Consider the following 45,314-nt stretch of genomic DNA (forward strand, 5'->3'; position numbering starts at 1 on the left):
GCCTATCCGCTCGAGGTCACTTCACCATTTCATCTGAAGGCAAAATACGCCTTCTAATGAAATGCTTCCAGTGCTTGTCGGGGATGAACGAGGCGCTGCCGCTTTTATATTATCCAGCTCCAGCGCCAATCCCCTCGAGGTCACTTCATCATTTCAAGGCTAGAAAACGCATTCATAGTCTTGGACTCCAATGCTAATCGCATATTTGACCCGTAAATACGGTGATTTGACACGTATAACGAGTAATTGACCCGCAAATATAGTGAATTGACTATATTTGAAAATTTTACCCGAAATATGGATGATGAAATTCCACTGCTACCAAAAGCCGGGGCTGGTGTTAGGTAGAGTTGAATTGAGGTCGCTCAACTTTTCTTATCACTCTATGATAATTTCTGGACGGCCGTCGTCTAGTTCAATGATTTTTTGTGCAACTTCTGAAGGTGACCGAAGGCGATTTTTATCCTTTATATGGTCGGATTCTTCCCAAAATGGTGTATCCATACCACCCATATATACAGCTGTCAATGATACAGAAGTATGTTCTAATTCTTTAATTAAACTTTCTGTGAAACCTCTAATAGCGAACTTACTAGCTACATATGCAGATTCGTTCACCTTCCCTCGCAAACCAGCGGTGGATATAATGTTCATAACTTTGGCTTCAGGTAATGATAAAAGAGAAGGTAAGCATGCCTTTGTTAAATTGATAGTTCCAGTTACATTTGTTTCAATCATATCATTAATATTCGAATATGTTAGGTCTGGTAAGCTACCGAAGTAACCTATGCCGGCGTTGTTAATAAGCATTGACACATTATATTCTTTTAATAGGTTAGGAATTTGTAATTCAATTTCATTAGCCTTACGTATATCCATTTTGTATACAAAGGCACGTCCGCCAGCTTCATTAATCATAGATTGAACTTTGTAAAGCTTATCTAGTGATCGGCCAGCTAAGATAATATTCTTGCCACTTTTACTGTATTGGACGGCAAGTTCTTGCCCTAAGCCGGAACCTGCTCCAGTAATTAAGATTGTTTCTGTCATGTTGAATTCTCCTTATGCGTTTAAAAATGATTATGGTTCAAAATTTTATTGATATTTTACCACAACTATGCTTAAACTAATAAATATTGTGAAAATATCCTTTTAATGAAATTTACTTAGTGAATCGTTTAAGTAAAATGAGTGCTTTTTATCGCGAAAACGCTTTACATAAACTATAATCAAATACGTTCACAAATAAGCCATAAAAGATTGTGAAATCTAGCACATAGTTCGAGTATAATGATCTGTGTGTTTAGATTAGGTGATCAAACTTTGTAGTAGTTATTGCTTCGGGCACTTACTGCCATCTAAAATAAAAAGCACTATCCCATTTGCTTCATACTCTTATGATCAAACGTTACAATTTTTTACCTTTGCCTACAGAGAATGTAGGCTTGTTTAAGTATTGTTTGGAAGTATGTACTTTTCTTAATGGCTCTTTTCGTAAACTTAGTTACTTAATTTGAACCGTCAAGAAGTAGTCATATATGGATGACTTGATTTAAAGAACAGTGTTCATGTTTTTTCTCCTCGTAGTACTTAAAAACGACAATCGATGAGGAAACAGCTTTCTTAATAAATGAAAAAGGTGATCGATATGAATTTTTTAGAAATTATTACGGCTTCATCCCCTATATTAGCAGTTTTTATTTTCTTAGTCATTTTAAGGCTACCTGCAACAAAGGCTATGCCGATTAGTTTAGTTCTAACAGGCATTATGGCGTTGCTTTTTTGGAAGATGCCATTTGTTCAAGTTGCAGCTGCGACAATTGAAGGTTGGATTATAACCATTTCAATTTTGTGGATTGTATTCGGTGCAATTCTATTGCTTAATACGTTAACAAATAGTGGTGCAATGGATTCAATTCGGAATGGATTTTTAGGAATTACACAAGACAGACGTGTACAAGTCATTATTATAGCATGGTTATTTGGTTCGTTTATTGAAGGAGCTGCTGGCTTTGGAACGCCTGCTGCCATTGGTGCACCTCTACTAGTTGCATTAGGTTTTCCTCCTTTAGCCGCAGTTGTTTTAGCACTCATTGCAGATAGTAGTGCTGTATCGTTTGGTGCAGTTGGCACACCAGTGATTGTTGGAGTTAATCAAGGTCTTCAGCAAGGTTCCTCAGTCGCACCTCAAGTGGTCGAATCACTTGGTACTGATTCATTAGGAGTATATTTACAAAATGTTGCTAAACAAGCTGTTTCAATGGACATTCTTATTGGTACATTTATTCCTTTAATACTCGTTGTCATTTTAACGCGCTTTTTCGGTGAAAACCGTTCTTGGAAGGAAGGCTTACAAGTATGGAAATTTGCTTTGTTTGCAGGATTAAGCTTTACTGTGCCTGCCTTTATCGTGGCTACCTTCCTTGGGCCGGAGTTCCCATCAATTATCGGTGGACTTGTTGGTCTAGCTATCGTTATTCCTGCCGCTAAAAAAGGTTTCCTTTTACCAACAAATCATTGGGATTTTGGTGATAATGAACAGCAGCATGAAATTAATGAACATATAAAGACAGAAGGTGAAGGTAAACAATCACTTTCTATACTAATGGCATGGATTCCTTATTTGTTAGTAGCCTTGTTACTCGTTCTTACACGTATTGATGTGCTGCCATTTAAAGATATGCTCCGTTCAGTAAAGGTTGGTATGGGTAATATTCTTGGCACAAATATAAGTAATTCTTTCGAGCCGTTATATCTACCAGGAACTGTGTTTCTCGTAGTCGTATTAATAACAGTGTTTCTGCACCGTATGTCAGCAACAGCAGTTAAACAATCCTTTGTTACTTCTGCAAAAACGCTAGTAGGAAGTGCAATCGCATTAGGTACAGCTCTACCGATGGTTCGGATTTTTATAAACTCAGGGGAAAATAGTGCAGATTTATTAAGTATGCCAATGGAGTTAGCTCTAATGGTTTCAAATGCTGTTGGTAATGCTTGGCCTCTTGTTGCGCCAATTATTGGAGCACTAGGTTCATTTATATCTGGTAGTGCTACGTTTAGTAATATGATGTTCTCGTTATTCCAATTTAGTGTTGCTGATCAAATTGGTGTAAGTAATCAATTAGTATTATCACAACAAGTATTAGGGGCAAATGCAGGTAACATGGTTTGTGTACTGAATGTTGTTGCTGCTGCATCTGTTGTAGGGCTCTTAGGTAAAGAGGGTCAAATTATCCGTTTTACGATTATACCGATGTTATATTATGCAATAACAGCAGGTATAATAGGTTTAATTATTTCATTTATTGTTTAAATCATGCTTTGTATCTTGTAAATAATGCATTATACTATTAATAGGTTATTATCGCAGTGATTGTTGTATTCTGTACAAAGGAGTAACACGATTACAAGTAGTATGCGTGGCTTCAGTTTTCCTTTCATAAGATAACAATCGCCATAAATTTGATCAAAGTCATTAATAAATATGAATAGATGGGAAATCAGGTGGGGGACACAACTTCACCTGATTATCATTTCTCATAAATAAGTTCATTAATACGATAACGGAGTGTAGCTACACATGGGTGAGAAACGTTTTAGTGAAATGTCTGAGTTTGAACTAAAGAGTGAAATTGGACACCTTTTAGAAAAAGCGCGTAAAGCAGAACAACTTGGCATGGTTAATGAATTTGCCGTACTAGAGCGAAAAGCTGTTATAGCAAAGGCTTATTTATTAAATCCTGAAGATTTTTTGCCTGATGAAGTGTATGAATTAGAAGGCGATGTAGGGGTTCATTTTGTAGTGAAATATATAAATGGCATATTCGCTTGGGGGAATCGAACTGGTCAAGAAGATAGTGAGGAAGGTATTCCCATTTCAATGCTAGGGGAAAAAGTAAAGGATACAAAATAAGAGAGGGTATACCCCTCTCTTATTTTGTCTTTACATACAATTTTTAACTGCGTTTTCTCGTTTGATTTTCTAATATGATTAAGTTTTGTGCTTGCTGTGTTTCACCATTCACTTGAGCGTGAGCATGTTTAGGGTTAGCACCTGGCTGTTGATACGGATTAGAATAACGGTTATCAAAAAAACGTTTTTTAGTATGCTTAGCCACTATTACACCTCCAAGGTTAAGGAAAAGTAATACTTATTTAATAAGAGTTTTGCCTTTGACCTGAAGCCCTCATTCTTTCCTGAGGGTGAGTATTAATCGTTCCATTTGCTCGTTTAGATGCATATTCAGCTTTCGCACGTGGTTCTCCTTCGAACTTTTGGTTGTTTTGATTGGGAAACCCTGTCGTTTTATTTCTTACCAAATCTCTCCGCCTCCTAAGTGTAGATGTGTTCAGGAACACATTATTAGTATGAGGAGATACACGGGGCATATGTATGTGTAGAAATGAAAATTTGTGGATAAACAAATAATAGACGGTTTTCTTTTTTTTTACCAATTTTTACAACAGCTTGGGGAAGGGTCAGACGTGACAACTTTTTTGAAAAGTGTGAAGTCTGACCCTTTTAGAAGTTCTAGCTTAGTATGTCATCATGTTTAATTTTTTTCTAAGCTTTTGATCACTAAATACCCACCCTGTATATGAACTGATTATATTTAAGTCTAAATCAAGTTGAACAACTGCGACGAATGGGTAATGTCCTTTGCTACGATATCGTAAATCAATAAATTTTACTTCGTAATAATCATCAAATTCATTGATTACCCAACGATAAATAGGTGAGAATGATAAAAATGCTGACAAGTTTTCATCTTTTTTGGCAGCATCAATGATCGGTGAATTAGGAACAGGATGCTTTTCATATTTATCATGTAAAATAATATCATCATCCATAGCTCTTGCTACATAAAAGTTATTTTTTGTAGCTATAGCCAAATGCCATTGATTAAATTTAAATGTGGGAGATATTGTTATACTTTCGACATCTTTATGATGTTTTAAAATCGATTTAGTAATTTGTCGCTGTTTAATCAGTCGTATCACATAGTAGATAGCAATTATCATATACATTGTCAAAAAAGTATAACCTGGATAGGCTCCTAGCTTCCATACGAAAATACCAAGAATATGCATAATGAATATAAAAGGGTCGAAGGTATTTATTACTCCTAGAGCAACCCATTTTTTTGTAAAAGGTCGCAGAGCTTGTGTCCCATAAGCATTAAAAATGTCGACAAAAACATGGAGGATTACAGCTAGAAATGTCCAAATCCATATATGTAGCGCATTCCCACTAGGAAATATAAAATGTAAAACGAAAGTGATTAACAAAGGCCATAGTAATACCGCAGGAATAGAATGTGTAATGCCTCGGTGATTTCGAATGTATTTTGCATTGTTAAATTTCAATATTGTATCTAGATCGGGTGCAAGTGAGCCAACAATAGCTCCTATCATGATGCCTTGTGCAGTTATTGAATCAGCTCCTGCTATCGGATCAAGTGTTGCTAAACCACCGATAGCAATTCCCATAACTATATGTGTTCCAGTATCCAATCTTGATCCTCCTTAATGGAATATTATATGGCATTTGAACGTTTCTGGGGAACAGAAGAACATGTCAATACAAACATATTGGTTTTGCTCTATTCTTATTTAATGTAACCAAATAACAAGATTTCTAAAGGGGTTTTTTTAATGGAAGAAAGCTTAAAGATGTTTGTTGAGTATCCTATAAATGATCTCCATATTTATCAATATGAACAAGTTATGGAGGATGTGTTATTCTTTCTAACAGAATTTGAAGCAGCAAAGATTGAATGGTATAGAACTTCTAGCGGTTATATTGAATCATTTTATCTTCCTACAAGATCTCATTATTTTGCACTTCGAAAAGTTCGTAAGCAAAAAAATCATTCTATTTTTGGTCAATTTGAAAAGTTTGTCGATGGTGGGTTAAAAAATATACACAGTTGGGCTATTGTTAGCTAGGTATCAATTTCATCTTTAGTGTAACATCTAGGAGGTATATCGTGAAATATTATGACAATATTTTAGAAAACTTTAACATTGAACAATTTCAAGATGATCTACTTCATTGGTTTGATAAGGAACAGCGTCAGTTACCTTGGAGAGAAGATCAAAACCCTTATAAAGTATGGGTATCGGAAATCATGTTACAACAAACGAGAGTCGACACTGTAATCCCATATTTTCAACGCTTTATTGATAAGTTTCCTACGATTGAAGTGCTGGCAGAAGCAAATGAAGATGAAGTGTTAAAAGCTTGGGAAGGACTAGGCTATTATTCACGTGTACGTAACTTACATACTGCGGTAAAAGAAGTGAACGAGAAATATAATGGTGTCGTTCCGAATAACCCTGAAGAGATATCAAAGCTAAAGGGGATAGGCCCATATACGAAAGGTGCTATATTAAGTATCGCCTATGGTATACCAGAACCTGCAGTAGATGGAAATGTAATGCGGGTATTAGCAAGAATTTTGTCTATTTGGGAGGATATAGCTAAAACTAGTACGAGAAAATTATTTGAAGAAATAATTAGAGATTTGATCTCAAAGGAGAATCCATCACACTTCAATCAAGCTTTAATGGAACTTGGTGCATTGATTTGTGTACCCGGTAAGCCAGCTTGTTTATTATGTCCAGTTCGGGAGCATTGTCGAGCAGTGGCTGAAGGTGTACAGGGTGACCTTCCAGTTAAAAGCAAAAAGAAACCACCTAAACGTAAATCGATGGTAGCGGTTGTGTTAACAACGAATGATGGAAAAGTATTGATTCATAAACGACCGAAAACAGGTCTTTTGGCTAACTTATGGGAATTTCCAAATTGTGAGCTGTTTACAGACTTAGGGACTGCAAAAGAACAAATAAAAGCCTTTGTTGAGAGTGAGTATAAGTTGAATTGTAAAATAGGTAGTCAAATAGCAACTATTGAACATGTGTTCACACACCTTATATGGAATATTACTGTATATCAAGGAGAAATCATTGGAAATGTCGATAATAAACTAGATTGTGAAATTGTAACAAATGAAGAAATGGAGAAATACGCTTTTCCTGTTTCACATCAACGTATATATGAACAATTTCAATTGGTAAAATAAGCTTCTACTAATCGAGTTAAGGGTTAAGAATGTTATACTCCTCCTCTTGACTCGATCTCTTCAATAATCTCTCTATGGATTGTTTGACCTTCCACATTTAAATAAGGTGTTATTTGCTGTAGCGAATGATGAAAAAAAGACAACTCTTCGTTTTTCCATTTGTTTTTTGCCATCATTGACAACTCGGTTAGATCACGACCTGAATACATGTTTATTCACCCCTTTTTTTTGCGTTATTTCTCCCATTGTTATTTTTACTTTTCTCATGATTATATATACTGAATTTTAGAAGTTGTTCATCTGAATCAATGATGTGATAAAATATTCATCAGCATGTGAATAAAGGAAAAGGAGCTTGATTTAATTGACAGATAAAGTAGCACTCGTTACAGGAAGTAGTAGAGGGATTGGAAAGTCAATTGCACTTGAGCTAGCCCAAAAAGGATATCATATTGTAATTAATTACAACCGAAGCAAAAGTGCTGCTCTCGAAGTGGCAAAGGAGATAGAATCTCTAGGCAGAAAATCATTGCTTATAAAGGCTAATGTAGGGAGTATTGAAAAAATAAATGACATGTTCAGCGCTATTGAGGATACATTTGGCAGGCTTGATATCTTCGTAAATAATGCTGCTTCAGGTGTACAACGTCCTGTCATGGAGCTAAAAGAGTCTCATTGGGATTGGACAATGGATATCAACAGTAAAGCATTATTATTTTGTGCTCAACAAGCAGCCAACCTGATGGAGAAAAATGGCGGTGGGAAAATTGTTAGCATTAGCTCATTAGGATCCATAAGATATTTGGAGAATTATACAGCAGTTGGAGTATCGAAAGCTGCTTTAGAAGCTTTAACACGATACTTAGCTGTTGAATTATCTTCTAAAAACATTGTAGTCAATGCAGTTTCAGGGGGTGCTGTTGACACTGATGCGCTAAAGCATTTTCCTAACAGAAACGACATGTTGGAAGATGCCCGTAAACATACACCAGCTGGTCGAATGGTAGAAGTAGAAGATATTGTGAAAACAGTATTATTTTTAGTTTCGGATGATGCGCAGATGATACGTGGCCAAACGATTATAGTTGATGGAGGAAGATCATTGCTCGTTTAGAATATGAAAAATATCATTTTTTTTGGATAGTCCTTTCACCTTCTGGTTACATTATATGTCGTGGAGGTGATTAATAGTGGCAAAAAACCAAAATCAACAGCCTAACAAAACAGCTTCTGGAACGAATATTCAACAGGTAAAGCAGCAAAACGCGCAAGCTGGACAGTACGGAACAGAATTTGCGGGTGAAACTAATGCTCAAGAAGTGAGACAACAAAATCAACAAGCAGAAGCGCAAAAAAACCAAAAAAACCAAAATAACCAAAATAACCAACAATACTAAGAATCACCAACAGGCACTTCTTATTCACGTATAAGAAGTGCCTTTTTAAATATAGGCTTGTTGAATAGCATGTTTTTCTAAAAATTTCAGTAATATCAAAAAAGAATGTTTTGTGAAAAAAAACACGATATAAGGCGAAATAAATCATATTTCTATAAGCTCAATTATTTCTATGGGTTAATTTGCTATCTCAAACAAAAGGCAATGTGAAATTCAGCTTGACGAAACCCTGCTTCTATCCATAGAAATTTGGACTTATTATGAGAGGAATTGACAGTATCAGAGCTTTTATTAAGTTCAATTGTTTTAAATTCTCAATTGAACCGTTATAATAAGAGAAACAGGAAATAATTCTTTGGTAACATTTTGAAGCAAATATAGGTTCAATAGTTTCCAAAGCGTCCAATGAAAGTAGGGGAGAAAGATGGGTTTTCCCATGGAAGGAGACAAAATACAAATACATAGCTACAAACATGATGGACATATTCATCGAATTTGGGAAGAAACCACAGTTTTAAAAGGGACGAAAAACTTGGTTATAGGTGGAAATGATAGGACGATGGTTATTGAATCTGATGGTCGAACATGGATAACGAGAGAACCAGCAATTTGCTACTTCCACGCCAAACATTGGTTTAATGTGATAGGTATGCTAAGGGAAGATGGGGTATATTTCTATTGCAACATTAGCTCTCCTTTTGTATGGGATAAGGAAGCTATAAAATACATCGATTATGATCTGGATATAAAAGTATTCCCAGATATGACGTATGTACTCTTAGATGAGGATGAATATGAGCAACATCGCAATCAAATGAACTACCCTGAAGTAATTGATCGCATTTTGAAAATGAATGTTGAACAATTAGTTTATTGGATTCGACAAAGAAAAGGTCCTTTTTCGCCTGATTTTATAGACATGTGGTATGAGCGTTTTTTAACATTTCGGGGATAATTCTTACATATAGGTTCTCATTTGTATCATGCCTCTATACGTAAACTTTGTTGTTGTGATTACTAAATGAGAACAGCAAAAAATGATTTTTTCAGTTGGTATCCTTTTTAGATAAGAAATGTACGAATATTTGAATTATTTGTATTTATTCCTTGATACGATAGAACAGCTTTATTAAATGTACGCTAGTGAGGTCAAGTTGAGTAAATCTTTCACTTGATCATTTTTATTTAGCTTAGACAAGTTCACCATTTTGAGGTGTTTATTTGAATAATATTACGAGATATTTACGGTTTGTCAAACCGTATAAATGGCATGTAATAGGAACGGTTTTAATTGGCATTATTAAATTTTCTATACCTTTAATTATTCCGCTGTTATTAAAATACGTAATAGATGATGTTATAGGTAATCCAAATTTAACAACAGACACTAAAACTGAAAAATTAATGACGATTATGGGGATTATGTTCATTATTTTTGTACTTGTTCGTCCCCCGGTTGAATATTTTCGTCAATATTTCGCCCAATGGACAGCTAGTAAAGTATTATTTGATATACGTAGCAACCTCTATCAACATATGCAAAAACTAGGGCTTTCATATTATGCGAACACTCGAGCTGGCGAAGTAATTTCACGAGTGATTAATGATGTGGAGCAAACAAAATCCTTTGTTATTACCGGCTTAATGAATTTATGGCTAGATATGGGAACCATTGTCATAGCCATCATTATAATGTTTACAATGGATGTGAAGCTAACGCTTGTTTCTATCATTTTACTGCCACTATTTGCGATATCTGTCAAATTCTTTTTTGGACGTCTTCGTTCATTAACACGACAACGTTCACAGGCATTGGCTCAAGTACAAGGACATTTACATGAACGTGTTCAAGGAATGCCAGTCATCAAAAGTTTTGCTATTGAGGATTATGAACAAAAGCAATTTGATCATCATAATAATCATTTTTTAACAAAGGCATTGCAACATACAAGTTGGAATGCAAAGGCATTTTCGATAGTGAATACAATTACAGATATATCACCACTTATTGTAATTAGCTATGCAGGTTATGAAGTCATTCAAGGAAGTCTTTCAGTCGGTACGATGATTGCCTTTGTAGGGTATATAGATCGTTTGTATAATCCGTTAAGGAGATTAGTTAACTCATCAACGACTCTTACTCAAGCATTTGCCTCAATGGACCGTGTATTTGAGTTTATGGATGAGAAATACGATATTACTGACCGTCAGGATGCAATTGAATGTAAAGATGTGAAAGGGGAAGTAGCTTTTTCTTCTGTCTCTTTTAAGTATAGCGAAAGTGAAGCTCCTGTTATTAATCAATTATCTTTACATGTCAATAGAGGTGAGACGGTTGCCTTTGTAGGAATGAGTGGTGGTGGAAAATCGACTCTTGTAAGTCTACTTCCACGCTTTTATGATATAACATCAGGTTCAATTAAATTAGATGGTGTCGATATTCGTGATTACAAGGTTCGTTCATTAAGAAATCATATTGGGATGGTATTGCAGGATAGTATTTTATTTAGTGAATCTGTGAAAATGAATATATTACTAGGGAAGCCAGATGCTACTGATGAAGAGGTGATTGCAGCAGCAAAAGCAGCAAATGCCCACGAGTTTATTTTAAATCTATCTGAAGGTTATGATACAAAAGTAGGTGAACGTGGAGTTAAGCTGTCAGGGGGACAAAAGCAAAGAGTTGCAATCGCACGTGTCTTCCTAAAAAATCCGCCACTACTAGTTTTAGACGAGGCAACTTCTGCATTAGATTTGGAGAGTGAGCACCTTATACAAGAGGCGTTAGAACAACTTGCGAAGGAAAGAACGACGTTTATCGTTGCTCACCGTTTGTCGACTATTACTCATGCAGATAAAATAGTTGTTATTGAACATGGTCAAATTGTTGAGGTAGGTACTCATCATGAACTGATGAACAAAAAAGGTAGCTATTATCAATTGTTTACAGTACAACAGCTTAATCAAGAAGAAATGGCATAGGACACTCGTTGTTCTATGTTTTTTTGTCTACTTCAGTGCCTGTTTATAATAGGTTAATCATTCACATTTAGGAAAAAAGTACTAAAGGTATTGATGATTGTAGAAGGTGAAAGGGTTGTAAGGGATACGCTTCGATAATTTAGAATGTGAAAGTGACAAAAAAGTATTATTATGCTTCTTAACTTTATCTCGTTAAAGGAGAAGATGAAAGTGAAAAATTCGGAAAATTTAGTATTGTAATAATATAAAATGAATGGCATAATGATACATATATTTATTTTAACTAGTATAATAATTTTGAATTAATAATATGTTTTGAGAGGGGTATTTTTTTGCGAAAACGTCCAATTCTCGAAGTGAAAGGATTAAGAACGTCCTTTTTTACTGATAGTGGAGAAGTTCCTGCAGTTGACGACATAGATTTTTACCTTCAAGAGGGAGAAATGTTAGGAATAGTTGGTGAATCCGGCTGTGGAAAAAGTGTTACCTCTCTATCGATAATGGGGTTGATTCCAAAACCTCCAGGAAAAATAGTTGCAGGTGAGATACTATATAACGATGAAGACTTAACAAAGTCTTCAGAAAAAAGAATGCGTGATATTAGAGGGAATGATATAGCGATGATTTTTCAAGAGCCAATGACCTCGCTTAATCCGCTATTCACGATAGGGCAGCAATTAATTGAAGCATTACGAATACATACTGACTTAAATAAAAAAAACGCACGGCAGCGTGCTGTTGAAATATTAAATTTAGTAGGCCTCCCACGGGCTGAAGAATTAATCAATGAATATCCTTATCAGTTATCTGGGGGTATGAGGCAACGGGTTATGATAGCAATGGCCATGCTATGTGATCCGAAAATTCTTATAGCTGATGAGCCTACAACTGCACTTGATGTTACGATTCAAGCACAAATTTTAAGACTGATGAAAGATTTAAATAAAAAAATGAATACTGCGGTTATGTTAATCACCCACGACTTGGGCGTGGTAGCGGAAGTTTGTCAGCGAGTTGTTGTCATGTATGCAGGTAAGATTGTAGAAGAAGGCGACGTTAGAACAATTTTCAAAAATCCTAAACATCCATATACAGTTGGATTAATCAAATCTGTTCCTGATATTCGTCATAAAGCAGAACGTCTTTATTCAATACCTGGCAATGTTCCTAAACCAGGCTCTATCAACCAAGGGTGTCGCTTTGCTGAACGATGCTCTCATGCAATGGAACGTTGCTTCACAGAAACACCTCCACTCTATCAATCAGATGAAATAGGGCACCGTGTTCGTTGCTTCTTACATGATGAAAAGGAGGTAGACAGTTATGACAGAACAGTTACTACAAGTTAAAGAATTAACGAAACACTTTCCGATTAATGGAGGAGTGTTAAATAAAAAGATTGGTGAAGTGAAGGCTGTTGACGGTGTATCTTTTTACGTTAAGAAGGGCGAAACCTTAGGCTTAGTCGGTGAAAGTGGTTGTGGGAAATCGACAACAGGTAGAACGATACTTAGACTATTAGAACCGACTGAAGGCCAAGTGTTTTTTGAGAATAAGGACATCACTCGTCTTTCAAAAAATGACTTAAGAAAAATAAGGCGTGATATGCAAATGGTATTTCAAGATCCGTTTGCATCGCTAAATCCACGTCATACTGTGGAAAAAATACTAGAAGAGCCGCTGATTGTTCACGGTATCGGAACGAAAGAGGAACGAAAAAAAAGAGTACTAGAAATGCTTGAAGTCGTTGGCCTAAGCAGCTACCATGCGAAGCGCTATCCACATCAATTTAGTGGAGGTCAACGTCAAAGAATTGGTATTGCGAGAGCACTAATGACAAAACCAAAGCTTATCATTGCTGATGAGCCAGTATCTGCACTTGATGTATCTATTCAATCGCAAGTACTTAATCTTCTTGAAGATTTACAAAAGGAGTTTGACTTAACATATTTATTTATTGCTCACGATTTAGGTGTTGTTAGGCATATTAGCGATCGTGTTGGTGTAATGTATTTAGGTAGATTAGTAGAGTTAGCAGATAGTGAAGAACTTTACAATAATACGCTACACCCGTACACGAAAGCTTTACTATCTGCTGTGCCAATACCTGACCCTGATTTTCAAATGGAAACAGAGGTTTTGTCAGGCGATATACCGAGTCCATCAAATCCTCCTCAAGGGTGTGCTTTTCACACGAGGTGTAGTGAATGCATGGATATTTGTAAGTCAAAAAGACCTGAATTAAAGGAAGTTGAAAAGGGTCATTATGTTGCTTGCCATTTATTTGAATAGTAAGCAATATTGATGATAAATAACAATTATTACAAGGGGGAAAAGTGTGCAAATGAAGAGAAAAAATCTATTTATGACATTCATATTTATACTTATGCTGTCACTTGTCGTTGCTGCCTGTGGTAAAACAGAAGATACGAGCTCAAGTGAAGGCGTAGAAGAAACAGAACAAGAGCAAGAGCAAACAGAAGAAGAAGCTACTGAGCCTGAAGAGGAAGCAAAGCCAAAAGAGCTTGTCTTCGGACGTGGTGGTGACTCAGTAGACTTAGATCCTGCAATCGTTACAGATGGCGAGTCTATGAAGGTTGCTAAAAATATTTATGATACGTTAGTAGAATATGGTGATCAAGATACAACTATAAACCCTTCATTAGCTGAAGATTGGGATATATCTGATGATGGTTTAGTTTATACGTTTAAGTTACAACAAGGCGTTAAATTCCATGATGGAACTGATTTTAATGCTGATGCTGTTGTATATAACTTTGAGCGCTGGGCAAATGGAAGCAAAGGTGAATTCTACTACTACGGCTCAATGTTTGGTGGCTTCAAAGGTGAAGAAGGTCATGTTATTAGTGAAGTAGTAGCTGAAGATGAATATACAGTGAAATTTACATTAGCTGTACCACAGTCACCTTTCTTGAAAAACTTAGCAATGACACCTTTTAGTATTGCTAGCCCTTCAGCAATTGAAGAGTTTGGTGATAACTTTACAGAAAACCCTGTAGGTACAGGTCCATTTGTCTTTAAAGAATGGAAGCGTGATGAGCGTATCGTTCTTGAAAAAAATACAGATTATTGGTTAGCGAACTACCCATTATTAGATAAAGTAACATTCATGGCAATACCAGATAATGCTGCACGATTTAATGCGTTACAAAGCGGTGAAATTGATTTAATGGACGGAATAAATCCTTCAGATGTGGACTTAGCTGCAAGCAATGGAGATTTACAAGTGTTTGAACGTCCTTCTATGAACGTTGGTTACTTAGGGTTAACGAGTACAAGAGGACCATTACAAGAGAAACTGGTTCGACAAGCATTAAATCATGCTGTTGATAAAGAAGCATTAATTACAGCCTTTTATGCTGGCCAAGCAGAGCCAGCGAAAAACCCAATGCCACCTAGTATTTCAGGATATAATGATGACATTGTAGATTATCCTTACGATTTAGACAAAGCGAAAGAATTACTTGCAGAAGCAGGATATCCAGATGGCTTTGAAATGGAATTATGGGCAATGCCTGTACCAAGACCTTATATGCCAGAAGGACAAAAGGTAGCAGAAGTTTTACAAGCTGAATTTGCAAAAATCGGAGTAACAGCTAACATCGTAACATTTGACTGGGGAACATATTTAGATAAGGCTCGTGATGGTGAAGCTGATACATTCTTATTAGGCTGGACTGGTGATAATGGAGATGCTGATAACTTCTTAAATGTATTATTAGGTGGAGATAGCATCGGAGGTAATAACTATTCATACTATAATAATGCTGAAGTAAATGAGCTGTTAAAAGAGGCACAAACGACAGCTGATGAAGATACTCGTAATGACTTATATAAACAAGCTCAAGAAATTATTAAAGATGATGCACCTTGGATTCCACTCGTTCACTCTAAACCAATGTTAGCTGGTAAAGCAAATATCACTGGGTTTTTACCACATCCAACTGGATCTGATAAACTAACGAAGGTTGACTTTAAATAACGAATTTTTGGAAGGAGAGTGTAAAAGCTCTCCTTTCTTATCTATTAGCGTTTTTCTTATTCAGTAATAACCATGTACAAAACTAGCATTTGCGGCAATTTGTCATTTGTCAAATGAGGACAACTTTATTTAAACACTTAGTTGAATACATTGGCATGAAAGTTTATGAAAAGAGCTTGTTAAGTTGTATTGATTAGTTTGTAAGAAAGAGGTGAACATATTGCTATCATATACTATTCGCCGTATCTTGATGCTCATACCAGTTCTGTTAGGTATGTCGCTTATCGTCTTTGTAATGCTACGTGCAATTCCAGGTGATCCTGCACAAATTATGTTAGGTCAGCTTGCCTCAAAAGAAGCCATTGAAGCATTGTCAATAAAGCTTGGTTTAGACCAACCTTGGTATATTCAATATTTTTCTTATTTGGGTAATTTGTTAACTGGTGACTTGGGAGAATCAATTACGACGAGTCAGCCGATTAATGAAGAAATCTGGCCTTATCTTGCAGCAACAATTGAACTTTCATTTGCTGCGATGCTTATTGCTATTATTCTTGGTGTTAATGCTGGAATTATTAGTGCTTGGTTTCAAAATTCTTGGTTTGACTATATTGCGATGTTATTAGCCTTAATTGGCGTTTCGATGCCAATATTTTGGCTTGGATTAATGGAGCAATGGGTGTTTGCAGTGCAATTAGAATGGTTACCGACAACCGGGAGAGAATCAGTTCGTGACCCAGTTGAACCTATAACGCACTTATTTATAGTTGATACGTTACTACAAGGTAGAACTGACCAATTTGTAGATGTTATTAAACATCTTGTTATGCCAAGCTTGGCACTAGCAACGATTCCGATGGCAATTATTGCTCGGATCACACGATCAAGTATGCTGGAGGTTATGCGCTCAGATTATGTTCGTACAGCGCGAGCAAAGGGAGTACGAATGTTTTGGGTCGTTTATAAACATTCCTTGAAAAATGCTGTTATCCCAGTTTTAACAATTATTGGTTTACAAACTGGACTATTATTAGGTGGAGCCATTTTAACAGAGACGATTTTTAGCTGGCCAGGTATCGGAAGATATATAGTTGATGCAATTTTTGCTCGTGACTATCCTGTTGTTCAATCTGGAATGTTAATTGTTGCTACTATCTTTGTGCTGATTAATTTAATTATTGATCTCTTATATTCAGCTATAGATCCACGCATTAAGTATGACACAAAGTAACAGGAGGGGAAAATGGCGGAACTTGCGAGGGAGAAAACCCCTTTAAAACAAACAGATACGAAAGAAGATGTATCATCTCCATGGAGAGATGCATGGAAAAACTTTAAGAAAAATAAACTTGCGGTAATTGGTATGTTTATCATTTTATTCTTTGTTATTGTGGCATTAGTAGCACCTTACATCGCACCGTATGATTATGCTGAACAAAATATTGTTAACCGTTTACAGCCACCATCTAGTGACCATTGGTTAGGTACCGATGACTTTGGTAGAGATATATTTTCACGCATTATTTTTGGAGCTAGAATCTCTTTAACAGTAGGGTTTTTTGCTGTATTAGGCTCTGTTGTAGTTGGAACATTACTAGGTGTTATCGCTGGATACTACGGTCGTTGGATTGATGTTGTTATATCAAGATTATTTGACATTATGCTTGCTTTTCCAAGCATGCTACTAGCGATTGGAATCGTTGCTGTATTAGGTCCATCACTTAGGAATGCATTAATTGCAATAGCTGTCATCAATGTACCTATATTTGGCCGATTAATTCGATCTAAAGTCCTTAGTGTAAAACAGGAAGAGTATATAGTAGCTTCAAAGGCTATTGGCATGAGTGACTCAAGAATACTATTACATCATATTTTGCCAAATAGTATGGCCCCAATTATCGTTCAAGGAACACTTGCTGTTGCCACAGCAATTATTGAAGCAGCAGCACTAGGGTTTTTAGGGCTAGGTGCACAACCTCCTGAACCAGAATGGGGGAAAATGCTTGCAGATTCAAAAAATTATTTAATACAAGCCCCATGGACGATGATATTCCCAGGCCTTGCCATTATGCTTACTGTATTAGGGTTCAATTTAATGGGCGATGGTCTTCGAGATGCATTGGATCCAAAAATGAAAACGTAAAAACAGCTAACCGCACTTGTTAGCTGTTTTTTATTATTACTAAAGGCACAGTCATAATGATAGTACCAAAGAAGGTTATAAGGCAATCTTCGGGTCAACTAGTATATGCTTTCGATACACCCTAGTTGTTTTGCACAGTTCTTACATATCCTCTTTATTAGCAATTTGAAATTCATTCTCGTCCTTATGATATTGTTGGAAACTATCAATGAGATGATCGAGGTGCAGTAGTTGTTCATAATAATCAATAATTACTCCAATTAAAGGTAACACTTGATAATGATTTAAATGATCATTAATATTTTGTGCATTGAAATCTTTAATAAATGATTGTAACAGAAAATATCTTCCGTTGTGTGCTTCCTTTTTTGCATCCTCAGTTGGTTGACTCTTTATTTTTCCGATGAATTTTAATAGAATCTGTTCATGAAAGCCTAATAAGCAATCGAGTTCAGATATAATCATAGATTGAAATTCTTTTGGCATATGGCGTAATTCATTTTCTAGTCGGTGTAATAGCTTTAATGTGTCAAGAGACCGATTTGTTACGATAATCATTTGCCTAAATAGTACAAGTTTCCTTGTTTTTACATATTTATGTTTTCTCAAGTAGATTCTTTCTTCTTTATATAATAAATACATTTGATCAAGTTTTATCATATTATCTTTTAGTTTATTTATATCGTTCTTTAAGAACCCATGTTCAGAAGCATTTCTTGTACTCATTCGGATCCATTTTATAATTTCTTCAGTATTTTCAACTATATTATAGTAGAGCTTTGTTTCATATTTAGGTGGTAAAAAAATTAAATTTACGAAAAAAGCTGATAGTATCCCAAGCATAATTGTCGAAAATCGTATGAATGAAAATTGAATAAAGTTGTCGGTTGGACTTGCCATAATAGCGATAACTGTTACCAATGATATAGAAATTGTTTTTTCTAGGTTAAGCTTTAAATTAATAGCAATTACGATAATGGCAGTTAATCCAATAATAAAAGGATCGTTACCAAAAATCAGTACGAAGATCACAGCAAAAATTGCCCCTATAATATTTGCTTGAGCTTGTTCAATGATAGATAAATATGACCGATATATTGAAGGCTGTATTGCAAAAACAGCTGAAATTCCAGCAAACACAGGGGAAGGTAGGTTCAACATATGAGCCAAAAATAATGCAAGAGCTATTGCAATTCCCGTTTTTAACATTCGGGCACCGAGTTTCATTTTTTAAAATGTCCTTTCATTTAGGCTAAGTAAAAAAATAACGTACAACTGATTTCTAATAATCTATACTTGTTTTTACTATGCCTAGCAAAATGTAATTAATAATGTACTATACAATGATTATGATTTATTGGCAAGAGATAGAATGTGTCAATCGATTTTAATTATTTGTAAAGGTGAACATTAATATAATTAGAATAGGTAGTTAAAAATTGTATGAGATCAGGGGCTTAAATATGAGAAAAGGTTTTTAGTTTAGCTTTAATACATAAAAAGAAATAAATGTTTAAATGTTATAAGGTTTATAAAAGGCTCTTTTGGTAAACTTTGTTGCTATTTCTATTAAAAAATGGAAAATATGACGAGTTTTATGAATGCTCAATAAATCTAAAAATAGAAAAGATGCCACTAACGTTAATTGACTACGTGCTTATATCTTTGAACGAACAGCAACAATCAATGCTAAAACAGCTTTATAAAAAGAAGTAAGCCCCTTACCTCAAGAAGGCGGGGCTTAAATTTGTTTTTGAAGACTCTGTGTTTTTACTTATTGAATTCGGAACTAAATAATTTTATTATTCAGTTGATACAGAAGGGTCAGCTTGTTCTTTTGATGGAATCAATTGTAAAAAGTTGTTTTCAAGATCTTCAAGTAATCCATTTAATTCCTTTATTTCATCCGACTGATCAGTTTCACTAAGTGCTTCAATATATTTGTTAAGTAGCTCTTTGACATCGTCAATGCCTTTACTACTTAATGGTTCTATAGAAACTTTTGCACCTTTTGCAATTCTTTTCATTATAGCTTCTTTCGTAAGACCCATTTCAGGCTGATGTCTTAAATAAACTACTCCACCGGTCATACCTGCACAAATCCAAGGACCTGGATCACCTAAGACGAGCCCGCGACCGTTAGTCATATATTCAAAAGCAAAGCCTTTAATATTTGCATGAACACCTATGTTGCCATGTTCTTTATCTGGAAGAGGCGTTGTTACTTTTCCGCCAATGATCATATCTGCACCAGATAAACGAATTCCTGCACGAGCATCCGCATTACCTTGGGCAATGAGTAAGCCTTTTTGCGCTCCATAACCGAAGCCTTTTCCAACAGCACCATTATAGTATTGTCCATCTTTTCCTTTAGATTTAAGGATTGAGATATTGCCACCAAAGGAAGTTTTTCCAATGCCGTCCTGTGCGCCACCATCAACTTGGATATTAATACCACTACTGTTGTAAGCACCTAAACCATTCCCAGGGATGGATCCGTTTTTATATTTTAATGTTACATCTGGAAGTTGTTCATATGAGCCATCGAGACGTCCACGTACACGGTGACATGACACGCGACTTCCAAGAATGCGTTGTTCTGCCGTTACAGTCGTAAATTCACGAGAACGATGTAAGTCTTCTACTTTGTCATCTAAATACTCTGCACCTACAGCTGTAGCTAATTGCTTTTCTGCTTTTTCAACCGGTGTATCTCGATAAGAAAATTGCTCAACATCAAGTGTTGATAATAAGCGTGATAAGTCCATCGCATCAATCCCGTGAACCTGTTCAAGTAAATCAGATCTACCTACAATATCTTGCAAATTAGTCATGCCTAATGAAGCGGTTAGAGCTTTCAGTTCTTTGCCAAAAGCGGTAAATAAATTTTCAAGTCCTTGTACTGCAGCATCAAATTGTCTAGGAACGAACCTACGGAGTCCGTGCTCTTTCGCCTGAGCTTCTGATTCGATTTGCGTTGCAATTCCAACGTGACAAGAATCTAGATGACATCCTCTACATGTTGTACATCCAATCGCAATCATAGATAGGGTTCCAAAACCAATTCTGTTTGCGCCGAGTAGCATTATTTTCAAACAGTCTTTTGCGCTTTTTATACCACCGTCAGCCCAAAGTTCAACCTTGTTCCGTAAACCAGCTTCTAACAAGGCGTTATGTGCGGCCTTTACACCAATTTCTACAGGAAGACCTACGTGTTGTAAAGCATGTATTCTTGCAGCACCTGTACCTCCATCAAAACCGCTAAGTGTTATAATATCTGCCCCAGCTTTTGCTATGCCAACTGCAATCGTTCCGATATTAGGGACGACAGGTACTTTCACTATAACTTTTGCTTGGTCATTAGCTGTTTTCAGTTCTGATATCATTTGAGCTAAATCTTCAATTGAATATATATCATGGTTATTAGACGGCGATATTAAATCAGAACCAATCGTTGCGTTTCGTGATTCTGCAATTTTGGCAGTTACTTTCGATCCAGGAAGATGTCCACCTTCACCAGGCTTAGCGCCTTGACCTATTTTAATTTCTAATAAATTTGATGAGTTTAACAGCTCAGCGTTTACTCCAAATCGTCCAGATGCTACTTGCTGTCCACGAGTATGAGGGTATTTTCCTAGCATATCTTTAATTTCTCCACCCTCACCATTAAGGCTAACCATATTTAAACGATTGGCTGCTTCGGCATATGCTCTAAATGCAATTTCATTTTGTGATCCGAATGACATTGATGCAATGACAAATGGTAGATCATGATTTGCTACACTAATGTCAACTTTTTCAGCAGGCACTGGTTTTTCCGTCTGCTTCAATTCTGTTAAATGACGTATTGTCGTTGGGTTAGCTCCTTCTTGCTCCGAAAGTTTTTCTCGATATAAATCATATGAACCTGTCTTTGCAACATCACTAATGGCTTTCCATAAACGTGGGAACAAATGAAAAGTTTTTCCTGGACGCGCACTTTCGTTTTCAAAATCTTGTGCTCTTGTAATCGCATCATTTTTAAGAGATGCAAAATTATGTTTCAATTCGTTTGATCCGAAAAAGTTTACAACGTTTAATGTACTTGCCACTTCTTCATGCAATCCAATCGCCGAGAAGAGCCTGCCATATCCACGGAGCTCGTGTATGCCGATCGTAGATATTACCTTTTCTAAACCTTTATTTAATGAATTAAATAGGTTTTGGGTTTTCATAGTTGTGTCATCAGCAACAGTAGCGAATAATAAATACGGACTAATAACATTAGCTCCAAGTCCATAAGCAACAATAATATCATGTAATGATCGGATAGCCCCTGAGCGTAATAGGATAGAACATTGTCGTCGTAATTGTTTTTTAACTAAAGCTTGATCAATTGCAGAAGTAATGAGCAAAGGATCAATCCATAACTTCCCGTCACTATGTGCCTGTGCATCATCGATAATTATGATAGATTTTCCATTAATTACAGCTTCACATGCTTCTTCTACAAGACGATTTAACGCGGTTGGAATCGTTTCATGTTCCTCGTAAACTGCTGGTAGAAAGTGGGTAAGCTTATGATTGCTGAATGTTTGCACTAACTGATCGTAAGAAGGTTGACTTAAGTCATTAGCACATGCATTTCCAATACCACCTTCTAAAAGAATTGGAGATATAAGTTCAACTGCATAGCTATCCTCGCTGTTATCAAAGAGAGATGGCCTTTTTCCGACAATGGTTCTAGTTGAAAAATGTTCAGTTTCTCTATCGCGATCTATTGCTGGGTTTGTTACAACAGCGACACTTTCCTTAATAAAATCCGCAATATTTTTTCTAGAATTATTAATTGCTGCAAGAGGTGCATCGTGGCCTAGAGAACGAATCGGCTCCGCACCTTTTTCCGCCATTTGTTCAAGCAGTTGAATATGCTCTCTATCCCAACCAAATGCAGCATATTGACGGTTATGAACTTTAGTTTCGTTAGAAATCATTACTTGTTTTTCGTACGATGGATAAGTTAAACGTTCTCTATAATTTATAATATCGCATCTACTATTAAATCTATTGTATACCTCTTCTTGGTACTTATCATATTCATATAGTTTTATATAATTGTCTTCTCCCCATTTTAAGCCGACTTTTTCACCAGGAGAAAGTGGTTTCGGTTCAGCAACAAATTCACTTGCAGGAATGATGCCTTGTTCAGAAGCGAAAAGATAACTAGTTTCAGTTTCTACTTGCCATAATGGGCGTAATCCTAGTGAATCGACACTAAATACAGCTTCGTCATTATATCTAGAAATAATTCCCGCAGGCCCCTGAGCAAAATGGCCCCAAGCTTCTCGAATGTAAGTATACAAATCTTGAAGATGGTTAGGGAATGTTTTTATTTCATTAATAATTGGTGGAAATAGCACATCAACTGCCTCAAACAAACTATAGCCATCTCTAGCTATGAATGTTTCTATTGTACGATTTAAATCTTGTGAATCACTCCCACCATCCGTTAAAGGAACTCCAATCATTGTTGCTTCATCACGAAGTTTAGCAATTGTATTAATTTCTCCGTTATGTCCTAATACACTAAAAGGCTGTACTCTAAAAAAGTTGGACAGTGTATTCGTTGAATAACGGTTATGACCTAATGTCATAGTAGACGCAACTAATGGATTTGCTAAATCATCGTAGTATTTTGGTAAAATATCTCCAGCACCCATGACTTTATAAACAGCATGGTAATTACTTAATGATGCAACATGAACATTTTCATCTTGCTCAATGTTAACTGTTAAGTCAAAAAGAGTATTAGCTAAGTTATTATTTGCGTCTTCTGGTAATAAGGCTATTTGCCAAAAGATCGGATCTTGTTGTGAGGCGATAGGGCCTAAGGCATTAGATGAAGTAACTTGATCTGATTCAAATACAATTGTCAATTCATGTTCTTGGAAGAGACGTTTAATGCTATCTTTTATTTTTTGCGTGTTATCAGATTTAGTAATGAAAAGATGACCTACGATGAAATCATGTCGACTAGCGAGTTGTGGATCTTGATTTGATTTTGTTAACTTTTCTTCCCAAAGAGCTTTTGGAATATCTATATGAATCCCAACACCATCACCTTCACCGTTAATAAATCCAGCACGGTGGTTCATAGTAACGAGAGCATTGATACATGTGTCGATATTTGCCTTTGTGGGAATTTTTTCCTTTTCAATAGCTGATACAATTCCACAAGCATCATGCTCAGCGTGTTGATAATCTTCGAATAAGCTTGGGCTCCAGTTGTTTTTCATACAAGCGGCTTTGAAGTAGGACATGGTATATTAAAGTTAATTTTGATCACAGTTGTACCCACTTTCTAGCCGTTCACCTCCTATTTAGAATGATCTATAAAACATATTGGATAAGGTTACGAGGAATCAAATTTGGGTGAATCGTCTTAAGCAATGAGTTAGTGTTGGGTAATGAGGACAGACACTACTTACTACACCTGTTAAGAAGCTCTCACCTGTGGAAGTGAGGTCTTTACCTCTAGAACGAACGATTCAATTAAAAGTATATAAGAATACTAATAATTGAACGGAAAATTACAGAATTTAAAACCTATTCTAACATGCTCTGTAGAAAAAATCAATTATTTATTCATAATTGTTTATATAATATACATAATACTGAATAGTCAATCAATTTTATGCAGAACAACAATGTTGATGTGTAAGCGTTTTCATAAGTGTGTTTCAAACAAACACTATCAATTGTGATAAAATAGTGTTTGTTCGGAATGTATAATTATGCATTTTTCAACTGTTTAAATGCAGTCTCGACAGCCTTTATTGTCGTTCGAATGTCTTCTTCTGTATGAGCTATTGTAATAAACCATGCTTCATACTTGGAAGGAGCAAGGTTTATTCCTTGAGTAAGCATTAACTTGAAAAATTTAGCGAAAGTATCGCCGTTTGTCTTTTCAGCTTGTTCATAGTTTTCAATGGTTTCATTCGTAAAATAAACAGTTAGGGCACCTTTAAGTCGGTTAATAGTTATAGGGATTTCATAGGCTTTTGCGTGAGTCAAAATGCCCTCTTCTAGCATCGCTCCTAAGTTATCTAGCTTTTCATATACATTGTTTTGTTGTAATACTTCTAGGCAGGCAATGCCAGATAAAATAGATGCGGGGTTCCCAGCCATCGTTCCCGCTTGATACGCTGGACCAAGTGGTGCTACTTGCTCCATAATATCAGCTCTACCACCGTATGCTCCAATAGGCAAGCCTCCTCCAATAATTTTACCTAATGCAGTTAAATCTGGTTTTACGCTTAGTAAGTCTTGAGCACCCCCGTACATGAATCGAAATGCTGTAATAACTTCATCATAAATGACAAGACTTCCTGCTGCATGTGTTAACTCATTCACTTGTTGTAAAAAGCCAGGTTTAGGTTCTACTATTCCAAAATTCCCTACTATTGGTTCTACTAGTACTGCTGCAATTTGATCTCCCCATTTTTGAAGTGCTTCTTTAAATGGTTTTATGTCATTAAATGGTACAGTAATGACTTCTTGAGCTATACTTTTTGGAACACCTGCAGAATCTGGTGTCCCTAGTGTAGACGGTCCAGAACCTGCAGCAACGAGAACTAGATCAGAATGACCATGATAGCATCCTGCGAATTTTATAATTTTATCACGCTTTGTATAAGCACGTGCTACTCTAATGGTGGTCATCACTGCCTCAGTCCCAGAATTAACGAAACGGACTTTCTCTAATGACGGCATAGCTTCTTTTAGCATCTTTGCAAAAGTAATTTCATGTCGTGTTGGCGTTCCATACAATACGCCATTTTCTGCAGCTGTTTTTATTGCTTCAGTAATATGTGGATGGGCATGCCCAGTAATAATGGGGCCGTATGCAGCTAAGTAGTCAATATATTTATTGCCATCAACATCCCAAAAGTAGGCTCCTTTCGCCTTTTCCATAGTTACAGGTGATCCTCCCCCGACAGCTTTGTAAGAACGAGAAGGACTATTCACACCTCCAAGAATGTGCTGTAAAGCTTCATTATGTAATTGTTTAGATTTAGTAAAATTCATAACTAACCTCCATAATAGTTTCAATATACACGCGTTATGTTTTTCGATTGGTTAAGTTTCAGTTCAGTGCATTATTCTTCGATTCATCATGATCCTTCATTCAAGGAAAAATACACCTGCATTTTTTATAGATCGCTTGCTTGTCGAGGATGAATGATGCGTTTGCGCTTTTCTAATTCTAGCTCCAGCGCCAATCCCCTCGAGGTCACTTCAATATTTCATTTGAAGTGAAAAACGCCTTCTAATGAAATATTTCCAGTGCTTGTCGGGGATGGACAAGGCGCTTCCGCTTTTCTATTTGTCCAGCTCCGCCTCCTAGCCTCTCGAGTTGTTTCACCTTTTCATCAGAAGACAAAAAGCGTCTTCAGTTGAAAAGCTTCCAACGCTAGTCGAGGCTGAACAGTCGGCTCCGCTTTTATATTTATTAATCCCCTCGAGGTCACTTCAGTATTTCATTTGAAGGCAAAAAGCGCCTTCTAATGAAATGCTTCCAGTGCTTGTCGGGGATGGACAAGGCGCTTCCGCTTTTCTATTTGTCCAGCTCCGCCTCCTAGCCTCTCGAGTCGTTTCACCTTTTCATCAGAAGACAAAAAGCGTCTTCAGTTGAAAAGCTTCCAACGCTAGTCGAGGCTGAACAGTCGGCTCCGCTTTTATATTTATCCAGCTCCAGCGCCAATCCCCTCGAGGTCACTTCAGTATTTCATTTGAAGGCAAAAAGCGCCTTCTAATGAAATATTTCCAGTGCTTGTCGGGGATGAACGATGCGCTTCCGCTTTCCTATTTGTCCAGCTCCGCCTCCTAGCCTCTCGAGTCGTTTCACCTTTTCATCAGAAGACAAAAAGCATCTTCAGTTGAAAAGCTTCCAACGCTAGTCGAGGCTGAACAGTCGGCTCCGCTTTTATATTTATTATACTATCAAAATATATTTTTGGTATGCTGTATGCTTTGTATTTGTTTCATTCACAATATTTATATAAACTAGTTTTTATCGTGTGTAGTTGGAGGGAAGAAAATGAAGAATGTAATAGAAGTAGATAGACTGAGCAAAGAATTTAAGTCTTTCTCAAGTCGAGCTGGGTTAAAGGGAGCGTTTCGAGATTTATTTACTCGAAATTATAAGTTAATTCATGCTGTTGATGATATATCGTTAACGATTAAAGAAGGAGAAATGGTAGGTTACATTGGAGAGAATGGTGCTGGTAAATCAACAACGATTAAAATGCTTACAGGGATTTTAACTCCATCGTCTGGAATTGTTCGAGTGAATGGGATGAATCCTCATAAAGATCGTGAAAAATTCGTAAGAACAATCGGGGTAGTGTTTGGTCAGCGGTCACAATTATGGTGGGATATTGCGGTACAAGAATCATTTAGGTTATTAAAAAAAATATATCAAGTGTCTGATGAAGACTATAACAATCATATGGGACACGTTATTGAAACTTTAGATATTGGACCTTTGTTGGATAAGCCTGTGCGAAAGTTGTCTTTAGGTCAACGTATGCGCTGTGAACTAGCTGCTGCTCTTATCCATAACCCGCCGTTATTATTTTTAGATGAGCCTACAATTGGTTTAGATGTGTTAGTAAAGCTTAAGATTCGGAAATTCTTAAAAGAAATAAATGAAAAATATAAAACAACAATATTACTAACGACACATGATTTATCGGATATTGAAGCATTGTGTGAGCGTGTTGTCATGCTTGATGAAGGGAAAATAATATATGATGGTTCATTACAAGCCCTTCGATCAAATTGGGGTGACGGTAAACAAATACAGTTTCAATTTACTAAGGAAATAAATGAAGCTGAATTATTGTCACATACTGCTGATCTAGATGTTAAGTGGCAAAATCATGAAAGAATGAATGTTTGGATTGCAAATGTCAGAGATGAAGAAACAATCATTTCAGAGCTCATTAGAAGAATTGTGGCGGTATACCAAATTAAAGATATTAATGTTAATGAGGTTGCTACTGAAGAAATTATAAGAAATATATACGAAGAAGGCGTTGTTAATGGATAAATACATAGAAATGATTAGAATACGCTTCTTAATGATGCTTGCTTATAGAACAAACTATTACAGTGGGATTTTAATTTACAGTATAAATATAGGTGCCTACTACTTCTTATGGACAGCAATCTACGGTGAAAAGGGCGAGTTACAAGGATTGTCTGTTATACAAATGACTACGTATGTAGCGGTAGCTTGGATGGCTAGAGCATTTTATTTTAATAATATTGATCGAGAGATTGCAACGGAGATCCGTGAAGGAAAGGTAGCGATAGAACTCATTCGTCCTTACAACTATTTAGGTATGAAGACGATGCAAGGATTAGGAGAAGGTTTGTTTCGTTTGTTGTTTTTTTCTTTACCAGGGATGTTTATTGTAGGATTAATTTTTCCTTTTAATTTTTCTACTAGCGTATCAACATGGTTTTATTTTATTATTGCAATTGTTTTAAGCTTCATTATAAATACTCAAATTAACTTAATTACAGGAATTATGACGTTCTTTTTATTTAATAACGATGGCTTAATCCGTGCAAAAAGAGTAGTGATTGACCTTTTTTCAGGACTACTGCTACCTATTAGCTTTTATCCATTATGGGCACAAGAAGTTATGATGTTCTTTCCGTTTCAGGCAATTAGCTATATTCCGAGTATGATATTTACTGAAGGGTTCAAAGGAAATGACATCATTGAAGCACTTATGTTTCAACTTATATGGGCAATCGTATTAGTCATACCTATTAAGCTTTTATGGAATAGTGCTAAAAAGCAGCTCATCGTTCAAGGAGGATAAAAACGTGTTTTACATATCGACTTTTTTTCAATACGTTAGTCAATATTTAAAAACGAGATTACAATATAGAGCAAACTTAGTCGTTGAAATTTTATCTGACTTATTATTTCAAGGTGTAAATCTCGTGTTTATATTAGTGGTATTCGGTCATACCCAATTGCTAAATGGGTGGAGTAGGGAAGAAATCATCTTTATTTACGGCTTCTTCCTTGTACCGTTCGCCTTGTTTACATCTTTTTTTAATATTTGGGATTTTAATGATAGGTATATTGTTAAAGGTGAAATGGATCGTATTTTAACTAGACCAATTCATAGTTTATTTCAAATTGTGCTTGAGAGGATGGAGCTTGAGTCATTATTTGGTGGCGTGACAGGAATTGCGATAATGAGTTATGCAGCTTATCAATTGGAGTTAGCTTTTCGCTGGTATGATGTAGTGATTTTTATTTTATTTGTAATCGGCGGCGCACTTGTCTATGCCGGGATTTTTATTATGATTGCTAGTATAGGCTTTTGGTCTGATGCTCGGACATCAATTATGCCTATGATGTATAACATCGGGAACTATGGAAGATACCCAGTTGATATTTATAATAAAGTAATTCGTTACATATTAACATGGATATTACCATTTGCATTTGTTGGAGTTTATCCAGCTGCGTATTTTCTTAAGAGAACAGAGTGGTATGGATATTCTTTTATTACTCCAATTATTGGTAGTTTGTTTTTCGTTTTAGCTGTAGTTATATGGAACATAGGAGTGAAAAAGTATAGAGGGGCGGGCAACTAGCATAACGGATTTCATTTCTATGCCCTTATATTAATACGATGGTTGTTTCACGTTGATAGTTGTTTTTCTTCGTACTAAGAAATAAACTTGGAAAAACAACTATGATACCGTGGCATCTTTTCATTTTATACGCCGAGACGCTACTTTATGTAAAACCTTAGTCTAAGTTTTATTAGGCTAAGGTTATTTTGTTCGATTAATTTAGGCTGTTTTCACGTTGATAGTTGTTTTTCGTAAGAAATAAATACGTATAAGCCAATCGTTCGTGGCATCTTTTTTTATTTAAAATGAGGTCAATTTATCTACTGCTGTCCTAAATTAATCTCTATAGCAACAAAGTTTTCGAAAAAAGCCTTTATTTATGTACAAAAGAGAATAGGCTTGTTTTTTTTTCGTATATATAGAGTAGGTTTAATCGGTGAAATATTGGAGGGGTAGAAATGGTGAGTTTTATCGTCTTGCTTACTTTTTTTTGCATTATAATGAGTGTCAGAACGATATGGAGTTTAAAACGAAAAGCCCACCAATTAGTTTCCTTTGAGAATTTGTTTGCGTTAGTTACTATTTATATAACGGTATTAATCGGGTTTGGGTTAATCTATACGATACTTGAGGAAAATGGCTATTCAATATTAAAAGAAGACGGTCAACATATAATAGGGGATTTTCTTACTAAGCTACAAACAAGTATGTATTTCAGTGCAATAACATTATTATCTGTAGGTTATGGTGACATAACACCAATTGGTGGAGGCAGATGGATTGCGATAGCAGAGGCATTATTAGGATACACAATACCAGCAGCCTTTGTAGTAAAGACAGTTATTCAGGTTGATAAGAAGGAGGGCTAATGAGAAGAAATCATATTCTCATTTATCTTCCTAATCTCACCACGAAGCGAAGCTTGAAGAGGGAGGCTTCTGGGATGATAAATTGACACAGAAGGATGTGTTATGTATAATGAATTCAAGATATTGGATGTTGAGAGGTTTGATATAATGGGTGAAAATAAAGAAATTAATTCTGCACTTAAGCTATTTGTTGTAATGTCAAAAGCACAGCGTTCTATTGTAGATGTTGTCAGTAAAGATGTTAAAAGCTATGGCTTAAATACAACTGAATTTGGTGTGCTGGATTTATTATATAATAAAGAAAAATTTCCATTGCAAAAAATAGGTGAGCATATATTAATTGCTAGTGGAAGTATAACGTATGTTGTTGACAAATTAGAGCAAAAAGGGCTTATTGAACGAAAAGGTTGTCCGAAAGACCGTCGTGTAACTTATGCGGCAATAACCAAAGCTGGGGTCGAGTTAATGGACGATATATTTCCGAAACATAAAAAGGTCATTGATGAGATTTTCTCTGTGCTTACAGAAGATGAAAAACAGATGATGATTGGATTATGGAAAAAAGTAGGATTTCATGTTTCGCAGTCATAGTTAATATTTAGAAACAAAATTTTTTTGGTTGCATTTATCTTGAATTCGTGATATATTAATTCATGACAATTCAATTGGTTAATAATAGTCGAATGATACCTCGATTTAATAATATATAGAATTGAGATTTTTAAGGTAATTAATATTTTTTGCAAATATATCTCTAATTAGAGAATTCTATCTTTAGATTATATTTGTATAAATGTATGAAGCTACGAGGTTTTGGTATCAGTTGAAATAAGTTTACACACTAAAGGGGTGAGAGAATATGATTAAAAAATTTCCCGCTAATTCAAGACATGAGATGAATCATGGATGGCTGAAAACACATTTAAGTTTTTCCTTTGCGGAATATCATGACCCAGAAAATGAATCCTTTGGTCCATTACGTGTACTTAACGATGATGTTGTAGCTCCTTTACGTGGCTTTGGGAAACATCCACATCAGGAAATGGAAATCGTCTCAATCGTATTATCAGGGCAATTACAACATGAAGATAGTCAAGGTAATAAGGCAACGACGACTTTCGGTGAAATTCAACGAATGTCAGCAGGGACTGGAATATATCACTCGGAGGTCAATCCATCAAGTGAAGAAGATGTTAACTTTTTGCAGCTTTGGTTTTTCCCGAAAGAACAAGGTGTTACTCCTTCATATGAAAAGACAGCTTTTGATATCGGAGCGATGAAGAACCATTTACTACCTGTTGTCGATAATCATCCTGACAATAGTAAAGTAGCACATATTAATCAAGACCTAACAATCTATTTAGCTGATTTAGAGTCAGATCACGCTATAACGTTTACACAAGATAAAGATAGGAAAACGCTCATTTTCGTCATAGAGGGAGAGTTACTTCTTAATGGAAATACAACATTAAATAAGAGAGATTCAGCACGTATTGTAGACGTAACTTCTCTAAATATACATGGGGTTGGTCAGTCAAGGTTTATGCTAATTGATTTGCCAGCATAACTTAGCACACTTTAAGAAATCATAGGTGGTCACAATATTGGAGGTGATGCCTTATTGGAAGTGATTAACCAATTAGGTTATTGACTTCTACATGATAATAAGGAGGATAAACAATGGGATTTATTAATAATATTATAAATAAATTTAAAACTAATAATGGGAGTGTAGAAAAAATGACAAAAGTATTATTTGTAAAAGGAAATCCAAAACAAGAGAAAGATTCATACTCATTACGCTTAGCAAATGCTTTTATTGATGCGTATAAAACTGAAAATCCAAATGACGAGATTATTGAGCTAGATCTATATAGTGAAAATATCCCATTTATTGATGGTGATGTATTATCTGCATGGGGAAAATTCGCAGCACAGCAAGAGCTTACTGCAACTGAACAAGAAAAAGTAGGTAGAATGAATGAGTTAACTGATCAATTTATAGCGGCTGATAAAGTGATCTTTGCTGCACCAATGTGGAATTTTGGTTTCCCACCGATGGTAAAAGCTTATATTGATACAATTTCAATTGCTGGAAAGACATTCAAATATACTGAAAATGGTCCAGTTGGGTTATTAGAAGATAAGCCAGTTGTTTTATTAGAAGCTCGCGGGGGAATTTATTCAGAAGGTCCAGCAGCAAGTGCGCAACATACTGTTAGCCATTTACAAACTGTTATGGGCTTCATAGGCATTCAGAATTTCCAAACAGTTGTAGTTGAAGGTGTTAACTTTGACCCTTCAAATGCCGAGAACATATTCCAAAATGCGGCTAACAAAGCAAAAGAAGTAGCAAAAACATTTTAAATAATGACAATAAAACCACGTCACATTAGCGACGTGGTTTTTTATTGTTGCTTAACCAGGTGTTGTATTCGTACCAATAAATTAAAATGTACCCAAATTTCAAATCCCTCACTAAAACGATGTCAATTACATGGGCTCTTTTCGTAAACTTTGTTGCTATTGAAACAATTTAGAGCAACAATTAATGCGTAAACAGCCATTACTTAAAAGCATTCATTACTTAAAAGCATTCATTACTCAGTATTAATAGTATTTACATATAGAACAGATATGTATTTGAGTTTGAAAACAATTCATTTGTTTTTATTGTCCTATTAGCGTTAAACTTTACATAGAAGTGTTCAAAAAAGGCGAGCTATGTCAGTCGCTATTATATGGAGGCATACTATGAGCTTAGAACTTAATCAAAAAGCACCTGATTTTCAACTATTATCAAATACTGGTGAAGAAGTTAAGCTGTCCAATTATTTAGGAAAAAATGTTGTAGTATATTTTTATCCAAAGGACATGACACCTGGATGTACAACCGAAGCGTGTGATTTCAGGGATAGACATGAACAGTTTACTGAATTAGATACAGTAATTCTAGGGATTAGCCCGGATCCAATCGAAAGGCATAAGAAATTTATTGAAAAGCATGGATTACCTTTCTTATTACTCGTTGATGAAGACCATAAAGTTGCTGAAGAATACGATGTTTGGAAGTTGAAGAAAAACTTTGGTAAAGAGTATATGGGAATTGAAAGATCAACTTTTGTCATTGATAAAGAAGGAAATGTGGTAAAAGAATGGCGAAAAGTTAGAGTGAAAGACCATGTAGAATCAGCTCTACAATTTATAAAGGATAACTTACAATAACAAAGGTAAATCAATCGGCTTTTCATAAGGCTCTCTTCATTTGTTGCTAATAATACCAAACGATTAGGAGCGGTCATATACGGTTGGCATCGTTTATGGGAGAAAGATGCCATGGGTTGTGTTTTAGTAAGTAAAACAACAATTAATGCAAAAAAGACATACTTTAAGAGTGTAGAGAAGATACATAATTTCTCTACACTTTTTTTATCCCATTTTAGACTTGTCCATATATTGACAATTAAATTGTTACGGTGTACTATGTAACTAGAACACTAAAACAATTATTGAATTAAATTATTAGGAGGTAGCGAAATGGTAGGAACAAGTTCTTTTAGTGGGTTATTGAAAAAAGATTTTTTACTAATGAGAAGTCATTTAGTCGCTGTTTTAATTTTAAATACAGCAGCCTTTGTTTTAGGGTGGTACCTTTATTCAAAATTATCATGGTCTAACTTTGATATTGGACTTAATGGGTTAGAGGTGATAGATGATCATTTAATTAAATTTATTCCGTTGTTAGCTATTAGTGTATTGCATGTCTTTTTTTTAAGTGTATATATGTTTTCTAGCTTGAATAAAGAAGCAAAAAAAATGCATTTATGGCTGCATAATCCTCAACCATCGTTTCAGTTAATAGCTAGTAAATTCTTAAATGGCTTTTGTGCATTAATCATTTCACAAGCAACAATCATCATTTTCATATTAATTAACTTCATTCCGCTATACGGAGAATTACAATCACCAATTTTGGCTGAAATATTTAATTTTGCCTCGCTAGAGATGTTCTATATTATTAGTATCTCAACTGTACTTTCAATCACCGTTCTCTTTTTTTGGGTAATATACCGTTTCATTAAAACTAGAATAGGTAAAGGATCCAAATTAATACTTTTCCTTATCATTATCGTATCACTTTATTTCTTTAACTCTTTGATGAATTTATCAATCATCGAGGTAATGTTAGAGTGGGGTGCTTATGAGATATATTATCCGAGTATTTTTGTTAGTGGAGCAATCTATGCAGGTTCACTCTTGTTTTTCTTAATATTCACCGCATGTTTGTTTTTCATATCATCATGGCTTATTGACAAGAAGTTGGAGGTATAAAGTAATGGAAGACTTTCAAGCAAATAGACCGATTTATATGCAATTAGTAGACCGGATTAGTCATAAGATTGTTAGGGGAGAGTTAAAACCGGGTGATAAATTAAAATCAGTTCGTGAAATGGCAGTTGAATCAGGGGTAAATCCGAATACGGTTCAACGAACTTATAGCGAAATGGAAAGGGTGGGTATTGTGGAAACGAGAAGAGGGCAAGGGACTTTTGTATCAGAAAGTGAAGAAAGGCTGGAAATGTTAAGAGAACAGCTTAAATCAAATCACATTATGAAATTCATTCAAGAAATGACTGCAATGGGATTTAAGCAAGATGAAATTATAAGAGACATCCAATCCTTTATGGTAAAGGAGAATATGAAATGATTGAATTACAAAATGTTACGAAAAAATATATCGGTAAAACAGCTTTGCATAATGTAAGTTTGTCATTTCCTGAAGGTAAGATTATAGGAATTATCGGCGAGAACGGTAGTGGGAAGTCCACCCTTTTGAAGTTGATGGCTGGATTAATACAACCTTCGCAAGGCTTTGTGAAAGTAGGCAATATGCAAGCTGACAGACGAATTTGTCATGTTGTAACCTATTTATCTGAGTTAGACGATTATTATCCATTTTACACCGTCAAGCAAACAATAGAATTTTTTGCAACTCAGTTTGAAGATTTTCAGTTATCCAAAGCTTTTGAGATTATGAAGTTTATGAAGTTAGATCCAAATCAAAAGGTTAAGCATTTATCTAAAGGGAACCGAGGTCGATTAAAAATAGTATTATCTCTAGCTAGGGATGTACCTTATATATTAATGGATGAACCTTTTTCAGGTCTAGATCCTATGGTAAGAGAGTCAGTTGTCAAAGGGCTCATATCGTTTATCAATTTGGAAAAACAAACGGTTATTATAACAACTCATGAAGTGGATGAAGTTGAACCTTTACTGGATACGGTTGTTGTAATTAGAGATGGTAATGTAGTTAATATTACTGATGTTGAGCATTTACATGAGGAAAAAAATATTGGTATAGTAGATTATTTGAAAAGTTTACATGAACCTAAAAGTAGTTGAGGATTTTGAAAAAGAAAATAAATGTACCTCCCTTCACCTAGATATATGACGAAAGGATGGGGAGGTTATTTTTTTTCATTCATAAGATTTGTGCAGAATTATCTTTCTGATTTTTAAGTATATTCAAAACTGAATGTAACAGCTTGATTGTTAGTCTTAATTAGCTATAAGCCTTAAGTCTTAGAGAAGTATAATACTCTGGCACGTTATGTAAAAACCTTGTATTAGCTAAGATTGAATTACGTAAAGTTGTGAATGTTAAATCCAAGATGAACTTGTTTAAGTTAACGTGAATATCGGAATTGGGTAGAGAGGCTTTTCTACACGGTCAATCCCCCTTGTATATGTGCTGTATAGAAGCCCAATTACAACATGGAGCTTAAAAAGATGAATCTTAATGAATTCAATATACTTGGAAGAGAAGGGTGAAATAAATATGAAAAAAGTTTTATTTTTACCATTGTTAAGAATGCCATCAGGGCATCATCAAGTTTCAGAGGCTTTCATTCATTCATTTAATTGTCATGACCACTATGTAAAAACGAAGAAGATAGATTTGCTTAGTCATTCAAATCCTCCTTTAGAAAAGTTTATTACTTCGTTTTACCTCAAATGGATTAAACTAGCTCCGCAATCTTATGAATGGGTTTATAAAAATTTTGGATATTCATCATCTAAAAATTATTCCTTACAGTGGTATGAGTTATTCTTTTTGAGGAATATGGAAAAACTCCTGCAGGAAGAGAAACCTGATTTAATAGTAGCTACACATGGCTTTCCATCATTTTTAGTTAGTCGTTTAAAAGTAAAAAATAAAATCGACATACCTTTAGTCAATGTTTATACTGACTTTTTTATTAATAATGTATGGGGAAGAGAAGGTGTTGATTTTCACTTTGTTTCAAGTGAACAAATGAAAACATATTTAATAGATGAAAACGGAATATCACCAGATAAAATTATATTGACTGGTATACCAATTAGTGAAGTATTCAATGGAATGAACAGGCAGTTTAAGCAAAAGGAGAGATATCATATTCTCATATCAGGTGGTAGTAGTGGTTTAGGAAATATAACAGACTTCTTGAGTAAAGTTGATATAGGAGAAACAACTCAATTTTCTGTATTATGTGGTAAAAATGAAAAACTGTTTCAAGATCTCAAAAATAGCAAGAACCCCTATATTACGCCATATCCATATATCTCTTCTAGAGAAAAAATGAATGACTTATACGAAGATGTTGATGCAATTGTTACGAAACCTGGCGGCGTAACTGTCAGTGAAGCTTTGCAAAAAAGGTTACCTATCTTTATAGAATCTGCCTTACCTGGTCAAGAAGATTTTAATTTGGCATACCTACAAGAGAAAGCACTCGTGTATAAACTAAATACTAATACCCCACTAAATCAACAACTTATGGACAAATTAAATAATAAAGAAAACTGGGAAGAACATCAACGTAGAATAGAAGAACATGTTCAAAGTTTTCATAATCCGTATGAACAACTATTGCAAATTATGAAAACGACCAACCGCATAGAGGTTGGTTACGTTGGCTAAAAGAAAGGCATCTTAAGTTGAGTTTCGTTGAAATTGTCCAAAATTTAGGAGTTGTTGGTTTATTCATCTCAATGTTTTTAGAAGGATCTTCATTACCTTTCCCTGGGGTAATAGTTGTATTATCGTATGGATTTTTATTAAACCCTAGCTATGTTAATTTAGTTGCTATTTCAATTGGCATGGCAATGATATATACATTGGCAAGCTTCATTCCTTATTTAATTGGTTTAAAGATGAGTTCTATATTTCCTAAAAAACTTCAAAAGGGGATTAACAAAGCCAGGTGTTGGTTTCAAAAGTACGGGACTTGGAGTATTTCTTTATCTAGACCATTTGGTATGGGGAATTATATATCATATATAGCAGGAATGAGCGAAGTGAAGGCTAGCGTTTATACCATTCATACATTTTTAGGTATTTTACCATGGTCATTTTCGGTGCTATTAATAGGTAAGTTTGGGAACGAAATAGCAATAAGAGATTTTTTCAAAGAATACCAGATTTATATTTATTCATTCTTGATCGTAGTGCTGCTTATTTATGGTTTATATATATGGTGGAAGGCAACAAACAATACTAATGAAGTAAAGGAGCAAGTTCAAAAAAAGGAAATGATAGACAGTGAAAAACAACAGAACTTAGCTCCGATGTTCGAGACGTTAGTTCGAGGGGTCCGTAAGGAGAGGAAAAAAGAGGTAATGAAATAATTCACTCCTATCCATCTCTAATATGAAAAATTATAGAAACAGGAGGAAGTAATAAATGATGGAAACTGGTTTATCATTGAGTGGAGGCTCTTTAAGGGGAGCAGCACATATTGGAGTTCTAAATGAGCTACAACATCAAAACATAGATGTTACGCATATTGCTGGTACGAGCGCAGGTGCATTAATTGCGGGTTTATATGCATGCGGGATGAGACCAGAACAAATGGAACATGAGCTAGAAGATTTATCAATAAGGAAAATGTTAGATATACAAGTGGGCAGAAAAGGATGGGTAAAAGGAAAACGTATTTATGAAAAGTTAGTTCAGCTTACAAATGGTAAGCATTTTTCAGATCTTGACATACCATTAGCAATTATAAGCTTAGACCTTATTTCTGGACAACTGGTTATTATCAAGTCAGGTGAAGTTGCTAAGGCGATTCATGCAAGTATCGCTATTCCTGGTATATTTGCACCTGTAAAACATGGAAATCAACTTCTCGTTGATGGTTATATTTTAAATAATAATCCAGTAGATGTGGTGAAAGATATGGGGGCTCAACATATTACAGCGGTGAGCATTAAAGGATCAAAAGACAGTAACCCTAAACATATTTTTCATCAGCTTTCAAGATATATAGGAGTTGCAAGTAAATATCATACAAGCCAGCTCGTAGAGAAGTATGCGGATTTAATCATTAATATTGACCTTCAAGGGGTCGCTCGCTCTGAGAGAAAATCTATGGACAGATTTATTGAATTAGGAAGGCAACAAGCGTGTGGAGCTTTTTCTAGTTTAAATATGAATGCTCGTGAGAATGTTGCTAATATTTATAAGCAGAAGGTTGTTTAATACTGGGTTTAAACGGCTTTTTTATATAGAATGAGAACGCAAATCACCATGAATTGATATTAGGGTCTTATCGTTACTAGGACTTGAGTCTTAATAGAAAATAGAGCGCAGGCGCGTTATGAAAAAGTGTAAATATAGATATGATGGACTTAAGAAAGGAGGAACATAATAATGAAAAATGTTGGTTTGTTTATAATCGGTGGAATAGCTGCAATGGTGTTAATTTCATCACTTGGACCAATGGTTGGATTAGCAATTAATCTTCTCATCCTCTATTTAGTTTTCAAACAGTTTATGAAAACTAAATCTACATTCGCTAAATTCGGGTGGGCGTTAATCGGTATTGTGATTCTTATGATCGTTGGGTCACACATTCCAGCTGTTATTGGTTTTGCAGCCGCTTATGTTTTATATATTGTGTATAAAAAATGGAATGCTAGTCAAGATACGATTGAAGAAACAGATGATCCCTTTGTAAATTTCGAAAAACAATGGTCAGAAATGAAAAGATATAATTAAAAGGAGATGACGAGAGATGGCTAACATAATTTCAAGGATAAGAAGTAGTATTGAAGCAGATTTACATGATGCTCTAGATAGAAAAGAACATAAAAATCCTGTGGCGGTTTTAAATCAGTATTTGCGACAATGTGAGCAAGAAACAGAAAAAGCCCGCAAATTATTAGAACGTCAATATACATTAAAAGATGAATTTACTCGCGAATATAAGCATGCAAAACAATTTGCAGAAAAAAGAAAACGACAAGCTGAAATCGCTTCTCAAGCAGATGAAAAAGAATTATATGATTTCGCAGTACAAGAGCAAGCTCAATATGAAGAGCGAGCATACCGCTTAAATAACTTACTTACAGAAGCTACTCAACAAGTAGATGTCCTTGAACGAAAATATGAGGAAATGAAGCATAAGGTAAAAGATATGCACATTAGACGAATGGAGCTTATGGGTCGAGAGAATATTACTCGTGCACATCACCGTATGAACAAAGTAATAAATTCGAATGACGCAACGAACAGTCCTTTCACTAAATTTGAAGAGATAGATAATTATCTAGATCGATTAGAACATGATATGAATAGTTCATATTTTAGAAACACAATTGATGCACGGATTGCTCAATTAGAAAAGGAAGCAAAAAAAGAAGTAAATTAGAAGAAACGCATTCAAATTTCTAGACTAGACATGGTATGCTAGAAGGCGTAGGTAACTGCGCCTTTTCGGCTCTAAAAATTGACTTATAGGGTGGGCTCTATCGAGTAGCCATACAATATTAAAGAAGAGGTCTTATACAGAGAGGAGTAAGCCCATGTTTAATAAAATAACGACTGAACAATTAAGCTGGATTGTAGTAATAATAATCGCTATGCTACTGCTAGAGGTTTCATTTTTTAACAGTGGGGTTATCTTTTCTCTAATCGTATCAATAAGTTTAATTTATATTGGCCGCAAACGTATGCCGAAGGCTAGTGGGAAAATTCTGTTTTGGTTTGGGTTGCTTTTTACATTATTAAGTGTAACAGGGATGATGACGTTTAAACTCTTGCTGTTGGTCATCATTATTTTCTTAATTAATAGTTTCGTACAATCGAAAAAAGAACCATCTACTATTAAGCCAACAATAAAAGAGCCTGAAATGATAGCTTCTGAGGAAACGTTAATTACACGTTCACCTCTTATGAAAAATATATTAATTGGGCAACAACAAACACCATCTCATGTATATGAATGGAACGATGTTAATATTCAAGCTGGTATTGGTAACACCGTAATAGATTTAAGTTATACTGTTCTTCCTAAGGGAGAAACAATTATCTTCATTAGAAATTTTATAGGTAATATTGAAGTTCTTATACCATATGATTTAGAAGTTAGTATTCGCCATTCAGTTTTCATTGGTTCATCAACGGTATTTGAAGTACATGATGCTAATATGTTTAATCAAGTGTTTAGCTTACAAACCCCTCAATATGATAATGTTGACCAGAAAATAAAAATTGTTACCTCAATGATAGTGGGAAATATTGAGGTGAAGCGAGTATGAATGCAATCCAAAGGCAGCTGATTATTGGTTTAAGTATGTCAATGATTGTCTTACTAGTGACATTGATTGGTACATTTCTAGTATTTCCATTACCAGAATGGAACGTTTTGTGGAAAAAAGAAATAATGGAGATACCGTTTGTACTATTTATTGTTGTAACAAGTATTATTGTTGGGCTTTTTTTTGGAGCGATCTCTGGATTATCTTGGAGAAAACATCTTATATCAATAAGTGGTATGCTTCATCAAATGGAAACTGGTCACAAAATAAAAGTAGATGAAAAAGCTCCACTCAGTGAAATTCAAGCTATTTATGATCGGATGGACAACATACAAAGAAAGATGTCGGAACAGACTAAATTATCAAGAAAGCTAGCTAATGAAATAGTGGAGGATCAAGAGCAACGAATTCAAGAAATGATTTCTCAAGAGAGGAATCGTTTAGCTCGTGAATTACATGATTCAGTTAGCCAGCAGCTATTTGCAGCATCTATGTTAATGTCTGCGATTAACGAAGCAAATCCCCTTTCAAATGAGCGTGAAACGAAACAGTTAAAAATGGTTGAACAAATGATTCATCAATCCCAGCTAGAAATGCGTGCCTTGTTGCTTCATTTGAGACCAGCTGCTCTAAAAGGGAAGTCTCTTCAAGAAGGGATTGAGATGCTATTAGTGGAATTATCCCAAAAAGTATCAATGTCAATCCAATGGAAAATTGAAGAGACACCTATGGAAAAAGGAGTGGAAGATCACCTGTTCAGAATTTTACAAGAATCGCTATCAAATACATTGCGTCATGCGAAGGCTACTAAACTTGAAGTGTTATTGATTCAAAGAGATGAACTAATTATTTTACGTGTAGTTGATGATGGAGTGGGCTTTGTCGTGGAGGAAACGAAAGCAGGTTCTTATGGTTTACAGAACATGTATGAACGGGCGATCGAAATAGGTGGTACGATGAATATAGTAAGTGTAAAAAATAATGGTACCCGTCTTGAAGTGAAAATACCGATATTAAGAAATGAGGGAGAAGCTGGTGATTAAAGTATTATTTGTTGATGATCATGAAATGGTTCGTATAGGTGTGTCATCATATTTATCTGCTCAATCAGACATAGAGGTTGTGGGAGAAGCCGATAATGGAAGGGATGGCGTTGAACTTGCACTTTCATTACGTCCAGATATCATACTTATGGATTTAGTAATGAAGGAGATGGATGGGATAGAAGCAACTCAGATGATCATCGATCAATGGCCAGAAGCTAAAATTATTATTGTAACGAGTTTTTTAGATGATGAAAAAGTATATCCTGCTTTAGAAGCTGGTGCAACGAGCTATTTATTAAAAACTTCAAAAGCTAATGAAATTGCTAATGCAGTGCGTGAAACGTATCGTGGGCAGTCAGTCCTTGAACCTGAAGTGACAGGGAAGATGATGCGAAAAATGCGACAAAAAAATGTGCAGCTTCTACATGAAGAACTAACAAGTAGAGAAATGGAAATTTTATTATTGATGACAGAGGGGAAAACAAATCAAGAAATTGCTGATGAGTTATATATCGCATTAAAAACGGTGAAAGCGCATGTTAGTAACATCTTAAGTAAATTGGAAGTGCAAGATCGAACACAAGCGGTGATTTATGCTTTTAAGCACTCGTTAGTTAAGTAATCATATACATATTACCTCTGTTAAATCTCACCTTAAAGCCTATCTTTTTTTGTATAGGGGCAAACATCCAAACGATTTCATCTTAGTTGAGTATGATAGTATTGTAGGGCATACCTCCTCAGTATTCAATACAATTCATTTTGCGGGATATAGTTCCGCATTTTTTTGTGTATGGCTCTTTTCGTAAACTTTGTTGCTTTTTTACTTACATTGGAGTAACTGATGCTTATTAAATGCTTTTTACAATCTTTAGAGAAGGAAAGTGGCCCAGAACATTAGTTATATTCTCGTATAGTTCTTATTACGAAAAGTAGCAATTAATGCGAATGCAGCTTTGTGTATCAAGAAGTTATGATCTTGTTATTCATTTGAAGTGAAGAAGGATCATTTAGTTAACTTCTTGCTAAAATTAACAATGTAGGATAGGCTCTATCCGCTAGTCATAGCCTAAACACTAGTTGCATAATTGTTTCGCTTTAGTAGGTAAAACAATAACTAGTCCGAACAAATCTTGAAAAGTGGTTAATAATTTGAATTATTTTTTTCGAAAAATGCGTAAAATTAGATTTCATCTCATATAGTAAAGGTGTATATATTGACAAAACTGAGTATAACAATGTAGACTAATTATAAATATTATAAAGTAAGAATCTTTTTTAGGAGAGAGGTGCATGACGGTGTCCCATCATGACCAATTGAAAGAAGCTCTTGAGGCGTTAAAGCAAACAGGGGTTAGAATTACCCCACAACGTCATGCGGTTCTTGAGTATCTTATCCATAATGTGTCACACCCAACTGCTGACGATATTTATAAAGCGCTTGAAGGTAAATTTCCTAATATGAGTGTAGCAACAGTATATAATAACTTAAGGGTGTTTCGTGAAGTAGGTTTAGTTAAAGAGCTAACATATGGAGATGCATCCAGCCGATTTGATTATGTTACAACAGATCATTACCATGTGATATGTGAGGAATGTGGTAAAATTGTTGATTTCCATTATCCTGGATTGGATGAGGTAGAAGCCTTAGCGGAACATGTGACAGGATTTAAAGTAAGCCATCACCGTATGGAAGTTTACGGAGTATGTGAAGATTGTCAACAAAATAAAAAACACTAAAAAGCTGATGGTCGAAAAGACTATCAGCTTTTATCTTATAAGATGTTATTTTGTAATTGTTTTTTTGTCTTTCTTATTATATTTTTCATTAAATTCTTTTCCTTCAAGTGATGGATCAAGAGTTAGCGGTTCGTTGCAATACATACATATATCTACTTTACCTAACATTTTTGTTGTCTTTTGGCATGATGGACACACTACTTGAACAGTTTTTGTAGATAACATACCAATCCAAAAGTAAACAACCGTACTAGCTACAATACATAGAAGACCTAAAATCATAAAGATAGTCATCGCAACAACTGATGACCGAAAGAATATACCACCATACATTACAAGAACCCCAATAAAAATCAAACTAAGAGCAAATGTGCGTATTTTGTTTATTTTATTTGAATATTTTTTAGCCATGCCGTCAACCTCCTAATTTAATAATATAGCATAACTAAAATAGAAATGTACACGCTTAACAATTGCATTGTATAGACATAAGAGAGTATATTTATTGATATCCATAGTTTCTATATTAATAACTTCAAAAATTAAAGGTTATTTAAAATTAGTATCGAATAAATAATTATCAAAAAAGGGAGGAACTTAAAATGGAAGATATACTTCGTCCCATTTATCAGGAAAGAGCGAGTCATAAAAATACACTAGGTGTAATTTATGTAGAAAAAAAGGGAGAAGCTGTTAGTTCTATCACCGATACATTTGATGTTGTGTTATTAGTCATTATTAAAGATTCAGAACAATCGGTTCAAATTAAACATTATGAATTCAATCATAACAAAGCTGCCTTACATATTGTAGATGAAAACCAATTAAATGAATGGGTATTGCTAGGCTCTAATAGAAAAGTTATTGAATGGTTAATGAATGGACGGGTTTTATTTGATAGAAATGAATACATTCACAACCTTAGAAATGAGTTAGAGATGTTTCCTAGGGACTACCGTAAACTAAAAATGGGAGTAGAATTTGCTAAACTAATTAGAAGATATTTAGAAGGTAAAAAATTTTATGACTCTAAGCAATATCTAGATGCGTTTAATTATGTTGTTCATGCACTGCATCATCTTGCACGTTTAGCGGTTGTTGAAAATGGATTTCATCCTGAGGTACTTGTTTGGGGACAAGTGAAACAAATTGAACCTGAGATCTATAAGCTATATGAGAAATTAATTGAAGGTGAAGAAACATTAGAAAAAAATTTAGAGTTATTATTTTTAGCTAGTGATTTTCTTATCAGTTCAAAAATTGATCTAGGCTCTGAACATTTACTTGAGGTTTTATCAAGCAAAGATGAACCATGGACTTATGAAGATATAATGAATCATTCACAGCTTACTCATTATTCAATAGACCTTTCTATCATGATAGAATTCTTAATAGAGCGTGGATATATTCATGTGCATAAGGTGGAAACAAAAGGCCAACATATTTATCACAGATGTTATTCTGTAGAAAGTAATTAAAAAAATATAAAAAAGCATATTGACGTATAATTATCCCCGTGATATATTTATATTCGTCGCTGCGGAACAATGTTTTAAAGCAGCGCAACATAAAAACAAACTAAAAAAAGTTATTGACATAACAACTTGAAAATGTTATATTAAAAAAGTCGCTTATGAGCGATAACTTAAAAAATGTTCTTTGAAAACTAAACAAAACAAAAGCGTCAACGTTAATTTTTGAACAAATGAGCAATCAAACTTTATTGGAGAGTTTGATCCTGGCTCAGGACGAACGCTGGCGGCGTGCCTAATACATGCAAGTCGAGCGAACCAAAGGGAGCTTGCTCCCGGAG

General features: G+C 35.1%; 43 protein-coding genes and 1 rRNA gene. 35 read left to right on the forward strand and 9 right to left on the reverse strand.

Annotated elements, in window-relative coordinates:
- Positions 1–378: 378 nt before the first annotated feature.
- A complete protein-coding gene (locus ACSVDA_RS13420) occupies positions 379–1,050 on the reverse strand; it encodes an SDR family NAD(P)-dependent oxidoreductase (RefSeq protein ID WP_485883902.1) in 672 nt (223 codons plus the stop codon).
- Between the two features lie 598 nt (positions 1,051–1,648).
- Here ACSVDA_RS13420 and ACSVDA_RS13425 point away from each other — a divergent pair.
- Positions 1,649–3,313 (forward strand): L-lactate permease, encoded by a 1,665-nt coding sequence (locus ACSVDA_RS13425; protein ID WP_485883950.1) that lies wholly within the window; start codon positions 1,649–1,651, stop codon positions 3,311–3,313.
- A 267-nt stretch (positions 3,314–3,580) separates the two neighbouring features.
- The gene (locus ACSVDA_RS13430; protein ID WP_485883904.1) at positions 3,581–3,913 is read left to right on the forward strand and encodes a YfhH family protein; all 333 of its coding nucleotides are present in this window, start codon (positions 3,581–3,583) and stop codon (positions 3,911–3,913) included.
- 43 nt (positions 3,914–3,956) lie between these two features.
- Here ACSVDA_RS13430 and ACSVDA_RS13435 read toward each other — a convergent pair whose 3' ends face one another.
- From ACSVDA_RS13435 to ACSVDA_RS13445, 3 genes are all read right to left on the reverse strand, one after another.
- Positions 3,957–4,118 carry a YpzG family protein gene (locus ACSVDA_RS13435; RefSeq protein ID WP_214480494.1) on the reverse strand — a complete coding sequence of 54 codons (162 nt, stop codon included), beginning with the start codon at positions 4,116–4,118 and terminating at the stop codon, positions 3,957–3,959.
- Positions 4,119–4,155: 37 nt separating this feature from the next.
- Positions 4,156–4,320 (reverse strand): small, acid-soluble spore protein K, encoded by a 165-nt coding sequence (locus tag ACSVDA_RS13440; protein WP_214480493.1) that lies wholly within the window; start codon positions 4,318–4,320, stop codon positions 4,156–4,158.
- Positions 4,321–4,536: 216 nt separating this feature from the next.
- Positions 4,537–5,514, reverse strand: a complete 978-nt coding sequence (locus ACSVDA_RS13445) for a metal-dependent hydrolase (protein ID WP_485883907.1) — start codon at positions 5,512–5,514, stop codon at positions 4,537–4,539.
- Positions 5,515–5,655: 141 nt separating this feature from the next.
- Here ACSVDA_RS13445 and ACSVDA_RS13450 point away from each other — a divergent pair, with 141 nt between their 5' ends.
- Both ACSVDA_RS13450 and mutY read left to right on the forward strand, forming a co-directional pair.
- Positions 5,656–5,949, forward strand: a complete 294-nt coding sequence (locus tag ACSVDA_RS13450; RefSeq protein ID WP_485883908.1) for a hypothetical protein — start codon at positions 5,656–5,658, stop codon at positions 5,947–5,949.
- Positions 5,950–5,990: 41 nt separating this feature from the next.
- Positions 5,991–7,085 (forward strand): A/G-specific adenine glycosylase, encoded by a 1,095-nt coding sequence (gene mutY / locus ACSVDA_RS13455; RefSeq protein WP_485883910.1) that lies wholly within the window; start codon positions 5,991–5,993, stop codon positions 7,083–7,085.
- Between the two features lie 32 nt (positions 7,086–7,117).
- Here mutY and ACSVDA_RS13460 read toward each other — a convergent pair whose 3' ends face one another.
- Complete coding sequence (locus tag ACSVDA_RS13460; protein WP_320210825.1) at positions 7,118–7,294, reverse strand: hypothetical protein; 177 nt, start codon at positions 7,292–7,294, stop codon at positions 7,118–7,120.
- Positions 7,295–7,449: 155 nt separating this feature from the next.
- Between ACSVDA_RS13460 and fabL the strand changes: the two genes are divergently transcribed.
- From fabL to nikC, 9 genes are all read left to right on the forward strand, one after another.
- Complete coding sequence (gene fabL / locus ACSVDA_RS13465) at positions 7,450–8,199, forward strand: enoyl-[acyl-carrier-protein] reductase FabL (RefSeq protein ID WP_485883912.1); 750 nt, start codon at positions 7,450–7,452, stop codon at positions 8,197–8,199.
- A 76-nt stretch (positions 8,200–8,275) separates the two neighbouring features.
- Positions 8,276–8,482, forward strand: a complete 207-nt coding sequence (locus ACSVDA_RS13470; protein WP_485883914.1) for a gamma-type small acid-soluble spore protein — start codon at positions 8,276–8,278, stop codon at positions 8,480–8,482.
- A 424-nt stretch (positions 8,483–8,906) separates the two neighbouring features.
- Entirely contained in the window at positions 8,907–9,437 is a 531-nt protein-coding gene (gene ntdP, locus ACSVDA_RS13475; RefSeq protein ID WP_485883916.1) for a nucleoside tri-diphosphate phosphatase, read from the forward strand.
- Positions 9,438–9,703: 266 nt separating this feature from the next.
- Entirely contained in the window at positions 9,704–11,464 is a 1,761-nt protein-coding gene (locus tag ACSVDA_RS13480) for an ABC transporter ATP-binding protein (RefSeq protein ID WP_485883918.1), read from the forward strand.
- A gap of 332 nt (positions 11,465–11,796) precedes the next feature.
- Entirely contained in the window at positions 11,797–12,813 is a 1,017-nt protein-coding gene (locus ACSVDA_RS13485) for an ABC transporter ATP-binding protein (protein WP_485883920.1), read from the forward strand.
- Positions 12,788–13,756 (forward strand): ABC transporter ATP-binding protein, encoded by a 969-nt coding sequence (locus tag ACSVDA_RS13490; RefSeq protein WP_485883921.1) that lies wholly within the window; start codon positions 12,788–12,790, stop codon positions 13,754–13,756. The genes ACSVDA_RS13485 and ACSVDA_RS13490 overlap by 26 nt, the downstream gene beginning before the upstream one ends.
- A gap of 52 nt (positions 13,757–13,808) precedes the next feature.
- Positions 13,809–15,467: an ABC transporter substrate-binding protein gene (locus ACSVDA_RS13495; RefSeq protein ID WP_485883952.1), complete on the forward strand. Its 1,659-nt coding sequence runs from the start codon at positions 13,809–13,811 to the stop codon at positions 15,465–15,467.
- A 220-nt stretch (positions 15,468–15,687) separates the two neighbouring features.
- On the forward strand, positions 15,688–16,698 hold the full coding sequence (locus ACSVDA_RS13500) for an ABC transporter permease (RefSeq protein ID WP_320210819.1): 1,011 nt from the start codon (positions 15,688–15,690) through the stop codon (positions 16,696–16,698).
- 12 nt (positions 16,699–16,710) lie between these two features.
- Complete coding sequence (nikC, locus tag ACSVDA_RS13505) at positions 16,711–17,610, forward strand: nickel transporter permease (protein ID WP_485883923.1); 900 nt, start codon at positions 16,711–16,713, stop codon at positions 17,608–17,610.
- Positions 17,611–17,751: 141 nt separating this feature from the next.
- Here the strand turns inward: nikC and ACSVDA_RS13510 are convergent, their stop codons facing one another.
- From ACSVDA_RS13510 to ACSVDA_RS13520, 3 genes are all read right to left on the reverse strand, one after another.
- Positions 17,752–18,837, reverse strand: a complete 1,086-nt coding sequence (locus ACSVDA_RS13510) for an FUSC family protein (RefSeq protein ID WP_320210817.1) — start codon at positions 18,835–18,837, stop codon at positions 17,752–17,754.
- A gap of 575 nt (positions 18,838–19,412) precedes the next feature.
- Positions 19,413–23,885 (reverse strand): glutamate synthase-related protein, encoded by a 4,473-nt coding sequence (locus tag ACSVDA_RS13515; RefSeq protein WP_485883925.1) that lies wholly within the window; start codon positions 23,883–23,885, stop codon positions 19,413–19,415.
- A 496-nt stretch (positions 23,886–24,381) separates the two neighbouring features.
- Positions 24,382–25,677, reverse strand: coding sequence for a glutamate-1-semialdehyde 2,1-aminomutase (locus ACSVDA_RS13520; protein WP_485883926.1), 1,296 nt, complete (start codon positions 25,675–25,677; stop codon positions 24,382–24,384).
- Positions 25,678–26,689: 1,012 nt separating this feature from the next.
- On the opposite strand from ACSVDA_RS13520, the gene ACSVDA_RS13525 reads away from it, so the two are divergent.
- The 20 genes from ACSVDA_RS13525 to perR all read left to right on the forward strand — a co-directional run bounded on the left by ACSVDA_RS13525 (position 26,690) and on the right by perR (position 43,501).
- On the forward strand, positions 26,690–27,703 hold the full coding sequence (locus ACSVDA_RS13525) for an ABC transporter ATP-binding protein (RefSeq protein WP_485883928.1): 1,014 nt from the start codon (positions 26,690–26,692) through the stop codon (positions 27,701–27,703).
- Positions 27,696–28,487, forward strand: coding sequence for an ABC transporter permease (locus ACSVDA_RS13530; RefSeq protein WP_485883930.1), 792 nt, complete (start codon positions 27,696–27,698; stop codon positions 28,485–28,487). The genes ACSVDA_RS13525 and ACSVDA_RS13530 overlap by 8 nt, the downstream gene beginning before the upstream one ends.
- Before the next feature lie 4 nt (positions 28,488–28,491).
- Positions 28,492–29,277, forward strand: coding sequence for an ABC transporter permease (locus tag ACSVDA_RS13535; protein ID WP_485883932.1), 786 nt, complete (start codon positions 28,492–28,494; stop codon positions 29,275–29,277).
- A 440-nt stretch (positions 29,278–29,717) separates the two neighbouring features.
- A complete protein-coding gene (locus tag ACSVDA_RS13540; RefSeq protein ID WP_485883934.1) occupies positions 29,718–30,128 on the forward strand; it encodes an ion channel in 411 nt (136 codons plus the stop codon).
- A gap of 102 nt (positions 30,129–30,230) precedes the next feature.
- Positions 30,231–30,719 (forward strand): MarR family winged helix-turn-helix transcriptional regulator, encoded by a 489-nt coding sequence (locus ACSVDA_RS13545; protein WP_485883935.1) that lies wholly within the window; start codon positions 30,231–30,233, stop codon positions 30,717–30,719.
- A 268-nt stretch (positions 30,720–30,987) separates the two neighbouring features.
- Positions 30,988–31,695 (forward strand): pirin family protein, encoded by a 708-nt coding sequence (locus ACSVDA_RS13550; RefSeq protein WP_485883936.1) that lies wholly within the window; start codon positions 30,988–30,990, stop codon positions 31,693–31,695.
- A 173-nt stretch (positions 31,696–31,868) separates the two neighbouring features.
- Entirely contained in the window at positions 31,869–32,495 is a 627-nt protein-coding gene (locus ACSVDA_RS13555; RefSeq protein WP_485883954.1) for an FMN-dependent NADH-azoreductase, read from the forward strand.
- Between the two features lie 387 nt (positions 32,496–32,882).
- Positions 32,883–33,353, forward strand: coding sequence for a thioredoxin-dependent thiol peroxidase (gene bcp, locus ACSVDA_RS13560; RefSeq protein WP_214480471.1), 471 nt, complete (start codon positions 32,883–32,885; stop codon positions 33,351–33,353).
- A 312-nt stretch (positions 33,354–33,665) separates the two neighbouring features.
- Positions 33,666–34,460 carry a hypothetical protein gene (locus ACSVDA_RS13565; RefSeq protein ID WP_485883938.1) on the forward strand — a complete coding sequence of 265 codons (795 nt, stop codon included), beginning with the start codon at positions 33,666–33,668 and terminating at the stop codon, positions 34,458–34,460.
- A gap of 4 nt (positions 34,461–34,464) precedes the next feature.
- Positions 34,465–34,836: a GntR family transcriptional regulator gene (locus tag ACSVDA_RS13570; protein WP_214480469.1), complete on the forward strand. Its 372-nt coding sequence runs from the start codon at positions 34,465–34,467 to the stop codon at positions 34,834–34,836.
- Positions 34,833–35,534 carry an ABC transporter ATP-binding protein gene (locus tag ACSVDA_RS13575; protein ID WP_214480468.1) on the forward strand — a complete coding sequence of 234 codons (702 nt, stop codon included), beginning with the start codon at positions 34,833–34,835 and terminating at the stop codon, positions 35,532–35,534. The genes ACSVDA_RS13570 and ACSVDA_RS13575 overlap by 4 nt, the downstream gene beginning before the upstream one ends.
- Before the next feature lie 436 nt (positions 35,535–35,970).
- Complete coding sequence (locus ACSVDA_RS13580; protein ID WP_485883939.1) at positions 35,971–37,095, forward strand: MGDG synthase family glycosyltransferase; 1,125 nt, start codon at positions 35,971–35,973, stop codon at positions 37,093–37,095.
- A 17-nt stretch (positions 37,096–37,112) separates the two neighbouring features.
- The gene (locus ACSVDA_RS13585; protein WP_485883941.1) at positions 37,113–37,802 is read left to right on the forward strand and encodes a DedA family protein; all 690 of its coding nucleotides are present in this window, start codon (positions 37,113–37,115) and stop codon (positions 37,800–37,802) included.
- A gap of 55 nt (positions 37,803–37,857) precedes the next feature.
- Positions 37,858–38,655 carry a patatin-like phospholipase family protein gene (locus ACSVDA_RS13590; protein WP_485883943.1) on the forward strand — a complete coding sequence of 266 codons (798 nt, stop codon included), beginning with the start codon at positions 37,858–37,860 and terminating at the stop codon, positions 38,653–38,655.
- A 171-nt stretch (positions 38,656–38,826) separates the two neighbouring features.
- Positions 38,827–39,174, forward strand: a complete 348-nt coding sequence (locus tag ACSVDA_RS13595) for a lmo0954 family membrane protein (protein WP_320210804.1) — start codon at positions 38,827–38,829, stop codon at positions 39,172–39,174.
- Between the two features lie 16 nt (positions 39,175–39,190).
- The gene (locus ACSVDA_RS13600) at positions 39,191–39,826 is read left to right on the forward strand and encodes a PspA/IM30 family protein (protein ID WP_320210803.1); all 636 of its coding nucleotides are present in this window, start codon (positions 39,191–39,193) and stop codon (positions 39,824–39,826) included.
- Between the two features lie 154 nt (positions 39,827–39,980).
- Positions 39,981–40,715, forward strand: coding sequence for a cell wall-active antibiotics response protein LiaF (gene liaF, locus ACSVDA_RS13605; RefSeq protein ID WP_320210802.1), 735 nt, complete (start codon positions 39,981–39,983; stop codon positions 40,713–40,715).
- Positions 40,712–41,758, forward strand: coding sequence for a histidine kinase (locus tag ACSVDA_RS13610; protein WP_485883946.1), 1,047 nt, complete (start codon positions 40,712–40,714; stop codon positions 41,756–41,758). Before liaF ends, ACSVDA_RS13610 begins: the two co-directional genes overlap by 4 nt.
- On the forward strand, positions 41,751–42,383 hold the full coding sequence (locus ACSVDA_RS13615) for a response regulator transcription factor (RefSeq protein WP_320210800.1): 633 nt from the start codon (positions 41,751–41,753) through the stop codon (positions 42,381–42,383). The genes ACSVDA_RS13610 and ACSVDA_RS13615 overlap by 8 nt, the downstream gene beginning before the upstream one ends.
- A 671-nt stretch (positions 42,384–43,054) precedes the next feature.
- Positions 43,055–43,501: a peroxide-responsive transcriptional repressor PerR gene (perR, locus tag ACSVDA_RS13620; protein WP_250886470.1), complete on the forward strand. Its 447-nt coding sequence runs from the start codon at positions 43,055–43,057 to the stop codon at positions 43,499–43,501.
- Between the two features lie 45 nt (positions 43,502–43,546).
- Here perR and ACSVDA_RS13625 read toward each other — a convergent pair whose 3' ends face one another.
- Positions 43,547–43,912 carry a YgzB family protein gene (locus tag ACSVDA_RS13625; RefSeq protein ID WP_485883948.1) on the reverse strand — a complete coding sequence of 122 codons (366 nt, stop codon included), beginning with the start codon at positions 43,910–43,912 and terminating at the stop codon, positions 43,547–43,549.
- 191 nt (positions 43,913–44,103) lie between these two features.
- On the opposite strand from ACSVDA_RS13625, the gene ACSVDA_RS13630 reads away from it, so the two are divergent.
- Both ACSVDA_RS13630 and ACSVDA_RS13635 read left to right on the forward strand, forming a co-directional pair.
- Positions 44,104–44,979 (forward strand): nucleotidyltransferase-like protein, encoded by an 876-nt coding sequence (locus ACSVDA_RS13630; protein ID WP_485883949.1) that lies wholly within the window; start codon positions 44,104–44,106, stop codon positions 44,977–44,979.
- A gap of 242 nt (positions 44,980–45,221) precedes the next feature.
- Positions 45,222–45,314, forward strand: a 16S ribosomal RNA gene (locus tag ACSVDA_RS13635); the annotation flags it as partial.

The organism is Cytobacillus sp. Hm23 (assembly GCF_051842895.1).
In the GTDB taxonomy this organism is placed as follows: domain Bacteria; phylum Bacillota; class Bacilli; order Bacillales; family SM2101; genus Nanhaiella.

Coding starts and splice junctions, on each gene's coding strand:
- ACSVDA_RS13490 (WP_485883921.1), top strand. CDS start 12,788: ATGACAGAACAGTTACTACAAGTTAAAGAATTAACGAAACACTTTCCG.
- ACSVDA_RS13625 (WP_485883948.1), bottom strand. CDS start 43,912: ATGGCTAAAAAATATTCAAATAAAATAAACAAAATACGCACATTTGCT.
- ACSVDA_RS13460 (WP_320210825.1), bottom strand. CDS start 7,294: ATGTATTCAGGTCGTGATCTAACCGAGTTGTCAATGATGGCAAAAAAC.
- ACSVDA_RS13520 (WP_485883926.1), bottom strand. CDS start 25,677: ATGAATTTTACTAAATCTAAACAATTACATAATGAAGCTTTACAGCAC.
- ACSVDA_RS13600 (WP_320210803.1), top strand. CDS start 39,191: ATGGCTAACATAATTTCAAGGATAAGAAGTAGTATTGAAGCAGATTTA.
- ACSVDA_RS13540 (WP_485883934.1), top strand. CDS start 29,718: ATGGTGAGTTTTATCGTCTTGCTTACTTTTTTTTGCATTATAATGAGT.
- perR (WP_250886470.1), top strand. CDS start 43,055: ATGACGGTGTCCCATCATGACCAATTGAAAGAAGCTCTTGAGGCGTTA.
- ACSVDA_RS13515 (WP_485883925.1), bottom strand. CDS start 23,885: ATGAAAAACAACTGGAGCCCAAGCTTATTCGAAGATTATCAACACGCT.
- ACSVDA_RS13555 (WP_485883954.1), top strand. CDS start 31,869: ATGACAAAAGTATTATTTGTAAAAGGAAATCCAAAACAAGAGAAAGAT.
- ACSVDA_RS13575 (WP_214480468.1), top strand. CDS start 34,833: ATGATTGAATTACAAAATGTTACGAAAAAATATATCGGTAAAACAGCT.
- ACSVDA_RS13530 (WP_485883930.1), top strand. CDS start 27,696: ATGGATAAATACATAGAAATGATTAGAATACGCTTCTTAATGATGCTT.
- bcp (WP_214480471.1), top strand. CDS start 32,883: ATGAGCTTAGAACTTAATCAAAAAGCACCTGATTTTCAACTATTATCA.
- ACSVDA_RS13420 (WP_485883902.1), bottom strand. CDS start 1,050: ATGACAGAAACAATCTTAATTACTGGAGCAGGTTCCGGCTTAGGGCAA.
- ACSVDA_RS13430 (WP_485883904.1), top strand. CDS start 3,581: ATGGGTGAGAAACGTTTTAGTGAAATGTCTGAGTTTGAACTAAAGAGT.
- ACSVDA_RS13595 (WP_320210804.1), top strand. CDS start 38,827: ATGAAAAATGTTGGTTTGTTTATAATCGGTGGAATAGCTGCAATGGTG.
- ACSVDA_RS13580 (WP_485883939.1), top strand. CDS start 35,971: ATGAAAAAAGTTTTATTTTTACCATTGTTAAGAATGCCATCAGGGCAT.
- ntdP (WP_485883916.1), top strand. CDS start 8,907: ATGGGTTTTCCCATGGAAGGAGACAAAATACAAATACATAGCTACAAA.
- ACSVDA_RS13570 (WP_214480469.1), top strand. CDS start 34,465: ATGGAAGACTTTCAAGCAAATAGACCGATTTATATGCAATTAGTAGAC.
- ACSVDA_RS13630 (WP_485883949.1), top strand. CDS start 44,104: ATGGAAGATATACTTCGTCCCATTTATCAGGAAAGAGCGAGTCATAAA.
- ACSVDA_RS13525 (WP_485883928.1), top strand. CDS start 26,690: ATGAAGAATGTAATAGAAGTAGATAGACTGAGCAAAGAATTTAAGTCT.
- liaF (WP_320210802.1), top strand. CDS start 39,981: ATGTTTAATAAAATAACGACTGAACAATTAAGCTGGATTGTAGTAATA.
- ACSVDA_RS13610 (WP_485883946.1), top strand. CDS start 40,712: ATGAATGCAATCCAAAGGCAGCTGATTATTGGTTTAAGTATGTCAATG.
- ACSVDA_RS13550 (WP_485883936.1), top strand. CDS start 30,988: ATGATTAAAAAATTTCCCGCTAATTCAAGACATGAGATGAATCATGGA.
- ACSVDA_RS13590 (WP_485883943.1), top strand. CDS start 37,858: ATGATGGAAACTGGTTTATCATTGAGTGGAGGCTCTTTAAGGGGAGCA.
- nikC (WP_485883923.1), top strand. CDS start 16,711: ATGGCGGAACTTGCGAGGGAGAAAACCCCTTTAAAACAAACAGATACG.
- ACSVDA_RS13565 (WP_485883938.1), top strand. CDS start 33,666: ATGGTAGGAACAAGTTCTTTTAGTGGGTTATTGAAAAAAGATTTTTTA.
- ACSVDA_RS13545 (WP_485883935.1), top strand. CDS start 30,231: ATGTATAATGAATTCAAGATATTGGATGTTGAGAGGTTTGATATAATG.
- ACSVDA_RS13450 (WP_485883908.1), top strand. CDS start 5,656: ATGGAAGAAAGCTTAAAGATGTTTGTTGAGTATCCTATAAATGATCTC.
- ACSVDA_RS13510 (WP_320210817.1), bottom strand. CDS start 18,837: ATGAAACTCGGTGCCCGAATGTTAAAAACGGGAATTGCAATAGCTCTT.
- ACSVDA_RS13425 (WP_485883950.1), top strand. CDS start 1,649: ATGAATTTTTTAGAAATTATTACGGCTTCATCCCCTATATTAGCAGTT.
- ACSVDA_RS13495 (WP_485883952.1), top strand. CDS start 13,809: ATGAAGAGAAAAAATCTATTTATGACATTCATATTTATACTTATGCTG.